We start from the raw sequence: 57,671 nt of genomic DNA on the forward strand, positions 1-57,671 counted from the left end.
CAACACGATTAACGGTAAGATTGCAAAACAAGTGTTCGGCTTTATGTGGGAAGAAGGCAAAACTGCGGACGAGATTATTGCTGAAAAAGGCTTGAAACAGGAAACTGATACAGGCGCAATTGAAGCGATTATTAAAGACGTGCTTGCTGCGAACGAGAAAATGGTTGAAGAGTATAAATCTGGTAAAGAGAAAGCCTTTAACGGTCTTGTTGGTCAAGTGATGAAAGCCGCGAAAGGTAAAGCTAACCCTGCTCAAGTCAATGAATTAATGAAGAAATTGATTGGTTAAAACTGATTAATTTTGGAATAAAAAACCCGCTTTAGAGCGGGTTTTTTAATCTAATAAAATGATAGTTTCTATTGAAATGCAGTTTTACTAATCTTCTTACATTCCTCAATCAATTTTATATTCTTTTTATAGTCTTGAATTGTATCAGTATCTAGGTCAAAAAAATATTGATAAGGCATATTTCTAAGAAATCCAAGCTCTTCAATTAATTGCTTAAGTTTTGATTTTTCTAAGCTATAAATTGCAGCCATTTGAAGTATTTCCTGAGGAATTACTGCTATTACCACTTCAGTATAAAAGTTGATTCTTTGGTCTCTCTCTTCATTTTCCAAGTTAATCTCCTTTAATTTTACTTGAATAAAATTTAGTAGATTTTCCAAGGAACGAAAATAATTTATGAACTTATATTGTTTCTCCCAATTAAAATTACCACTTTCTATTTCTATAAATAATTTTCTATAAACTTCTCTATGCTCATTATGCTGAGAGTAAAAAACATTAAGATATTGAAAGTTCTGTAATAAACTACAAAATAAATTATCAAATTGTTGTAATTTTTGAGTTTTCTGAATTTCTTTTTGAGTATTGGCATTATCTTCTAGTGCTTCTGTACTTTTGCTTAATTCTTTACGACTTACTTTTAATGTTTGATATGTCACAAACCATGTAGCAAATAACAGAATTATACTAATGAAACCAATAATTGGATTTAATGTGCCACCAACAAAATCTCCAAATGCTCCCCAAGTTGAAACATAGTCGTCTTTAGCATTAGGTAATAAAAGAGGTAATTGATGTCTTAAAATTGAATTTTCTGTTTTGATTACATCTTGGTAAAAAAAATAATAAAGTTTTGCAAAGTAAAAAAATGTTCCTAATGCAATTAGTACTCCAATTACGCCTAAAAATATTTTTAAATCCTTCATACTAAATTCAACAAATATCTTTTAATATCAAAATTATACTTTATAAAAAAGGGAAATATCTCCTTAAATAGAACTTTTAATAATAGAGCAGACTTAGAACATATATTTAGAACCCTGATCCTCTTGCGCAACAGTGCAGCTCATCCCATTGGGAGAGGGAGTGTCATGTAATTATTTTGATACGCGGTGTTCCCTCTCTTGAGCAATATTTAAAGCATTGCTTTTAAATCGAAGCGCAAGTGATGAGAATCCTCAAAATATATTTTGAGTTCGCAAGGGAGAGGTAAAACAAAAAAATAAAGAAAACACTGTTCTATTTTTCGATCTTCATTTGCCTGCTTTCACTCTTCTATACTGATTTCATCATCAAGAAGAATGAAACAAATCATGAAATCAACAGTACTCAACGCACAAAGCTACGGACAACCCGAAGTCCTCGAATTTACAGACTACGCCCTCCCACCATTAAACACTGAAATGGCACGTATTCAAGTCAAAGCCGCAGGGATTAACCCGATTGATGCACGTCGCATGACAGGTGAATTCAAACATGCACAACTCCCACAAACTTTCGGAACCGAGTTTGCAGGTGTAATCGTAGAAGTAGCTGAAAACAGTGCATGGAAAGTCGGTGACGAAGTGCTGGGTTCAGGTGGAGCATTTACCCATGCAACCGTGATAGACGTTCCTCTCGCCAATTTAGTCGCAAAACCGAAAAATCTAGAATGGTCGATTGCAGGCTCGATTGCAGGAGCAGCTCAAACTGCCATGACCATTTTAGATGAAATTGGTCCAATGCAAAGCTTATTGGTACACGGAGGATCAGGCGGTGTGGGTTCAATCACCATTCAATTGGCAGTGAGTCGTGGCATTACAGTTGTGGCAACAGCATCAGCAAAAAACCAAGACTATATCAGCAGTTTAGGGGCAATTCCTGTCGTGTACGGCGAAGGATTGATTGAGCGTCTGAAACAAGTCCATCCAGATCAATTTGATGCTTCGATTGATATGGCAGGTAACGAAGATGCCACTCAAGCTTCATTGGCAACAGTGAAAAATGGCGGATTTATGGGCACGATTGCAGGACGCAAACTCTCATCTGCTAAAATTCAAGCAGTATGGGTTAAACGTAATGTTTCCAATTTAAAACACGTGGTTGAAGGCGTTGCAAATAACAGCTTCAATTGGACAGTCAGTCGTGAATATCCTTTTACAGAAGCACAGCAAGCCTATCGAGACATTTTAGAGGGTCATACGCAAGGTAAAAGCGTACTGTTATTCAAATAGTTTCTATGCGTACAATGTGAAAAGGCAGGATATCATCCTGCCTTTTCTCTAGTTTGAATTATGATGTTGAGTAACGCCACCCTACATTCATCAATCGATAACTTATTTATTTAATTACCATTTATTAAAATAAGAGATTAGCGAGTGATCCCAAGCTTGTTCCAAATATCTGGGGTGAGGAATGTTGTCACCAATTTATTTAAATCAATATAACGCACCACCCCTTTCAGCTGATTATTCACTTCAGGGTTTTTAATGATTTCTTCGCCTGCACTACGACCCAATGCTTGGAAACTTTCACCAACAGCTTGAATACCCTCAGCTTGAATCACCGCTTTAGTCTGTGTTGAACATTGCTCTACGATCACACGTTGCAAGACTTGCGCTAACTTTTGATCCAATGCCGTACGTTGCTCAGCACTGACATTACTAAAGCCTTTTAAATCAGGATGAGTAGACAGTGCTGAATATGTCCACTGTAATACTGTCATTTTATCAGCAGCGGTCGTCGACTTGACCAAACAATCACTCAATTGATCTACAGCTGCTCCCGCATTTGAAAATGTCGATAAGCCCATGATCAAAGCCGATGCACACAGTGTACGTAAAGCAGTTTTATTCATTTTTAATGTCATCACTTAAACTCAATTTTCATCGTTGTCATTATCATTTTTGTTGTATCACATTCAGAACGTATTTCCCTACAGATACACTGTAAAACAAGTAAGCACATGAAAATTTAGGTAGTAAATTTGCTAAATCACGCACATCAATGATCATCAATAAAGCTTCAAAACCAGTGGGAATAGACGTGAATTTCAAACTATCAATTTTTTAAATAGTTTTCACCAAAATATATAAATTGGATAAGTAGTTAAAAATCAGTAATGATCTTATTCAGGGCAAAAAACTCGGAATTGAATCATGGAAAGAAGAATTAAGATTGCGCTCATTGGTGGTGGTATTGCTGGATTAGCTTTAATGACCAACCTGGTAAAAAATAAAAAATTTGATGTGCATTTATATGAGTCAGCAGCACAATTTTCAGAAATTGGCGCAGGCATTTCATTTGGTGCCAATGCTGTCAAAGCAATTGAGCTTCTAGGCTTGGGTGAAGAATATCACGCCATTGCGGATACAGTTGCTGCGCCTTATCAAGACATCTGGTTCCAATGGCGTAATGGCTATACCGATGAATACCTATCAGCTTCGATCGCACCTAAAGTCGGTCAATCTTCTGTGCATCGTGCTGATTTTCTAGATGCACTTATTCCATTCGTTCCTTCACAAAATGCACATTTCAATAAACGTGTACAATCTGTTGAAGCTTCAAGCGCTGGTGTTCGTTTAACTTTCCAAGATGGTGAAGTGGTTGAAGCTGATTACGTGATTGGTTGTGATGGTATTCATTCTGTTGTGCGTGATCATGTATTGGCATCGCATCAACTTCCAAAAGTCGATCCTCAATTTTCAGGAACATGGGCTTATCGCGGCATTATCAAGTATTTAGATTTTAAACAGGTTATTGCAGAACTTGGACACGATCCTGAACTTGCAGATGTCCCACAAATGTTATTGGGTAAAGACAAACACATCTTAACTTTCCCTATTCGTAAAGGTGAAGAAATCAATATTGTTGCCTTTAAGTCAGATCGCAAGAATACAACTCTGCCAGAAGGGACTCCTTGGACACGACCAACAACCAAAACTGAAATGCTGGCTGATTTTGCGGATTGGAGTGAGAGCTGTCGCGCATTACTGAACTTAATTGAAAAACCTACCATCTGGGCCCTTCATGAGATTGAGCCACTTAAGACCTATCAGAACAGTGAACACAATGTCATTTTGATTGGTGATGCAGCACATGCGATGTTGCCACACCAAGGAGCTGGTGCTGGTCAAGGTCTTGAAGATGCTTTAATTCTTTCTGCATTATTCAAACATCTGGAACAACACCCTGCGCAAATTTGCACTGAAGATCTTGCACAACTCTCTCATGTCTATGAGCAACTGCGTAAAGAGCGTGCCATTCGTGTACAAAACACGTCACGCGAATCTGGTGAAATTTACGAATTATATTCGCCGCTATATCCAGATTTTGACAGTGTAGGTCAACATTTAGCACACCGTTTTGATTGGTTATGGCAACACGATTTAGAGAAAGACGTTGAACTTGCACAACAACGCTTAGGCCAAGCAATAGAGAAACATCTCGTGGCTGAAGCCATATAAATTAAGCAAAAACATTAACAGGACTGTTATCAACCGATTCATTGACCAGGGAGGTCTCCATGAATACGTTAAATGCAAATGAAATTATTGATCATGCCAAACTCAAAGCCATTCACTGGCGAGTCATCTTACTCAGCGCATTGATTATTATTTTTGATGGCTATGATTTAGTCATTTACGGTGTGGCATTGCCTAAACTGATGCAAGAATGGGCAATCGATCCAATGACGGCGGGCTTCTTAGGAAGTCTTGCCCTCTTTGGCATGATGTTTGGAGCCATCATTTTTGGCAGTATGAGTGACAAACTTGAAAAATATGGTTTTAGTCGAAAAAAACTGATTGCAGTTTGTATTGTCATTTTTAGTGGTTTTACCGTGATGTGTGGCTTAGCGAGCAATCCTCAAGAGTTCGGAATCTATCGCTTTATTGCTGGCTTAGGTCTAGGTGGCGTGATGCCGAACGTTATTACACTAATGACGGAGTATGCGCCTAAACGTTTACGCTCCACCTTAGTGTCATTGATGTTTAGTGGTTACGCTGTCGGCGGAATGTGTTCTGCCATTTTAGGCATGTGGCTAGTACCGCAATTTGGCTGGAAAATCATGTTTATGATTGCAGGTATTCCACTCATTCTATTACCAATCATTTGGAAGTTATTGCCTGAATCCATCGATTATTTGGTTCGTCAAAATAAACATAAAGAAGCTGCTCATATCTTAGAACAAATTGACACAAATCTAAGAATCCCTTCTGATATGCGCATTAGTCTGCATCAAGAAAACCAAGAGTCGTCTAAATCACCAGTGAAAGACTTATTTACTGAAAGTCGTGGTGTAACTACTGTTCTATTCTGGGCAAGTGTCTTTATGGCATTGGTATTGGTATACGCGCTTGGTAACTGGTTACCTAAACTGATGATGGAAGCAGGCTACAACCTCTCAACTAGTTTAGTGTTCCTATTTGCACTCAATATTGGTGGTATGCTGGGTGCAATCTTTGGTGGTTTTTTTGCTGATAAATTCAGTTTACCTAAAGTTCTTTGCACCTTGTTTGTTAGCGGCGCATTTTCCCTATTCTTGTTAAGCTATAACTTACCAACCATGGTGCTTTACTTCTGTGTAGCAATCGCAGGTGCAGCATCGATTGGCGGACAAATTTTATTGTTGGCTTATATGTCACAATATTATTCTTCTAACATACGTGCGACAGGTCTAGGTATGGCACTTGGCGTAGGTCGTTTAGGCGCGATCTTGGGTCCGATCTTATGTGGATGGTTACTTAGCCTTAATTTGCCAGTTCAATATAATTTCATTGCCTTATCTATCCCTTGTATGATTGCAGTGATCAGTGTGACTGCGATCCATCTCCGCAATAAAAAAATTGCAGGCGCAGCAAACGGCGTTAAAAACGTGGCTTATGAGTAGATGATTCATCAACAACATGTAAGTCATTAAAAATAAAAGAGAGAGTTAACTCTCTCTTTTTTTGTTACAGTGGTTATTCGATATAGCGACTGTCTCTAAATATTTACAAGGAATGTAAAGTTGATCGATTTAAGTCTGATTAAAGTTTTTATTATTATTTATCAAACTCAAAATATCAGTCACGCCGCAGAGCGCTTGAATCTCAGCCAACCTTCTGTCACCTATAATTTAAATCGACTGCGGAAAATGCTGAATGATCAGCTTTTTGTACGTGACAAGTTTGGTGTTAAACCCACAAAGCTTGCACAAAGTCTTTATCCAAGTTTCTACGAAGCGATTGTTAAAATTGATATGGCGATTGATTCTGCCAAGCATTTTGACCCGCTAACCTCTTCAAAAGTATTTCGTTTAGGCATTTCTGATTTAGGAGAAATTTGTTTACTTCCCTCGCTGATTGAATATTTAGAACAACATGCTCCGCATATCAAACTTGAAATTGAGGAAATTCACTCTGAAAAAGTAGAGGAGTGGCTGGTTGAAGGCTTTTTAGATGTGGCCGTTTTTAATAGCAGTCACACCATTATGCCCAAAATTGAATCTCGAAATTTGTTTGAGGAACGTTATGTCTGTATCGCTAAAAAAGAGCATCCGCGCATACAGCAGAAGCTCAGCATGGAAGCGTATTTATCGGAAAAACATGTTGCGATCAAATCGAGTACTGGTCATATTGAAATTGATCAGCGTTTAAAAGAACTTGGTCATTCTCGTCAGATCATGCTTGAAGTCCCCCACTTCAGTGTTTTGCAGAACGTGGTAAAACACTCAGAACTTCTGGTTACTCTGCCTTCGAGAGCCGCGAAGGTTTATCAGCAGCATACGGATATTCAAATTTTTGAACTCCCTTTTGAGGTTCGTCCATTCAATGTCAGTGTTAACTGGTATAACCATAAGGATGACTTAGACGCACGTAAGTGGTTTTGTAAGATTCTAAAAAATATTTTCAGCACGCTCTAAGTTCCCACTCAGACATAAAAAGGCTCGTATATACGAGCCTTTTTTTAATAATTTAAATCCATGATGGGCACTACTTCTCCAAAATAGATTCAAATGCTTTTAGACGTTTACGGATAGAAAGTAGCTCAATAATCGTTTTCCACGAACTCACCAAATATTGGAATGACTCACGAACACGATTGAATACCCCCATAATTTGTTGGATCAATCCCAGTGTCAACAGGCCTGCTGCAATCGCGGGGAATAACACAAATAACATATAGAGATTGTCCAGTTGTCCATACCAACGTGCAAACAAGTTGAAATAGGCATAATGGAAATACAATTTAAAATAGTTAGCACGAATATTCTTAAAAAGTTGTTTTAAGGTTGCAGGTTGCGCACGATTTTCATGGTCTTCGCCGTACACCAACTCTTTACGATATGCCGCTTCCACTTTTTGATTATTAAATTCTAATCCTGGCAGTTTCATACCCACCACCATCAATAAGACAGTACCAAATACCGCCCATCCAATCGCAGCCCATACTAAAGAATATTGCAACTCACCAATAAATGGTAAAACAGGCACTTTCGCAGACAATGCAAATAATAAAGGAAGAAAGGCAATTAACATCAGTACTGCACGTACTAACTCGACCCCTAAATCCTCAACGATCGTTGCAAAACGCATGGTGTCTTCCTGTACACGTTGCGAAGCACCTTCGATATGACGCAATTTCTCCCAATGCTGAACATAGTATTCGTTCATTGCTGTACGCCATCTAAAAATATAGTGACTGGTAAAGAAAGCGCTGATGACCCCTGATGTCACTGAAATACTGGCCAAGCTGATAAAGGTCCATGATTCCGCATAGAGTTTATCCACCTCACCACCACCAGAATTTAAAATCTGTTGAATAGAATCCCAAAATGGTACATACCATGCATTCACAGCAACGCTGACTTGTACCGTTAACCAAATATTAAAAAGGATAAATGCAGAACCCCATACCGACCAACGCTGCCACGGATTGTCTGATTTTATTTTCCAAAACAGTGCAAATAAGGCGGTCGCCACCAAGAACCATAGATAGAACCACAAAAATTGCGGTGACCAAAAACGACTGATATTAATCGCAAGTTCAGCTTCTGCATAACCTTGAGGAAAACCTAAATATTCGCCCCATTGTTTTCCATCCGCAAAAAACCATAAAGCGAGATTAATAAAAAACCATAAGACGACAGAGAGAAAAAACCACTTTGGGTTCGGAAAAAATGACTTAAACATTCAGCGCTTATATCCCTAATTTTGTTTGAATGAATTTTTTGAATAGTAATCCTAATTCTGTTGAGTCGGTGCGTTTTTTAGAAATTTTTTGTTATATCTATTGCACGCTCAGGATTGTTGTAACATAAAAAAGCCCCGCAATGCAGGGCTTTTCATCGACTTTCATTAATCGCGAGTTTTTACATCGTACAATTCAATTTCAAAGATTAGATTAGAATTGGCTGGGATAATATTCCCCATTTTACGCTCACCATAAGCCAAATGTGCAGGCACAATCAGTTTACGCTTACCCCCAACTTTCATTCCAATAATACCTTGATCCCAGCCTTTAATGACACGACCTGTACCAATCACAGTCTCAAAGTAATTACCACGGTCTAATGATGAATCAAACTTCGTACCATCTTCCAACCAACCAGTATAATGAGTGGTAATTAAAGCACCTTTTACAGCCTCTTTACCTTCACCTACCACCAAGTCAATAATTTCTAATTCAGCCGTCATGTGCTTACTCCAAATTTAATCTTTAAAATCTTAGTGGCTTACTGTAATTGAGTCCACTCAATCTCAGCTTGACCTTGATCAGAAATCAATGTCCACTCGCCATCCATCACATTCAATTGCAGTTGCATTGTACGTTCGCACAATGCTTGGATTTGTGTCGTTGTTTGTTCACTGAGTTGCCAGATTTGCACATTTTTCAATGTTTTCAATTTACTGTTGCGCTTATACCATTCATCCACTGATGATCCATAAGTGACCACCGCAACTTCTTTACAACGCGCACTCGCTTTTTTTACTTTATCTTCGTCTGGACTACCCACTTCAATCCACTTTTCCAACTGACCTGTTAAATCTTTCTGCCAAAGTGCTGGCTCATCAGTTTCAAATAAATCTTTAGTAAATTCTAAATGCTCATCTGCAAAACGAGCATATGCCAATACTCGAACCATCAAACGTTCAATCGTTTCCGACGGATGTAGAGCCATCGTTAACTGATAGTCGCCATATTGATGAACATCCATATTGGCTATGTTTAAATCTGCTTTATAAATCGTCGCTTTTAACGCCATAAGGGTATCCTCAAATTTGGTGCTAAGCATACCCGATTCAGCGTACATTGAGAAAATGCTTTTCAATCCGTCTATATTCTTAGTTGAATAGTCTAACGATTTTATTGATCATCGATTCGCGCCTTAAGAATTGATTGCTCTAAATGCTCCCAATCTTGATTCTGCTGGGTTATCACTTCAATCCGATTATCCATATTCTCTTCGCCTGATTTGTAATTGAATTGATCAGGATTAAAATTGAATGTCATCCAACCTTGGTTAGTATTGAAGATGCCTTTAATACGTACCCAGTGTTTTAGCTCACAAAGGATGTCTAATAATTCATAAAAATCAAACTGCCAACGTTTTGGAAGCTTCCATCCTGCCACAATATACCCTTGAGCCTGTTCTACGTAATGATACGGCAGTTGCTTTACGGCTGGCATTTCCTCATCAGCTTTGAACTGACGTTGAACCTTGAATAAGGGTTTCATTGAACGCTGAATTCCTACATAAGGATAATCAATTTGTTCTAAGCGAATATTGCCTTGATCAGCTTCAAGCCAATGTGGAATATAAGCTAAATATTGTTGTTTTAAATCAGCCAATTGTTTTCGATCCATGTCATTCATGTCTGTAGCATGGGACACAACCACGACTTGAGCCGCTTTTAACTGATCTTGATATAAGCTTTGCTTCATCCAATCTGAGTCATGTAAACGAGATCCATCAATCACTGTTACTACAGAACGCATCTCAACTAGATATTGCCAATGTGGTTCAGTCAACTGTTCAACCAACTGTGCAGGATGACCCAATCCTGTCGGCTCTATAAATAGTCGATCTGGTTGGGATTCTTGTAATAACCGAGACAATGCAATTTGCATTGGCAATTGACTTGTACAACACAGACATCCACCCAATAGCTCTTTGATTTCATAGCCATCGTCATTTGGCAATAACTGTTGATCAACGCCAATTTGACCAAACTCATTCATCAATACAGCCCATCGCTCATTTTTAGGTTTAAATTTGAGAAGTTGTTGTAAAAGCGTGGTTTTCCCTGCACCTAAAAAACCTGTAATGATATGTGTAGGCACTGACTGAGTTGCAAGTACTTTCAAAATGGATCTCTGAATTTGAAGAGGTGTACGGATTCTTGTCGGAATTTATCTAAAAAACAAGTCTAGGATAATTTTCCTCATAATTTATATGAATGCATGAATTCAAAAGACTAAATGATTGGAATTAAATAGGATAAGTGAACTGTTGAATCAAAATTGAAAATATGTAAATCTATTTCACAGATCATTACTCTGAATTTAATTCAAAACTTCAATTTTGATTTTCTAATCGAACCTTTTCAAATGTAAAACTAAGTAAAAAAATTGCTGTTTTTTTCTTCACCATGACATATTTTTTGACAACTTTATGAGGCATATTGACTCTCATTGAGACAAAAAAACTACATTAAACCTTGGTTTGTTAGTCGTGCGTTAACTATCGTGTTTCACTTTGTTGCATTGATTGCCCAATTGAGCTTCTGGACTTAGGATGAATTTCGTTGACTCGCTAACCGTATTAGAGGCGATTCAGCTTTTAACATTTTACGCGATGATCTAGATTTAATTTCATATTCGCTTCTCTCCTCGGAAAGCTTATGAGATTAAATTCTAATTTATTTTATTGAATAAGGATGCCACTCATGAATTTAGTTAAAACTTTATTAGCAACTACACTTGCCTTCACAGCTTTCTCAACATTTGCTGCAACAGAAGCAAAAGATGAAAAAAAACAGGAAGTGTTGATTTCTTCTCAAGAACAACCAGTGAATGCTGAAACTACTGCTGCTGGTCAACCAACAGCTGCTCAACCGGGTACAGAGGTTGCAGCTGAAGAAGGTACTGAAGCTCCTGTAGCTCAACCTGCTCAGTAATTAATCAAAAATAAATTGACTGAATTTTAGACCAAGTCTTCCCCCGATGGCTTGATCTGATTAAAAGTAGAGCTTTGCTACAGCTCTACTTTTTTATGCCTGTTTTTTTGAATAATTCTCTATAAATTACGATAAACACATATACATAATTATTATCAAACGATATAAATGACAAATAAATCACATATTTTAACCAAAAAGCCAATTTAATTCTAAGCACATGACATGAAAATGAAGAAATTTCTTGGGATAGCTATACTCAGCCTATGGCTGGTTGCATGTTCCAAACCTTTACCAGAGGATAAACTGGATTATGTAGGACATTGGATTAGCGCGGACAGTCGTGTTCAATTGAATATTACTGCTAATGGTCGTATAGAATATAGTAACAATCAGCTCAGTAAAAAACCGCCGTTTCAGCTCCAATTAAACAGTTTTCAGATACTGGATTTGAAACAGGTTTAGGTCCTATCAACACGAAATTTATTGTCACTCGTCAACCCTACAAGGATGCACAAGGCAACTGGTACATGATTGTCGATGGACATACCCTCGCCAAGCTACAAAATCCATAAAAAAGACTTCACCATGTGAAGTCTTTTTTCTTAAACCGATTTCTTATATATGCTGCAAGAAGGATGATGATTTTCATTCAAACGAGCAATTTTACGATGCTCAGCAGCTTCAAAACGACAACGTTTCCAGTCATTATCTAGGTTTAGCGGTGGAATTTGTTTTGGTTTCCCATGTTCATCCACAGCGACCATTGTGAAATAACAACTATTGGTATGTCGTACCGTACGTTTTTGAATATTTTGTGCTTCAACGCGGATCCCAATTTCCATTGAGGTACGCCCCACATGATTCACACTGGCTAAAAAAGTCACCAACTCACCCACGTGGATTGGTTCTTTAAAGTTCACTTTATCAACAGATAAAGTTACCACATAAGAACCTGAATATCGACTTGCACACGCATAAGCAACTTGGTCAAGCAGCTTTAAAATTGTTCCACCATGTACATTACCTGAGAAATTCGCCATATCCGGCGTCATTAATACAGACATCGTTAATTCAGACTGATCATCTGCAAGCGGTAACGCTTGGTTAAATTCGGACATAAATATTAGAACTCAATCATGACAGGAGATTTAATACACTATTATAACTTTTTTCTTGATTATAAAATGTTTAATTCAGAAACAAACTCCAATAATTTCAAGGCTTGATAGCTTAAAAGTATCAGAGGAAATCGTTCACTCTCAGAAGCTATGATAAATTTGCTTAAAATTTATTCATCTTTGACTAAACGAAGCATCTCAGCAGAAATATTATCGTATTTTAACTTTAACGATGCTTGATTCTTGACTTGAATTTCATAGGTTTCATCATAGTTAATTCGTATTATTTCGAATGTAATATCTGAATTTGACGCTAAATAAACAATTTGACCAACTTGAAAAACTGACACACTACACCTTAATTTATATTTCATCTTTTTAAGGGTTAGATAAAGTACTAACCCTCGTTTTTATCACCCCAATATACCAATCATTCAATTTATAACAATGATTTTACTTATTTTTTATATATATTTTATGAGACAATTAAGATCTGATTTAATTTAGCAATTTAAACAAACAGCTCTTTTACTATCATCATGGGCAGGATACTGATGAGCATCATATTGTCCTATCGTCCGATGACGTATCTGATCCAATAAACTAACCTTATTCAATGCTGCAGTCATACCTGCTTGAATCGTATTTTCACGACCCTTAACATCAAAGATATGTGCTTTTTCTCTTAGATCTGGCTGTATCACAATATCTGCATTTTTTAGCTCGTTATACGCGATCTTATTTTGCATAATATTTATATTTTGATTAAACATCCCCCACACATTCGAGGTTTCCGTGTGCTCTGGCTGGGCCAAAATATCAACAGCAATGACAATATCTGCCCCTAATTCTCTCGCCACATTGACTGGTACAGGGCTCACTAAACCGCCATCAACATAATCCTTATCAGCAATTTTTACGGGAATAAACATACTTGGAATAGAGATAGAAGCTCTCACTGCTTGCCCAGTATTACCATAGTTAAATACTGTTAAATTTCCATTTTTTAACTCTGTTGCCACCACATACATTGGAATAGGAAGCTGTTCTAAGGGCATAAAGTCCACTTGTTTATTGACATAGTTCTCAACCTTAGCGCCATCAAAAAATCCTTGAATACCAATGTTAAAATCACGTACATCATTGACTTGCATATTTAATGCAACTTCACGTAACGATTTTGATGATTTTCCACTGGCATATATTGACCCGACTATACTCCCTGCGCTGGTACCAACAATAAAATCAGGCTTGATTCCACGTTGCTCTAAAACTTCAATGACACCAATATGCGCATAGCCTCGCGCTCCCCCACTACCAAGCACCAATGCAATACTTGGAGCATCAGTTTTCTTATGCTTATTTTTAATGATATGAGATGAAGCATCCACCAAAGGTGTAGACACAGATTTTGAAAGCTGAGCTTTGGCTACAACCTGTTGACAGGCTTGTAAGCCAATCAAAGGTAAGAGGGAAATCAGGAGTACAAACTTCTTCATTGCATCAGAAATTAAAAATCAAAACTGAATGAAAGCATATCATTGACAAGTCGTCTGTATGAATTTTTTATGACAAAAAGCCCCAGATGCGGGGCTTTTTGTACATGACATTTTATTAAGAAGATTTTATGTTAAGCAAAGAATTTTAAAATCATCTGAATTACAGTTGCATTAATTAAGTCAACAAAAAATGCGCCACATAAAGGTACAATGAGGAATGCTTTATGTGAAGGACCATACATATTTGTAATCGCCTGCATGTTTGCAACAGCTGTTGGTGTTGCTCCCATACCGAAACCACAGTGACCTGCTGCAAGAACTGCTGCATCGTAGTTTTTACCCATCACACGGAAAGTGACAAATGCTGCGTACAATGCCATAGTTAAGGTTTGAGCTGTTAAGATCACAACCAATGGGCCTGCAAGATCAGCCAATTGCCACAACTTAAGTGAAAGAAGTGCCATTGCTAGGTATAACGATAAAGAGGCATTACCAAATACATCAATTGCACGATCGAAGATTTCCACTTTCATGAGACCTTCGAGGATGTTACGCAGGATAACACCACCACCTAATGCCCAAACGAAAGTTGGAAGCTCAAACCAAGTGCCTTTACTATAACCTGTCATAAATTCAGCAAATGCCAAACACGCAGCAAATAAACCTAATGTGGTAATCGCATTATCCGCAGTGATTAAACGAACTTGATTACGGTTTTCAAAAGGCACAAACTCGCCTTGATCATTCGGATTTGCAATTGCATTCGCATCACGTGTGTCTTTTTCAACCGAATTAGTCACTGGTGATGAAAGCTGGTGCTTATTAATCAATAATTTCGCTAATGGACCACCAATCAAACCACCAATAATCAAACCAAATGTCGCACTGGCCATACCTAGTGCTAAAGCACCTTGAATACCATGCTCGACTTCTAAAATCTCACCCCATGCACCAGCAGTACCATGACCACCCGTTAAGGTAATAGAACCTGCAATTAAACCAATAAGTGGATCAATACCAAGTAACGTTGCAAGGCTCATACCGACAAAGTTTTGTACGATAATAAATGATGCGACACAGATCAGGAAGATCACCAGTCCCATACCACCTTCTTTGAGTTTGGCGAAGTTTGCACTTAAACCGATAGAAGCAAAGAACACCAGCATAAAACTGGTTTGCAATTCACTACTCGTGGTAATGCTGTATCCCCACAAATTGTGAACAATTAACGAAACTATGGCAGCTACCAAACCACCAGCTACAGGCTCTGGGATATTATATTTTTTTAAGAAGTCGATTTTGTTGACAAGAAAACGGCCAAGCAATAAAACTATTACTGCAGCAATTAACGTGTAAAAAGCGTTAAAAGTAAATTCCATCATTAATTCTCAGCAAATACAGATGACTGTTAATTCATATTATGCTTGTTTTTTAACCAATAAGATTTATTTCGAATCTCACATCCAAAAATCAACATATCCTTATTCAATATTGATTATCTAAAGGAATAGATAAATTTTTTAATTGAGTAACAATATATTAATTCCTCGATTTCATTGGATTCAATCTTGTTAATAAAAAACATACACTTTTCAAAATAAATCAGTTGCTCAAAACGCACTCTATTCTTAGACATACGTTTGGCTAGATACAATTGATTTATGGCTCAAACAAACACTTAAATATGTTTTAGTGAACTTAAAATGATTAAGAAATTCCTGATGATCAGGACTGCTCACTGTTTAAGCCGAACATTATGCACTTTTTTTTATAATTCGCATTACTTTTGTTTATTCAATCAGCAAAATTCAGACATTCTTTAGTCTGAACTGATGAATGACAAGTGAATAAAAAAACCGAGACTATGCTCGGTTTTTTATAACTCATGCTTAGAAGCTGTATTTCGCCATTAAGCCTACACGGTCATCATTATAGCTTTGACCTGCGAAAGTCTCACGCTTACCATTGATATATTCAACACCTAAATCAACAGGTTTCACAGGTGTATAGATAAAGTTAATCCATGCTTGTTGAACAGTTTCATTTGCACTTGGGTTCGCTTTAGCATATCCCGTGCTGTCATCAGCATAGTGTGCGCCATAAGCCAGTGTTGAGCGTAACTGAGGTGAGAACTTATATGTAGCACCAAGTTGCGTTGCAATAAACTCATTTTGTTCAATATTGTTATTTGCATCGACAACATAAGCACTATTTGAGCCATATAAATAGTTGCTGTTCCCTTTTACATAAGACACGTCAGCAGATACTTTGAGTGGTTCGCTAATTTGGTAATTTGTACCGATCGCTACACCAAAACCAGTCTTATCATCACCAGCGGTATCAGATTTATAATTTTCGATTAAGGCACGAGCTGAAGCATTACCTTTACCCTCTGCATAAGCTTGCGTAACTTTTGCAGTCAAAGTTGGAAGGCGGTATTTAATACCATCTCCAGTAGAATTACCCTCTTCAGCTGAAATAAATAATTGAGTTGTAGGCGCTAATTTATGAGACCAACGCACTTGCGGTAAACGGTTTGTTCCGCCACCAATGTTGGTACCAAAATCGATCATTTCTGGGGCATGATTTGACAAGAAGTTTGAAGTAGTTTGACCGAATAACCAATTATTCAGTGTTAAATATGCATGACGAATACGTAGTGCTTCATTTGAGCCTGCAAAGTCCACTTCTACTTTACCACCAACATCAGCCCCTTCTACTTTAGATTTGAAATCTAAACCAAGACGTGTTGTTTTAGCCGTTGCACGTAATTTATCTTCAACTAACGGATTATTACTCGTTCCAACGCTGTTTACAGCATTAAAGTCATTATCAGCACCTTCAATGATATAGTTTGCATCCCCACGTACAAAACCATATAGATTCACTTCAGCACCTGCTTTAGTTTTCAAGTTTGTAGGCGCGGCTGCTACTGGTTGAGCTTTAACTTCAGCCAATTGTACTTGCTGCTGTTGTTGTACTTGATGTTGCTGTTGAATTAAAGCTTTTAACGCTTCAACTTCTTGGCGTAATTTTTGAATTTCATCTTTTTCAGTCGCTGCTTGTGCAGTAGAAACTGCAAAAGTTGCAACTGTGATTGCTAAGCTTTTCTTTAAAAATGTTTGATGTTTTGATTGACTCATTAAAAATCTCCAATTATTTCATCTTGCATCCGTGCATATATGCTTGGTCAACCTGCTGAATCCCAATCACAACGTTTGATTAATTTAAAATAATCAACGATGCACTAAACTGCTTTTTTTAAAATTTGATGAATTGATTAAAATAAATACGTAACATAATGTGTATTCGTTGTAACTTAATCTAGCAACTTATGTTTCATAATTAAATGTTTTTTATTGTCAAAACCAATTTTCTCAATCACAATTTCTGATGATGAATTGAAAAAAGTTTATATCTGTATAATTTATAAAATCTTTATTTAAAAGCATATTCAAAATTATACCTTAGTCGTAGAGACATCATGGATCATCCAAAATTATTCAAATAGGAGTTGCAATGTCCACAGAACATACTCAAGCCGTTGATGAAGTGATCACTGGCCGCCAATCCATACGTGCCTTTTTAGATCACCCCGTAGACACAAAACTTATCCAAGAAATCTTAGAAGTCGCATCAAGAGCACCTTCTGGCACAAATACTCAACCCTGGAAAGTCTATGTGGTGACAGGCGCACGTCGTCAACGGTTAATTGATCAAGTTTGTCATGCACAAATGCAACTTTATCAAAACCCTGAACTTGCTCAACAATACACAGAGACTTTTGCTTATTATCCAGAAACATGGATTTCCCCGTATATCGATCGTCGTCGTGAAAATGGTTGGGGACTTTATGGATTGCTGGGCATTCAAAAAGGTGAAAAGGATAAGATGGCTGCACAACATCTTAGAAACTATCAATTATTTGATGCACCTGTTGGCATTTTCTTTACTGTGGATAAAGCCATGGGCATTGGCTCTAAAATGGATATTTCCATGATGATTCAAAATGTTATGCTAGCAGCAAAAGCACGTGGTTTAGACACATGCCCTCAAGCGGCATGGAATCATTTTCATCAAATCGTCACTGATGTTCTTGAAGCTCCTGCCAACGAAGAGCTCGTTTGTGGGATGGCTTTAGGCTATGCCGACACCGATGCGCTTGTGAATACGTTTAGAACACCTCGAGTTCCAGTTGAAGAGTTTGCTGTTTTCTTGGAAGACTGATTTTTTAAGGATTAAAACGCTCATTCAGTTTGAGTGGTTTAATACAGACAAACAGTCAATTTCAAGCATATAATCCCAATTTAAATTAGATGAATATTCAACTAATATTCATCTATCCCTATCCTCTATTTATAAAGGGTTCTGGTTTGAACAAATGGCTGATTCAGCTTAAAAAAGCAACCTATAATACTTCATTCATGTATAACCTGCGGATGATTGTGGCTTTCGCAGGTACCGCGTTTATTCCCTATCTGTTAGATCAGCAATTGATGACGATTCCATTAACATTAGGGGTTGTTGCTGCTGGGCTGAGCGACATCGATGATCGCTTCTCAGTACGTATCATGAATCTGATTTATACCTATATTGGTTTCTTTATTGCTGCAGCTTCTGTTCAACTGTTATTCCCATATCCTGTGCTTTTTGCTTCAGGCCTGATCATCTCTTGTATTGGTCTCATTTTACTCGGCTCATTAGGCAGACGTTATGCCACCATCTCATATGGTTGCTTAGTGATTTCTGTCTATGCCATGCTAGGTGTTGATATTTTTGACGAATGGTACATGCAACCCAGTCTTTTGGTGATTGGTGCCATTTGGTATGGGATCTTGTCTACGCTTAGTTTCTTAATTTTTCCAGCTCGACAAGTTCAAGATCAGCTCTCGAAAAGCTATTCTTCACTCGGTGATTTCCTTTTTGCTAAATCTAATCTCTTTGATGTGGATATGACAGCAAATAGCTACCAAAAAAGTATGATCAGCTTGTCGCTGGAAAATGGGAAATTAGTAGGTATTTTCAATGATATGAAAACCACACTCCTTACCCGATTAAAAGGAGATCGTGGTCAAACTGATACCCGTCGCAGCTTACAATATTATTTTATTGCACAGGACATTCACGAGCGAGCTGACTCGGCACATATTGATTATCAACAATTAACCAAAGCCTTTGAGCATAGTGATATTTTATTTCGCTTCCAACGTATTCTTACACTGCAAGCAAAAGCATGTAAAGATTTAAGTGAAAGCATCTTAAATCGCACAACTTACCAGCATAATCCACGTTTTGAACATGCATTTAGTAATCTCAGAAAGTCATTAGAAAAAATCCGTGATGAACAAAAACATGATCTTATCTGGGTTAATGCTCTTTTTGCCTTACTCCAGAACTTAAAAGCCATCGATGCTCAATTACGAAATCTTGAAACTGAACGGCATATTAAATTTGACCGCACTAAACATTTAGAAAACCAACTTAAAGATGACGATCTGAAAGGTTGGGAAGATATCGTTTCTCGTATCAAACAAAATTTAACCCCTGAATCCGTACTCTTTCGACATGCAATTCGTGTTTCCATCGTACTTTTCATCGGATATGTTTTTGTTCAAGTCACCAATATCGAATACGGTTATTGGGTACTGTTAACAGCCCTATTTGTTAGTCAACCAAACTTCAACGCCACAAAACGTCGACTCAGACTCAGGATCATGGGAACACTCGGTGGCATTATTCTTGGTTTTGCAATTCTGTATTTCGTTCCTTCTGTCGAAGGTCAACTCTTATTATTAATTGTGAGTGGCGTCCTATTTTTTGAATTACGCAGTAAGCAATATGCGCAAGCCACTGCCTTTATTACGATCTTAGCCTTAATTAATTTCAATTTGGACGGTTTAGGTTTCCAAGCGGCATTTCCTCGAATGTTAGATACTTTAATTGGCTGTGCATTGGCATGGTTTGGGGTGAGCTTTATTTTTCCAGATTGGAAATTCAGACGACTCCCCCATTCAATCAGACGTTCACTTGAAGCTCAATGCCAGTATCTTACTGAAGTCGTACAACAGTATCATCATGGACGTAATAACAGTTTGAACTACCGCGTAGTCCGCCGCACTGCACATAATCGTGATGCTGATGTTGCATCACTCATATCGACATTAGCAACAGAACCTGATTTTGATCCAACACAAAAAGCTTTAGCATTTGAGTTCCTCTGTCTCAATCATACATTTATCAGCTATATTGCTGCGCTAGGTGCACACCGTGAAAAAATTCAAGATCAGTCAACATTAGAGCTACTTCAGCAAGCGTTAAATGATATCCAAGGTGCTTTTTTACGAGATGAAGTGCCTGAGCTAAATCTGACAAATTTGGAGTCCGCGATTCGTGAACGTTTGAATAAAGATGATCAGGATTCACATAAATCATTGATTGTTTTACAGCAACTTTCTTTAATGCTTGGTGTATTAAGACGATTAAGTACCTTAAAACAAAGTTTAAGTCATGAACATGATACTCAATCCAGCGCATTGGCATCACTGTAAATGTTGAATTTTCAAGGCAGTAAATTAGTACAATATACTCCCTGATTGTATTAATTTAATGCTAAACTCTGCTCAGATATACACATTTTGTTAACGAAACTATGACTGCAAAAAACTTATACGCCTATACTTTACAACCCGTTCCTTACGAGGTTACTGAAGCTGAACAACGCCATGCGCAACTCGCAATCTGGCGCAGCACAAATAAAATTGGAACTAAAGCTTGGGCTATTATGGGTGCAATTACTGCGCTTGCAATTTTGGGTCTAATTTTTATTAAAAATTACTCTACTGTATTTTGCTGGGTGGCTTTAGTCTGTGTGCTGACATACTTTTTAGTACGAAAGTTTGGACTAGAATGGTACGCTAAACGCAAAATGAATGAGTTTCCAGTACAAGAAATTACTGGAATTAAATTAGGTGTTCAGCCTCATGGTATCGTGATGCGTCAAAAAATGGGACTACAAGAAGGTGTAGGTTCAATTGGTTGGAAAGATATCTATGAGTGGTATAACACGCCAGATTTCATTTTGGTGAACTTTAAAGTTAAAGGTCAGCAAGGTGCTTATATCCTGCCAAAACGAATGAACAGCAAAAATTTCTCTTTCGAGACCATCCGTAAACATCTTAAAGAAAGCGTTGGTGAGCCAAAATCACTGTAAATACGGCTTTATATTAAAACCTCCAACTTTGGAGGTTTTTTTATCACAATTTTTTATATGAGAATGAGAATAAATATTATCTTCAAATACATTCCACTTTTTTTGAGTTAGGTTATAATCGCACCATTCAAAAATTCCAATTCACTCAGACCCTTATGTTCAAGAAAATATTTTTCCAGTTACACTGGTTTTTCGGAATAACAGCAGGCCTTATTTTGGCACTTATGGGTGTCACTGGGGCAATATATTCTTATGAGCAGCAAATTATCAAGCTGATCAATCAGGAAAGTTATACAGTTGTTGCTGAACAACGCCCAAAATTAACGCCAGCTGAAATTTATCAACATTTCCAGCAGGAGCATCCTGATCTTAAAATCAATAGCATTACAATTGCTGCTCAACCTACTGACTCATCGAGTATCAATGTTGCGAAGGAAGGTGAACGTCGTGGTTTGACCATGATGATCAATCCCTACAGTGCTGAATTACTTCCTGAAATTAAAGGTCGAAAATTCTTTGCATTCGTACAACAACTTCATCGTAACTTGACAGTCGGACCAGTTGGAAAACAAATTACCGGTGCATGTACACTGATTCTTATTTTCTTTGTCCTCAGTGGCTTATATCTACGTTGGCCGAAAAAACACAGTTTCAAACAATGGTTTTCAGTTAAACCCAAATTAAAAGGTCGAAACTTTATTTGGGATTTACACGCAGTCGTTGGAACATGGGTGGCCATTTTCTATCTCATGTTGGCTTGTACAGGTTTATATTGGTCATATGATTGGTGGCGCAACGGCATGTTTAAAGTGCTTGGTGTTGAGCGCCCGCAACCCCAAATGCAAGCGGGTGGTCCTGGTTCAAATGCTGGCCCAAACGCTCATCGTGAAGGACGTGAAGGACGTGAAGGACGTGAAGAGCGTAAATCACTCCAAACAGAACAGATTCAATTTGCGCTCAACCAATCTTGGTCTACATTTAATCAACAGTTTAAAAATCAATTTTCTTCCGTAACCTTCACCATTCCTAAACGTGCAAACGGTGAATTAGAACTGAGTTTCGTTGATCCTGTTCCGCAACATGAACGCGCTCGTAACAAAGCGACTTTCGACTTAAATACGAATCAATTGAAAGATGTTGAATTGTACGAAGACAAAAAGCTCAATGAAAAAATCATGAGCAGCATGTTACCTGTACACCGTGGCAGCTTCTTTGGTCCTATTTACCAGTTCTTCGCGATGTTTGCTGCACTCGCTATGCCGTTATTCTTTGTGACGGGTTGGATGCTCTATCTCAAACGCCGCAAGCAAAAACAATTGACCCGTGAAGCGAAGCAAAATTTAGCAGTGGTTGATGTTGATCCAAATGCAAAACCTTGGCTCATCGCTTATGCAAGTCAAACTGGTGTATCCGAGCAATTGGCTTGGCGTACAGCTTCAATTCTGCAATCAGCACGCCAACCCGTCACTGTTAAATCAGTGCAAAGCCTGACCACTAATGAGCTACAAACAGCATCTCAAATTCTGGTGGTCGCGAGTACTTATGGTACAGGTGAAGCTCCAGACTTAGCTGCAAGCTTTGAAAAGAAATTGATGTCTCATCCACTGAATCTAAGTCATGTTCAATTTGCAGTTATGGCACTTGGTTCAAGTGAATATCCTGACACTTATTGTAGTTTTGGTCATCGTATTTATGAATGGTTCAATGCATCTGGTGCAACTCCGCTCTTTAATGTGATTGAAGTAGACAATGCCAATAACCAAGATATTCAAAATTGGACAGATGCACTCGCGCAAGCTGCTCAATTGGAATTAGCAACACTATCTATTGATAAAGTCTTTGATCAATGGAAACTGCAAAAACGCACACTGCTCAATCCAAACAGTTTGGGTCAACCTGCTTATAATTTAGAGCTTGAGTCTGATCACGACGCGATCTGGCAAGCTGGAGATATTGCAGAAATTCAACCCGGCAATAGCATTGAACGTATTCAAGCATTTTTACAACAACACAACTTAGATGAGGCTTTAGTTCTTACAGCTACAGGCCAAACCTTAGTTGAAAGCCTGTGGAATAAAAATTTAAATAGTGAGATTCAGCCATTTAATACAGCTGAAGAACTCGTTGAGCAGCTTGAAAATTTACCTACTCGTGAATATTCGATTGCTAGTATTCCGACTCAAGGCATGATGCGATTGGTGGTACGTCAACAACGTGATGAACAGCAGCAACTCGGCTTAGGCTCAGGCTGGTTAACACATCATGTTGCGGTTGGTGCTCAGGTACAACTTCGTATTCGAACCAATGAATCATTCCATTTAATTGATGATAATCGACCGATTATCTGTATCGGTAACGGGACAGGGATCGCAGGGCTAATGAGCTTGATTTCAGCTCGCGTACGCTTGGACTACACTGACACCTGGCTCATCTTCGGTGAACGCCAACGCGAACATGATTTCTTTTATAAAGAAACAATCGAAGCTTGGCAAAATACAGCGATGTTAAAGCGTATTGATCTTGCGTTCTCTCGAGACCAACCAGAAAAAGTCTATGTACACCATATTCTGCGTCAAAATGCGGATGAAGTCGTTAAATGGATTCATCAAGGTGCTGTCATCTATGTGTGCGGCAGTATCAATGGTATGGCAAGCGATGTTGATCTAGCCTTAATTGAAATCTTAGGTGAAACTACTGTAGATGAATTAAGACAAGCTGGTCGCTACCGTAGAGACGTTTACTAACACGGTTATTATGATCAGAACCGAGCACGATTTTTATTTAATCTGCTCGGTTTTTTTATGCGCTATACTTTTTCTCATTTCCCACTAGTGATGATCCAATGTATATAAGGATTTTAAAATTTTTCGCTTGGTTAATAGCATTGATACTATTAATCGATGGAATCATTTTAATGAGTCAAAATAAAATTCATTTGGGTACTGTACTTCCAGCCTTTATTGGCATAGTGATCATTTTATGTCTGTTTTTTAATAAGAAAATCCAACACTACCGTTTGAATCATTCTAACTTTAACTTGTTTTGGAAAATGGGATGGACAATTTTTTCCATCTGGTTAATCAGCTTGACTATTTTTTTTAATTTTTTAGCTAAAAAAAATCATTCCCCCATCATGAATACACCACCTGATGCGATTATTATTTTGGGTAGTGGTTTAATCAATAACCAACCCTCCCCAACGCTTCAGGCTCGATTAGACCAAGGTGCAACGATCGCCGCTCAATATCCCAGTAGTTCTGTTATTGTGACTGGCGGTTTGGGATTTGATCAGAAAATTACTGAAGCTGCAGTGATGAAAGCATATTTGATCAACAAATATCGTATTCACCCACAGCGTATAGTTGAAGAAAGTCAAAGCACCAGCACCGAACTCAATTTAAAAAACAGTGTTCCGCTGCTAAACAGAATAGATTTAAACCAAAATAGTCATATTGTAGTTGTGACTAGTGATTTTCATACACCACGTGCTGCAGCCATTGCCCGATTTCAAGGTTATACCCATATCACATCAGTCAGTGCTGAAACTCCTTTAGCCACACGATATAACGCATGGCTTAGAGAATATTTTGCTTATATTAGTGGCTGGATCTTAAGAGAATACTAAATTTTTTATTTATCATGTATTCGGATTTTTCGAGGCGAAGGAACCCCTTCTTTATTTAATTTTTCAGGTTGATCAATCGATAACTGGTATAGATAAGCTTTTAGGTCAATTAGAAATTGTCGCCCCGATACCAAAACATTTTGACCTTCTGGCATCAAGTTAAGTGACAAATGAGTATTGTGTTGTCGAATATAAGGAACAACTTGTTCAATAAATGGTATCAGTTGGATTTCCTCCACATGATATTTTTCCCACTTATCACGAACCAATAATTGTGCCATTCCTCTACTTTGCCAAACAGCAAGCGTGCGCTGACCAGATGGAGTGGAGCACAATGCCCAACCATCATTATATAAACTATAAACTTTAGCCTGAGCGACAATTGTTTCCATAAATTGTTGGTATTGTTCTTTTGGAGAGACAACTGTAGAGGCAATAGAGGTACTTGAAGGCTTACGCTGGTATGGATTTCTCATAATTCTATTATAAACATGAATTCATCATATTTTATATAAATTATAGAAACTTAAAAGACTTTTCATAGAAAGAATATGGTGGGCGCTGACGGGATCGAACCGCCGACATTCTGCTTGTAAGGCAGACGCTCTACCAACTGAGCTAAGCGCCCTTGAGGAATAAAAATAGCACCGCTATTTTTAAGATGCAAGAAAGAAATCTTGCTGATTTAAACCATTATATCTAGACAAGGGATCTAGAAAATGGCGCAGCGGACGGGACTCGAACCCGCGACCCTCGGCGTGACAGGCCGATATTCTAACCAACTGAACTACCGCTGCAACGGCAACTGCTTACGCAATTAGGGTCATATAAGCTTTTCAGCATGAATATGGTGGGCGCTGACGGGATCGAACCGCCGACATTCTGCTTGTAAGGCAGACGCTCTACCAACTGAGCTAAGCGCCCTTATTAGGCTTTGATTTTTAGGATGGCGCAGCGGACGGGACTCGAACCCGCGACCCTCGGCGTGACAGGCCGATATTCTAACCAACTGAACTACCGCTGCATCACAAAAAATCTGGTGGGCGCTGACGGGATCGAACCGCCGACATTCTGCTTGTAAGGCAGACGCTCTACCAACTGAGCTAAGCGCCCTTAATAAGGTCATTACATAAAGTGGCGCAGCGGACGGGACTCGAACCCGCGACCCTCGGCGTGACAGGCCGATATTCTAACCAACTGAACTACCGCTGCACTTATGTAATATCTCTATTAAAGTACAAACAATCTATTAAGCTTAAAGTGGCGCAGCGGACGGGACTCGAACCCGCGACCCTCGGCGTGACAGGCCGATATTCTAACCAACTGAACTACCGCTGCACTAAAACTTAACGTAAAGGCTTGGTGGGCGCTGACGGGATCGAACCGCCGACATTCTGCTTGTAAGGCAGACGCTCTACCAACTGAGCTAAGCGCCCTTTACGACTTCATCGTTTGTGTGGTGCATTATAGAGAATCCTCAGATACTGTCAAACGCTTTTCTACAGGTTTCTCAGTTTTTCAGTTTGAATGATTAAAAAATAGATCATTTCTCTTAAAAAATCGCTTTTTTGTCTATTATTTGCCTGATTAGAGATATGTTTTTATTTTTATTCAAAGTTTTTATCACAAAACATTTTACGATTCTGATTTAAATTTGATCCAATTCGATCTCTTGTTCTGAAATATAGACTAAAGCGCCTTCGTCAAATGTATCAAATAGCTCAATGACATCTGCACTGTGCATTCGAATACATCCATGTGATTTAGGAAGACCTAAAGGTTCTGACTCTGGCGTACCATGAATATAGATATATCGATTATAGGTATCACAACCCTCCCCTTGATTAAAACCAGGTTCTAAACCTGCTAACCAAAGAATTCGCGTTAGAATCCAGTCACGTTCTGGAAATTGCTTGCCAAGTTCCACATCATAGATCTCCCCAGTCCAAATACGTGCTTTAAAAACAGCATTGATTGGGTGGTCATCGCCAATTTTTTGTTCAATGCGATGCCATCCTCTTGGGGTTTTACCTGAATTTTCCTGTTCACCTATACCGTTCAATCCAGTAGACACCAAATAGCTTTTTTTCATACGTGGGACATATAGAACTTGTTTCGCCATATCAATCAGGATATCCGCCTGACTTAGGGTATAACTTTCAAGATTTGGGTTCATACAAAACTCAGCGTTAAATTATTTTTAATCATTTATTTAAACAATATTTTTTGATTCAGGTCTTAACCACAACCAAATCGCGACAATTAGCATAGTGAGATTCGTAAAAATTTTTACTAAATCAGGAGCATTGGTATAAAGCATAAGAATACCGCTGATCAACATCATCATCGAGGCGAGCCATTTTGCTTTGCGTGGAACCGTGCCATGCTCACGCCAATTTCGCAGTGTTGGTCCATATTTAGGATGATTGAGTAGCCAATCATCAACCTGTGGCCAACCTTTTGAAGCAGCCCATGCGGCAAGAATTAAAAAGACTGTGGTTGGCAATCCTGGCAATAGCGCACCAATAAAACCTAGAGTCATAAAAATAATGACCAAGCTCCGCCAAAACACGATTTTCATACCGCAACTCATTCAGTTGAATCTCACTAGTATATATGCTTTTGTGGTAGTGTCTGATTGTAAATTTATTTTCAGTTTTGAATTCTGGTTGGAGTAACGGTGCAATCTGATTTTTATGAGCCATGGCAGAACTTTCATCATGCAATTGTACGTCAACTGGCTTTTGTCATCGCAAGTCCTAATATTATTCGTTTTGCGCCTAAAGAATTAACGATCGTTCATCCTTTTGAAATGCACCATGAACTATTTTGGCAAACTCAGTACGAAAAATATATCTCCAGACTTCATGATCTAGATCAAAACCCACAAGAACTGATTGATTTTATTCAGCAACTTAAAAGTACGCGTCTAGGTTTGCGCTTTGAATATTTAATGTGGTTCTGGCTACAAGATGATCAACGCGATCAAGCTGATTTTTCGCTGTTAGATCACAGTGTTCAAATCATTGACGGCCGCCATACTTTGGGTGAAATTGACTTTGTGATATTAAATCATCACACCCAAGAAATTGAACAATGGGAAGTTGCACTGAAATTTTATTTAGCAGAACAAGACTTTCAACTTCAACATTGGTACGGATTAAATCGAAGTGACACCCTATTTAGAAAGCTCAATCATTTTACGCAAAAACAATTTCAGTTTACTCAAGCCAATACTTATAAAATTGATCGAAAAATTGCGGTGATGAAAGGTCAACTCTACTTTCCGTATCATACCGAACTTCAAACCTTACCCAACTGGGTCAGCCCACATCGTCGTATGGGCACATGGGGACATCAATTTCGATCATCTTTTTATCGACTGGAAAGACAGGAATGGATTTGTCCGAATGCGAGTCAGACTTCAAATGAAGCACATTGGTGGAGCAATGGGCTTTATCACAATGTACAGACAAATCAGTTTTATATGTACCGTCAACCAGCATTAAAGCTTCCTTACGTGTAGTTCGTGTAATAAAAAAATGTATCGAATACAATTAATAACATTCTGATAATAAAACTCTCATATTCTTCTAAATGATTAATTTTTATTCTGATTAAGCATCAAAATAATTTACAATCATTGGAGATAATGATGAAAAAAGTATTAGCCGCTTCATTCGTAGTTGCATTTGTATTAACTGGTTGTAATACATTCAAAGGTTTTGGACAAGACGTTTCAAAAGCTGGGGAAACTGTAACAAATACTGCTGAAAAAACTTCAAACGAAATTCGTAACAACTAATTCGAAGTTGAAGCTAAAAGCCCTATTTTTTAATAGGGCTTTTTTTATTTAAATTTGATTCCCTTGAATGATTAATATTTTGCATCAAATTCAACATACTTTATGATAGTTCGACTTTGACCAATTCGATTTCTTTCCATGACCCAATCTGCAACACTCGATTTAAGCTTACAATTACTTCGCCAACCTTCAGTGACTCCAGTCGATCATAACTGTCAAAATATTATGGCTGATCGATTATCAAAGATTGGTTTTAACATTGAAAATATGCGTTTTGAAGATGTAGATAACTTATGGGCTCGTCGCGGGACTGAATCACCTGTGTTTTGTTTTGCGGGTCATACTGATGTTGTTCCTACAGGCAATCTAGAAGCGTGGAACTCCGATCCATTCGCCCCAGAAATTAGAGATGGAAAGTTATACGGGCGTGGCAGTGCAGATATGAAAACGGCGTTGGCAGCCATGGTAATTGCCTCTGAACGTTTCGTTGCTAAGCATCCAGACCACAAAGGTTCGATTGCTTTTTTGATCACTTCAGATGAAGAAGGTCCATCTATCAATGGAACAGTGAAAGTTGTAGAAACTTTAGAAGCACGCCAAGAAAAAATGACATGGTGTTTAGTTGGTGAACCGTCAAGTACGAATACTTTAGGTGACATTGTTAAAAATGGCCGTCGTGGGTCTCTCAATGCCAATTTAACAGTGAAAGGTAAGCAAGGGCATGTGGCCTATCCACATTTGGCAATTAACCCAATTCATACAGCCTCAAAAGCAATTGCTGAATTATGTGAGACAGAATGGGATCAAGGCAATGAGTATTTCCCTGCAACGTCTTTCCAAATCTCGAATATTTCTGCTGGAACGGGTGCAACCAATGTTGTGCCTGGCACGATGAACTTATTATTTAACTTCCGTTATTCTACAGAAGTTACTGCTGATGAATTAAAAGCACGTACACATGAAATTTTAGATCGCCACGGCGTTGAGTATGATATCGAGTGGACACTATCAGGTTTACCATTCCTTACACCTGTTGGTGAGCTCGTCAATGCTGCCAAAAAAGCGATTTTGGATGTGACTGGTACGACAACAGAATTATCAACCAGTGGTGGTACATCAGATGGCCGCTTTATCGCACCAACTGGAGCTCAGGTACTCGAACTGGGAGTGCTTAATGCCACAATCCATCAAATTAATGAACATGTTGAAATCGCACATTTGGAACCTTTAGCTGAAATTTATGAAAAAATCTTAATTGAGTTATTGGCATAACGCTAAAATTTAAGAGTAATGAAATATAAAAAAGGATGCGAATGCATCCTTTTTTTTAATTCGCTTAAAATACTTCAATCATGTTTTAAAAGCTGATTGATCTGCTCAATCAACACTGCTTCTTGGAAAGGTTTACCCATATAAGCCGATACACCAAGTTCAAGAGCATGTTGTTTATGCTTATCCCCCACTCGTGAAGTGATCATAACCACAGGTAAGTTCTGCAAATGTGGTTGATTTCTCAGCCATTGCATCACTTCAAAACCATCCATTCTTGGCATTTCAACATCAATTAACATTAAGGCAGGTGTTGAGTGCTGTAAATGTTCAAGTGCTTCAATACCATCTATAGCTGTAACAATCTGGTAACCATGGCGCTCCAGTAGTTTAGATGTCACTTTTCGAACTGTGACCGAATCATCAACCACTAAAATCGTAGGTGCTTCATTGTCATGCTCTAAATTAGAGGGCTTCGACTCTAGATGTATAGACCAATCCTGCTGAGTGAGATATTGAACCACACGATTTACATTTAAAATTGGGCAAATTTCTCCACTGCCCATAATGGTTACACCGCTGAGATAATCAATTTGATGGATCAGCCTCCCAGTCTGTTTCACAATAATTTGTGAATTAGTTCCTAAGACTTCATCAACGAATAAAGCCACAGGTTGAGACTGGTGCATATTTACCAAAATCACTGGAACTTTTTGGGTTTCTGAATATGGTGAGTTTCTGTTTATATGTTGATTTAACAATACGAAGTCAGCCAAATCGTTTAATTGATAACTTGCTTCATGCACTCTCAACAACTGACCCTGTTGTTTCGCGTGATTTAAATCATGTCTATCGATCATTTCAACACGTTGTATTTGATGTAACGGTAAGGCAAAGAATTGATCTGCAACTTTTACCATCAACGCTTCAGTAATAATTGAAGATTTAGGAATTCTGATTTCAAAACAAGTTCCTAGTCCTCTTTCCGAAGTAACATGAACATGCCCACCCAGTGCCTGTATTTCACTTTTTACGACATCTAAACCGACACCACGTCCTGAAACCGTTGTTAATTTTGCAGCAGTGGTAAAGCCTGGTCTAAAAATCAATTGTAATAGTTCAGTTTCAGAATATTCCCGTTCAGTATTGAGCCAACCAAATTCAACAGCTTTTTGCTTAATCTCTTGTGGATCAATTCCTCGACCATCATCCTTGATCAAAATACTCAGCTCATTGTGATGATTCACCAGTGTCAGTTGCATGACTGCTTGTTCAGGTTTATTTAATTTCAACCGCTGTTCTGCTGACTCAATTCCGTGATCAATCGCATTACGCAGAATATGCTCAAGTGAGGTGATCAACTTTTCAAGAATACTACGATCTAATTCGATGTCTGCATGTTCAATCTGTAACTGAACAGATTTATTCAGATTCATCGAAAGTTGCTTGCATAAGCGTTCAAGACGCATTTGTATCGTCTTGAATGGCACGACACGAGTACGCATCAACGAGTGTTGGATGTTGTTTTGTATTCTTGCCTGCTGAATCAATATACTTTCTGCAGACTGAAGCTTTTCGTGCAGAGTGTTTCTGATATCTAACAAGTCTGATGTTGACTCTGATATAGATTTAGAGAGTTGATTGAGTGATGAATATTGATCCATTTCTAAGGGATCAAACCCATGCTCGGCGGAATTATGTAATCTACGTTGTAATAAAATTTGGGATTCTAATTCCCCCTCCATCCGTCTCAATTGTGAAGTAAGGCGCTGAATGGTTTGATCCATTTCTACCAAATTTGACCGATATGATTTTAACTCTACTTCAACTTGCGAACGTTGAATCAAATCCTCCCCAATCAAATTAAGAGTTGCTTCAATTACAGCAGTAGAGACTGAAAGTGTCTCGTTCGCTACGGCAGATTGCACAAACTTTTGCAAATTGCCACTCATTGGGGGCGGTAAAGCACTCTCCTTAGCGTTAGATGGTTCATTCTGATGTGAGTTTTGCTGAATGGAAGAAGAGTCAAACTTTGATGAATTATTATGCGTAGTGACTAAATCACTTAAATTGTTTTCAAGGTCCGCTGATAAAGTTGAATGAATATTAAAATCTGAAGACATGTGGTGAGTGATATCATTTTGCATCGAATGTACTAAGTTCAGCTTCGAGTCACCACCCTTAAGATTGAAATGTCCAAGCTCAATTAAACCCTGAATAAGCCTTGATGCCTGCTCTATCGGATAATCAAGAGACTCAGTTTTAATGATATTGACACGCCGTACCAAATCCTGCTGTAAGGCTTTAATCAAAATAATGAAACTTTTTATATCAATTTGTTGCTCTGAAATGAGTTGAAGATATACAGATTCAAGCTCATGGATTAGATTTGCAAAGTAATCTGCTTGCAACATGTATGCACCACCTTTCAACGTGTGCAGTTGCCGCATAATTTTTTGGATACACGTAGCATCTTCTTGATACTCTAACCATGTATTGAACAAGTCTTCGATTTGAGACAAGATTTCTTCCGCTTCCTCGACAAAAAAACCACTTACTTCGCGATCTAAGCCCTGTTTTGCTTTCGCTGAATCTTTGAGTGCGTAATCTATATTGAGTAATGTCAGAATTGTTTCATCTAAGGATCGAGCAGATACTTCGCTTTCCTGTTCTATATTGGAAATGCAATTCGATTGATTGGAAAAGCTGAAGTATTCATGATTAAGTTGTTTTAAATCACCTAATAGCTGCTGAGAAGCTACATTATTTTGAGCCAATTGACCTATAGCAAGTTCATCAAATATTTCTAAGAGTTTTTCATGCCCTTGTTGTAAAACTCGGTGGACATTTGAGTAGGCAATTGAATTCGGTTCTCTTGCAATGTTGAAGTGAATTGAACTCAAAATTTCTGAAATTTTTTGAAGGAGATCAAAATCAACTTTAATGGCAAATTTAGCAATTGAACTGAGTTGTTGACTCAGTAAGGTCGAACGTTCAGTAGTACGTGTAGAGCTAACGAGGTTAGAAATACCATCTTGTACAAAGGTATCGATAAGGAAAACATCTTCTACACCCAAATCTACAATTTTCTTGAGTAACTCTTGCGGATCAAGATTTGGATCGTTCTGTGTAATCTGTTCTGAGAAGTCTCTCAATGCGATTAAAAATGTATGCTCTAATGCCTGAAACTGTTGTTGTCTCGTTACGTTGTCACCTGTTGTTTGCAAGCTTTCTAAGTAATACTGGATTAAATCAATATACTGCGTTGTGAGCGCTTGCAATTCTTTATTGTTGGTATCAAAAGATGGATTACGTTGTATTATTTTTTCGAATGACTGACTCAATACTTCAATTTTCTCAAGTCCAACAATTGCAGAACTCCCCCTGAGAGAATGGACAACACGTGCAAGCGTATCCACCTGAAATTGTTGATTGGATTTATCCAACATATCTTGCAGGGATTTCAATTGTTCTGAAGCTTCAGCATAAAAACTTTGCAGAACCTCGTTATCCCATATTTGAGTATTCTCAATTGTGGCTGTTGCTGAGAGTGAATTTGAGTCACTCAAACAATGACATTCAATCCTGAAATCTAGATCTAGCTGTGTGAGATGAGCGTTGATCGCCAACAAAGGATGCAATGATTGATCTATGGTATTTGAATGTTCTAATTGCCGACCTAAAAGCAATAGAGGTTTAACATCTAATTGAATCGCTTGTTTCACTGTTAAACTAGGCACAATAATGTAGCGATATATACGAGAGATCAGCTCAACATACTCAAGGACCATTTGACTCCATGAAAGTTGCTGATCAAGCCTAATATTTAATATTGTCTCAACAGTCCATGCAAGCTCAGAAACTGAGTTGAATCCAAGCATTCGACCTGAACCCTTTAAGGTATGAAAATTACGGCGCAAAGCTTGCCAAATATTTACCTGTTCTAAATCATTCGATAAGACTTGAAAATTTTCTGATATTTCTAGAAGTAATTCCTTAAGCTCTTCAGCAAAGGTCGTAAGGAGCTCCTCATCTTCAAAATTTAATTCATCCTGAGGAAGCTGCATATCTATATATGCACGATGGAGTGCTTCTGAAAGATATAATTGTATTTTATTAGGATTATTATTTTTCATGGCTCAATCACTCAGGTAATTTGAAGTTTGCAACTGATTTCCTTAAAGAATCAGCCATTTGAGTTAGTTCTGCTATCGATTGAGCAGTATCTAAGGTTGAAGCATGATTTTCTCGTGTGACATCTTGCACAAGCGACATTGTTTTCGCAATTTGACCCGCAGCAGCTGACTGAACTTTTGAGGATGCTGAAATATTCGCAATGAGTTGAGCCAACTGTTTTGAAATCAACTGAATATCTGCAAGTGCTGCTCCTGCATCTTGAGCAAGTCCAGTCCCCTTAACCACCTCAGAAGTTGTTTGCTCCATAGAGCGAACGGCCTCATGTGTATCTAATTGAATATTTTTTACCAATATCTCAATATGTTTGGTCGCAGCAGTTGAACGTTCAGCTAAACGCTGCACCTCATCAGCAACACTAGCAAAACCTCGTCCAGCATCGCCTGCCATTGCGGCTTGAATGGCTGCATTTAAAGCCAACAGATGCGTTTGCCCTGCAATGTCTTCAATGGTTGCAACAAAGTTTCCAATCTCTTGAGTAGATTCACCCAGCCTTTTAATTTTTTTAGATGTTTCTTGAATCTGGCCTCGTATTTGATCCATTCCATCTATTGATCGTTCAACCACTTCCCCACCCTTCACTGCGATAAGTACAGCGCGCTGAGCAACTTTTGCAGATTGCGCTGCATTTTCAGAAACGTGATCAATTGAGTCCGCCATGTCATGAATGGCGAGCGATGTATTTTGGATTTCACGAGCTTGCAGCTCTGAAGATTGAGCCAATTGTGAACTCATGTGCTGAGTTTGATGAATATATTGGGTAACTTGTTGGGCAGCCTGATTAATTCTCATCACCAAATCACGCAAATGATCTATCGCTACATTAATTGAATCCGCGATTGTCCCCGTAAAATCTGCAGAAACCGCAGCATATTTGGTCAAATCGCCTTCAGCTAAATCTCCAATTTCATCTAAAAGCCGATAAATCGCGGTTTGATTCTTCTTATCTTTATCCACCAGTTCCATTAAACGCAGACGATCTTCTTGGCTTCTCAAAATAAAAAGTTTAATTACAGCAAAGGTGAAGCTCGATAAACTAATCAACAATAAAAGTGACAGTAAAATCAGTAACCACGTAGAACCTGTGCGAATTTCATTGAGGGCTACTTGAATTTTTTGTAACTGAGACTCCGTGATATTGCTTTGAGACTCTAACCATAGTCGATCTACTTCATTTAAAGCCGGACTATAAAAATAAACTGATTTTACATTTTCAAGTTGTGAACTAAAAATAAGCTGAGAGTTTTTGAGAATCTGTAATGTGTAATCTGTAGGATTATCCTCAAACTGTTGAGTCTGAATAATCATCATTTGATTGAGATATTTCAGTTCCCCCACCCCACGACTTTGCTCCACTGTACGTGGGAGATTAAACATAAGAAACAATAAAATCAGAAAAGCACAAACGAGGCTAATAATAGCCATGATTAAATAAGACTTCGTTTGGGCAGATTGCCCAAACAGCTCTGAAAACTGTTCAAGTTTTAACTTAAGTGAAGCTTTCCATCCCTGTGTGTTGGAATCTGAATCATTCACATTCCGACTGGTCTTTTTTAACCGTAAACTCACTCAGCTCCCCCAAAAAACTATTGCTGACTAGACATTAAATTGAATTAGATGTGAACATATGCTTTAGGCGATCATGCTCATATAGCAGACTCATCATCAGCACAGCTACAGGTGTTGAATGATCGAGAAAATAACCTTGGCAAAATAATCTATATGGTTCTGCGATCAAATCCGAACCGGCGCTATAGGTATTATTCTTATAATGTTTTACACCGAGGACTTCATCCACAAGTAATCCAACACAGTCTTGCCCCACGTTAAAACATAAAATTTTAACATTAGCGTGTAGTTGTGTGGTTTTACCCAAAGCAAATTGCTTTAGATCTAATACGGTCAGTACTCGACCTCGCAAATTCGCCAAACCTAAATACCACGGCGGCGTAAGTGGTAAAGAAGTAATGCTCAGTAAAGGGCTAACCTCCGCAATATCACCAAGTGGGGTAATAAATTGCTGCTGCTCAACTTTAAAACATACACCAGACCAGAGGTCCTGATTTTGCACATCACGGTACTCATTTACTTGAGCCGAATTAGCATTACTGGCTTGCGTTAACCAGTGTTGTTGATCACTTTCATCTTGAGTGATCATGCTGTGCCTGTATTTAAATATTGCTGAATGACATCAAGTAATCTTGATTCATCTACAGGTTTGATCAGGTAGTCGACCGCGCCTTGTCTTTTGCCCCAAATTCGATCCGTATCCTGATCTTTGGTACTGACAATGACAACTGGAATATGCTTCGTTACATCAGCTCTTGCAATTTGCCGAGTTGCTTGAAATCCATTCACACCAGGCATCACCACATCCATAAGTACAAGATCTGGTTGCTCTGCTTGCGCCAAGGTAACACCATCTGCACCATTGGTTGCTTCTAGCACTTCATAGCCATTTTTGGACAGAATTTCTTTAAATCTAAACATTTCTGTTGGAGAGTCATCTACCACTAAGATACGTGTCATATTTTGTTTTCCCAGTACTTAACGTGAAGCGACAAGTTTACGAATCGCATTCAATAGCTCATCTTTACTGAATGGTTTCGTGAGGTATTCATCAGATCCAACAACTCGTCCTTTTGCCTGATCAAACATACCATCTTTACTGGATAACATGACCACTGGAATATGTTGGAAATTTTGTGAGTTTTTTAACAATGCGCACGTTTGATACCCATCTAAACGCGGCATCATAATATCTACAAAAATAATATCAGGTCGAGTTTCAGCAATTTTAGATAATGCTTCAAATCCATCTACTGCAGTTACAACGTCATATCCTTCACGCTGTAATAAAGTTTCTGCGGTCCGACGAATCGTTTTTGAATCATCAATGACCATCACTTTAATATTTTGCAGATTATCATCCATTGAATGATCCTTCCTGAGATGAGATTTAAAGAAAAATGAAACGCTTAATTTAGAGAATAACCATTATTTTCTAACATAACATTACATTGATTTTCAATGCAGTTGAGTACTCGCGGAGAGATTGTGTCACAAAGCTTCATAGAATTTAAGGGTGAATCAGATTAAGCGTAAATTATTTAACGGTTTATATTTATAAATTTACCAGAACCACATAAAATGCTTGTTATTAAAAGCAAAAATTAAAAAATTGAATTGATATCACGGGGGCCAATTCCAATGTTTAATCTTTCGCACAAATCAAGAATTGGGTTAAAGCATCTTCATCATAAAACATTCTTAGTGATCATGATGACATTTGGTTTATGTATCAGTGAAGCAATTGCTAATACCACAGTGACCAAACCGTCTTGGTATCGTTATTATGATAAAAATGGCGTAGCTAATATTAGTAGTTCGGTAACACCAGAGCATATTCGTCACGGTTATGAAGCACTTGACCGTAATATGCAAGTGATTAAAAAAAATCGACCTTATGATGCCGATAAAGAACAGCAACAAAGTGCTGTACGTACGCAACAAGCCAAACAACATGAACAAGATCTACGCTTAAAACGCGCTTATGGTTCTAGTAAAGTGGCTGCGAACAAACGTGATGATATGTTGAAAAACATCAACAAACAAATCACCTTTCAAAAACAACAGTACCAACAACTGGAGCAAGATCGAATATTGTTTAAAAAGCAGGAACAGACCTATATCAAGAAAGGGAACCCTGTCCCTAAAAACTTACAAGATCGAATCACTTATAATGCACAGAATATGAGTAATATCCAAAAAAATATTGAATCTTTACAAACAAACTATCGAAATACTCAGTCACAATACGACAATATTATCAAGCGCTTAAAAACTCTTGAATAAAGAAGAGTTTGTCTGAATGGAAAGGAATTATCACATGCCGAATGCGACTCGACACAGCAGTCAGTTTAAGAAATATCTCGTATTAGGAACGCTGTGTACGAGTTGTCTTTTAGCCGCTTGTCAAAAAAATGACGAAAGTGTACAGCCAACCTCATCTACCCCTCAAAAAATTGAATTAATACAACAGGACTTAGTCAAAGTTGAAAATGGGGTCTCAAATCTGAGATTTGCTTTCACAGGCACCATACGCGCTGTGAATCAAAGTACAATTCAAGCGCAAGTGACTGCCACTGCTAGTCAAGTCTCTGTACAAGTCGGTGAAAGGGTGAGTAAAGGACAAGTCTTGGTACGTTTAAATAATCAAGATAATGCAGCCCGACTCGCACAAGCTCGCGCTAATCTTGCTTCTGCACAAGCGCAGGCACAACAAGCTGCAAATATGGTCACTCGAAAAAAACGACTTTATGATCAAGGATTTATTTCTAAGGTTGAATATGAACAAAGTCAAGTGGAGCATAAAGCTCAACTCGAAACTGTACGAGCTCAGCAAGCAAATGTGGATATCGCACTGAAAGCCGATGCTGATGGATTAATTCGTAGCCCCATTTCTGGCGTAATTACCAAACGTCAAGTCGAACCTGGTCAAACCGTTTCAATGGGTCAAACATTATTTGAAATCGTAGATCCACAAAAATTGGAGATTCAAGCAAAACTCCCTGTCGAATCTCAACATGCGCTCAACATTGGAAACAACATTGAATATAAAATTCAAGGGGCTACCCAAAATTATACTGCCAAGTTAACACGCATTTCCCCAATGGCCGATCAAATCAGTCGTCAGGTTGAGTTTTTTGCTCAACCGAATGAATCAATCAATTCACTGAGTATTGGTGCTTTTGTCGAAGGTTTCATCTTAGATACAAAGCAGATTCAAGGACAAAAAGTTCCGCTTGATACTATTCAAGATGCAGATGGCAAACCTTATTTGTGGATCATCCGTGATCAGAAAATTCAGAAAGCCAATATTCAAATTTTGGATCGACAACCCAACGAGAATATTGCAATGATCAGTGGTCTTCAGCCAACGGATTACATCAGTAGAATTAAGTTTATCAATGATGACTTAAATAAAACAGTCTCAATTGCTTCAAAGTAAGACAGGATCTGAACTATGTGGTTAACTCGAATCAGTGTGAAATATCCTGTCTTTACGATCATGATGATGCTATGCCTGATGGTATTGGGCTTATCATCATGGCAACGAATGGGAGTTGAAGAATTCCCTGATGTCGATTTCCCATTTGTGGTCGTGTATACCACTTATCCAGGTGCTTCTCCTGAAACTGTTGAATCTGAAATTACCAAAAAGATGGAAGATCAGATCAATACGATCTCAGGTGTTAAACAAGTGATATCGCAGTCAAGTGAAGGACTCTCTACAATTATCACTGAGTTTAATTTGGATGTTCCTTCAACCGTTGCAGCTCAAGATATTCGAGACAAAATTGCGCCAGTGACAGCTGAATTTCGTGATGAAATTACTGATCCTATTGTTGAGCGCTATGATCCTTCCGCAGGTGCCATCATGTCGGTGGTATTTGAGTCTGAGAATATGTCACTCCGAGAGCTCAGCTCTTATTTAGATCAAAAAATTGTTCCTCAATTGAGAACTGTTCGTGGGGTAGGTACAGTTAACCTGCTAGGTGACTCGCAGCGTCAAATTCGTATTGAAGTTAATCCACAAAAATTACAAAGTCTTGGTGTTGGCGTTGATCAAGTCATTAACACACTAAAAGGCGAAAACATTGAAGTCCCTGGGGGCACACTCAAACAGTCAAATTCAGAGCTGGTTGTTGAAATTAAATCAAGAGTAATTCATCCCCAATCCTTTGGGGATCTCATCGTCGCGAGTAAAAATGGCACGCCAATCTACTTAAAACAAGTAGCTGAAATTTACGACAGCCAAGCTGAACTCGAGTCGAGTGCATTCATTAACGGTCAAAATGCTGTCGCGTTGGATATTCTCAGAAGCTCTGATTCAAATGTAATTGATGTTGTAGATGCGGCTTATAAAACACTAAACCGTATAGAACAACAACTCCCGCAAGGGACAACATTGAAAGTAGTTGTCGATACATCTCGAGGCATACGAGCAAGTATTGGTGATGTTGCCCGTACAATTATTGAAGGTGGTGTACTTGCGGTTGTCATCGTTCTACTGTTTTTAGGTTCATTTAGATCGACGATTATTACAGGCCTTACCCTGCCAATCGCCCTACTCGGCACATTAACGTTCATTTGGGCTTTTGGTTTTACCATCAATATGATGACTCTTCTTGCCCTGTCTTTAAGTATTGGTCTTCTTATTGATGATGCAATTGTGGTACGTGAAAATATTGTCCGCCATGCTGATATGGGGAAAGATCATGTGACTGCTGCTTTAGATGGAACCAAAGAAATTGGGCTGGCAGTTCTCGCAACCACTTTGACCATTGTTGCGGTGTTCTTACCAGTTGCATTCATGGGCGGTATTATCGGTCGTTTCTTCTACCAATTTGGCGTGACAGTAAGTACCGCTGTACTGATCTCAATGTTTGTCAGTTTTACGCTCGATCCAATGCTCTCAGCTCACTGGGCTGAACGTCATCATCCAAATAAAAAACCGAGCGCATTGAAACGCTTCTTCAATGGGATCTCAAATAAACTTGATTCATTAAATGAAGTGTACGAGAAGCTGCTAAAACTGGCACTAAGATTCCGCTTTCTAACAATTGTCGTTGCTGTTGCTTCACTGTTTGGCGCGCTCGCGCTATCGAAAATGGTGGGAACAGAGTTTGTACCTGTTCCAGATAAAGGTGAAATTCGGATCAAATTTGAAACGCCCGTAGATGCTTCACTCGAATACTCTCAGGCAAAGTTAAAACAAGTTGAATCTATTATTCGACAGCATCCAGAAGTTAAAGGAACGTACGGCGTTATTAATGGGGTGACTGATCGCGGGAAAAACCATGTAAGCATCCGAGTCAGTTTAAGTCCTCGTCAAGAGCGCTCTCAGACACTGACTGATTTAACCAATGAGTTTCGTGATCGACTACAAACAGTGGCGGGTATTACCCTCACCTCTATTGCTTCAGCAGATGAAACTGTGTCTGGTGGTCAAAAGCCTGTCATGATTTCCATCAAAGGACCTGAGCTAGATGAATTACAAAAAATTTCTGATCGTTTCATGGTGGAAATGGCAAAAATTGATGGTGTCGTCGATTTAGAAAGCTCGCTCAAAGAGCCTAAACCTACCCTTGAAGTGCATGTAAATCGTGTACTTGCAAACGATTTAGGATTATCAGTCAGCCAAATTGCCAATGTGATCCGCCCTCTCCTTGCTGGTGATGATGTAACGACGTGGAAAGACGAAAAAGGTGAAACCTATGATGTCAATTTGCGCCTCTCTGAAGATCAACGTACGCTTCCAAGTGACATCAATAATTTATATTTAAAATCGCAAAAAGTGGATGCGAATAATCAACCTATCTTGGTTCCGCTCTCAAGCGTAACAAGCACACAAGAAAGTTATGGTGCATCTCAAATCAACCGTCGTGATTTAGCACGTGAAGTCATGGTTGAAGCCAATACTTCAGGTCGACCTGCAGGTGATATTGGTCGAGATATTAAAGCATTGCAAGATAACTTCGAGATGCCTGCTGGCTATGGTTTTGAAACACAAGGTGCAAACGCAGATATGGAAGAATCGATTGGGTACGCTGTTACAGCCGTTACACTTTCTATTGTATTTATCTATATTGTTTTAGGCTCTCAATTCAATAGTTTTATTCATCCTGCGGCGATCATGGCCTCATTACCATTGTCATTGGTCGGAGTATTCCTTGCATTATTCTTATTTAACTCAACAATGAATTTATTCTCCATTATTGGCATCATCATGTTAATGGGATTAGTAACCAAGAATGCGATTCTCCTCATTGACTTTATTAAGAAAGCTATTGATCGCGGTGAGACACGTTTTGATGCCATTATTGCTGCAGGTAAAACACGACTTAGACCCATTCTGATGACCACGAGTGCGATGGTCATGGGTATGGTGCCATTGGCATTAGGCTTGGGTGAAGGAGGTGAACAAAGTGCTCCGATGGCGCATGCTGTCATTGGGGGCGTCATTACATCCACCCTGCTGACCTTAGTTGTGGTTCCCGTTATCTTTACTTACTTAGATGACTTTAAGAATTTTATGGTGCGTCAAACACGAAAATTCATGTCATAATGTAGAGAATTGTCATGAGGTGTCATTCAAAATGCTCACCTCATTTTTTATCGTATAATCTTATGCTTTAACGCTCATTATTAGGACAAATTCTATGCGCGCGAGTCGCTTTTTATTTGCAACGTTAAGAGAAACCCCAAGTGATGCTGAAGTAATCTCTCATCAGCTGATGCTTCGTGCAGGTATGATTCGTAAATTGGCTTCAGGATTATATTCTTGGTTGCCAATGGGCGTACGTGTGTTAAATAAAGTCGAAGCGATTGTTCGCGAAGAAATGGACCGTGCTGGTTCACTACAAGTATTGATGCCTGTGACCCAACCAGCAAGTTTATGGGAAGAATCTGGTCGCTATGTGCAATATGGTCCAGAACTTTTACGCTTTAATGACCGTCACAACAACCCTTTTGTTCTCGGTCCTACACATGAAGAAGTCATTACTGATTTAGCACGTAACGAACTCAAAAGTTATAAACAATTACCCGCTAATTTTTACCAAGTTCAAACTAAATTCCGTGATGAAGTGCGTCCTCGTTTTGGCGTTATGCGCTCTCGTGAATTCGTGATGAAAGATGCTTACTCATTCCATGCAGATCAAGCTTCATTACAAGAAACTTACGACACGATGTACGATGCCTATTGCCGTATTTTTACTCGTTTAGGTTTAGACTTCCGTCCAGTACAGGCGGATACAGGTTCAATTGGCGGTTCAGGTTCGCATGAATTCCATGTATTGGCATCAAGCGGTGAAGACGATATTGCATTCTCAACTGAATCAGATTATGCAGCCAATATTGAAATGGCTGAAGCGATTCTTGTAGGTGAACGTGCTACACCAACTCAAGAATTAAAAATTATTGAAACACCAAATCAAAAGACTATAGCTGATGTATCTGCTTTCTTAGGTACCGATGCAAAACAGTCTGTCAAAGCTTTGTTGGTACAAGGAGTCGCTGATGAAGGTAAAACTGCGCCTGTCGTGGCACTGTTCCTTCGTGGTGACCATGAGCTAAACGAAATCAAAGCTGAGAAACATCCGCTGATTGCATCACCACTTGCATTTGCAACTGAAGAACAACTGAGTGCTTTAGGCTTAACCGCTGGTTTTGTTGGCCCTCAAGGTTTAGTCGAAAAAGGGATTAATGTCATCGTTGACCGAGCAGCATCAGTTTTGTCTGATTTCGTTGCAGGTGCAAACGAAGCAGGCAAACATGCGACGGGTGTGAACTGGGAGCGTGATGCTCAATTCACTGAAGTTTATGATCTTCGCAATGTTGTTGAGGGAGATCCATCTCCAGATGGTAAAGGTGTACTTCAAATTAAACGTGGTATTGAAGTTGGTCATATTTTCCAATTAGGTCAAAAATACTCTGAAGCTTTGGGCTGCAAAGTATTAGGTAAGGATGGTAAACCATTCACTGTAACAATGGGTTGTTATGGTATTGGGGTGACTCGCGTAGTCGCGGCTGCCATTGAACAAAATTACGATGAAAAAGGAATTATTTGGCCTGCTGCTATCGCACCCTTCCATGTCGCAATCGTTCCGATGAATGCTCATAAATCTCCTCGTACTGTAGAGGCTGCTGAAGCACTTTATGCAGAACTTCAAGCTGCTGGTTATGACGTGCTTTTAGATGACCGTGATGAACGACCAGGCGTTAAATTCTCTGATATCGAAATTACAGGTATTCCGCACCGTATTGTTATCGGTGAAAAAGGTTTAGATGCTGGTACTTTTGAGTACAAAGGTCGTTCTGATACTGAATCAAGCAACCTGAGTAAAGAAGAAATACTCGCTAAAATCGCCCAATAATTTGAGCATAAAAAATCCCGCTATTCGCGGGATTTTTTATAGACCGTTGATATTCACTTTCAAATCTTTCACAGATGTACCAATAGCCCCAAAGCTCCCCATTGAGCCATTCGCTAAACCATTAAAGACCGTCGGACTACTCGCCCCCTCACGTCCCAACATCACCTTGTTGAGACCAACATTCATTTTACTAGATTGTCCTGTATTTCCGATGTAAATACCTGAAGGTGCAACACCTGCATGGAAACCAGATAATGAAAAACCATTGTTTTGATCAGTAGCTTTAGCCTGAAAATCGAATTTTGCAGAAGAATTACCAGATACGAATGCAATAGGACAGCCTGAGCCTGTGCCACAGATTGATTGAATTGCGCCTCCAAACTGGACCATGTAGCCTTGTGGCACATTGCCTAATTGAACATTGATTTGAGGACGTTGGGATTGATTTAATGTAATTTCAAAGTTTCGATCAGCACTGCCTATTTCTAAAATTTTAGCGACACCGGGCACCAACTGCTTCAGATCATTATAAATCGATTTAGTTTGTGTAGCACTAGACACCTGATTACTGCTTGCGATATAGAGTGCGAATGGACTCAATTTAAACCCCGTAATTTGCTCCGCAAAAGTGATACCTATATTGGCAAATGGCGTGCCATTGCCTCCGTCTGTATCAATTTTTGCATTGATTGTAGACGAACCAGGGGTATGACCTAAAAATTGAACCTGAATTGGATTACCAGTTGGACCTGCGACCACTAAGCCAGCAGCTTGTGAATAATTTTTTCCTAATATTGGATCTTTAATTCCATCTTGATCAATGATCGCAGCCTGTGTGAACTCGATCTTATCCATTCCAATACCAATGCTGACCCCATCTTGACCAGTAGTAGATGAAAGAGACTGATCATCCAATGGTTGCATAGCAAAACATGGGAGTCCCACCGCAGCGGTCAAAATAAGTAAACTGAATCGTTTTGTTTTTATCATATTCATGAGTTTATCCCTCAACTTTCCATATTTACTTATTAATTTCGAGGTGTAATGCGCAATTCACTATTCAAGCGACCGCCAGTAATAGCCAATTCGCCTAAACGAGCGCCAGCACCTACAGTTGGAGGATAGAAGTTGATGTCTCTTGCTCTAAAAACACCCGAAGTTGTCTTTTGAGGATTGAACATCAAGGCAGCATTCACACCAAATTGTCCCGCACCATTTTGATCTTTACTAACAACCAATGCATTATTAAATGCAATTTTACCTGTCAAACGGTCTAAACCAAGTGTTGAACCATTATGAGGATCGGTAATTTGGAAGGTGTTATTGTCACCTTTCAGCTCTAATTCACCTACAAAAGTTAAGCTCTGACCATCTTCAGCAGCATTATTTGGAATTAAAGAAAAATCAACATCACCACCAAGACGTGATTTCACCACAAACATCACATCATCAGCTAAAGCAAAATTGTTGTCTGGTGATGAACTTCGCGTAGCACATCCTGCTGCTCCACTATTTAATTTACAGGTTTTATAAATGGTACCTGGCAGATATCCCACAGCAACTTCTGTTGATAGAACAATCAACATATCGCGCAAGCTGACATTTACACTACCATTTTCTACGCCCATATTTCCTGTACCCTTCGCGTACAGATCAATATTACGTAAACCCATATAGTAATCTGTTGATGTTGCCGTATCTCCACTGCCTACCTTACCTCCATCAACCACTAAAATTGACGTGGTTTTATTACCTAGCGCTTGACCATTAGCTCGGTCTACCCCAGAGGTACTCATTGCAAAAGACAAACCAATTCTTGAGGTATTACCCGCTGTAGCAATCATGTTTTTAACAACATCGGAGCCTGCTAAAGTGTAATAAAAAGCTTGATCTGCACGAACTGATGTTCCATATAGAGCAAGATTGGCATTCAGATTATAAAAAGGCAGTGCCAAGCCCCACTCATTTTTAACATTTGTATTCGCAAACAAGTTAGCTGCTGGTGTTCCTGCACTATTGGTAAAACGTCCACGGCGGGAAATAGACTGAAATTCAGCACCACGAATCGCAGCAATCAAGCTGTATGGATTATCACCTGTTACTGCATTATGAATTTGGTGCTGATAATCAGTTGCTAAGGTTAAATAACTTCCATTACCAAAACGACTTTTTTGGAACACTTCGTTTTCAGGTAAGCGCAGTGTTTTTGTATCGGCTAAATTGAGATACACATTACCACTGTCAAAAGATGCTCGAGTATTTGGTCTTAACCCTGTTAAGTTACTAAACTCAAAACCATATGCATTTAGACCTGCCCCACCAATTTCTAAAGTCGTTGCTTGTCCATCACTTCCGAGCATTGAATCATTGTCTTTGGTAAAGTCAGCTTTCATACGGAACCCGATTCCAGAATCACCAATTACACTATTACTGGATGAAGCCGTTGGACTATTGGCATTTCCTAGAACACTTTCATTGCCTTTTGTACCACGAAATTGCAACGATGAATTGACCATTCGCCCGCTGGCACCTACACGGATGAGTCCTTTAGCTCCTTGAGGATTATTTGTATTGCTATTTAAAGCATATGGGTCATTTGAACTCACGTTCTTATTCAACATCACTTCGATATTTAGACCCGAGTTTGTTGTTTCACCCTCTGCACCTGACTTACCATTGCCATAGGTTCCTGTGTTAATAAATCCTGCTTTTTTTGAAGCCGAATTTGCAACACGGTTTAAATCCACATAACCCAAATTATCATTAGGCGTACTACTCATACCTGCAATGTTATCTGTCGAACCTGTACGTGTGTTCGACTGCATTCTCAATCCCTCAACCTCATCCACAAAAATAGCACCACGTGCTTTGAAGTTGAAGTTGAAGTTGTTTAAAACAAGTTGGTTGAGTTGATTTCGTGCATCAGTCTGCCCTAAATAGATATTGGCATTTTTAATCCCTAGTGCGATTTCGCTAAGGTTCTCTTTGCTGAATAAGCCGTGAATCGTTCTAAGCGATAAATCAGTATTGGAAGTGGTTTGTAAAGCCAATTGACCCATTGAAAAACTACAACGGCTTGAGCTCTCATTATCACAAATTCTGAGATTATTCATGGTCACTAAAGCAGGTGTCACACTGGCATTGAAGTCTAACCCTGCTTGGTTCGCATTGCTTCCAGCGTTAATTTTAATGTCTGCCCCTAGTGTTTGATTAGATACATTACTTTTTCGAATAAAGACATTATCTGCTGTTGCCTGCAATGTATTATTGGTTGCTCCACTACTGCCACGACCTGCTTGATCTTGCCAATAGACCTGATCCATGTTGGCTTCAGTCAATGTTGTCGAGATATGAACACCATCTTGACCATTTACATTTCGCAAAGCTTCGTCATGCATCACTTCTAAAGCCATAGCATGACCACTTGCAAGCAAGATACTCAGGCTTAATGCATTCATAACCAGCAATGAGCTGTGATTATATTTTTTATTGTTCATCACATTTCCTTATGCATCTTAAATTTCAACAACGCTGGTGACTGCCGTCACAACCAAACATCATGACTTTACCCTGAACAGCTAAATTACCATTCATTTTTAAACCCATAAAACCAGTTTCTCGCCCATGGTCATATGCAGAACGAGGAGCATTAGATGAATCATAACGTGTCACTTGCAGGTAACCATAGTCAGCAGGACTTGTTCCTACACCCTCAGTGGTGGCATTACTGGTAAATTTATCCTGACCAAAAGCCAAAGCATCAAAACCAAAATTACGAATTTGAATTGGCTTAGATGCATCAAAGCTCAGTTGCATCGCTGCTTTAAGCTGATCAGTACCAGAATCATTTTTATAGCTGAGATCTACACCATCCAAGCCAATCTTTTGAATATTTAGAGTGCCCTGAATCCCTTTAAAAACAAGCCATAATTTAAAACCATCTGTACTACTTGCTTGACCATCTTTGATATAGCGATTATTGACAGCAAGCGCGAGACGACAATATTCCACATCCTTACACAGTGCATCATCAAACACATAACGTTGAACATTATTCTCAGTCACTAACTTTTGGTTTAAAGAAAGTTTTAATGAGAGATCAGCTCCAGCTTGTCCTTCAACATTTTTTAAAGCTTCATCTGACATGGGCTCAAGTGCATAAGTCATTGATGCTATAACACTGAATAGGACAGCGACTAATGAATTTTTCATGAATGCTCTCCTATAATCCTTTTGTGGTGATTTTCATATGCTGAATAAGAACACCATCAATGACCGCAGAACCCATATTTTTAAAATTTGACGGTGGCAATGCAGCATTAGGCGTTTGGGGAATTGGATTGACTGCACCAAAACTTATACCTACTGCATCTGATCCTTTATAAGCACTTAAAGTATTATTCTCAGCGTTATAAGAAGTACTTCCAATAGTGATACTGCTATGTGTTGCATTCGTCCCTTGATAGCCATTCAAACCATTGTTACCACATTTATAAAAGTTACAGGTTGAGCCCGCATATTCTGTCGAGTTTGGATTGCTATAATCTGTGTATATTTTTTTATAAATTTCAGGTTTATTTGGAATACGCGTGAGTTCCAAACTAAAGTTTTTACCATCAGAGCCTAGAATCAAAGGCTGATAGAGTGAACCCAATACGATATTGGCATTCAAATTCTGAATAAAGATACCCTCATTGGCATCAAATACTGGTGCCAGAGTATTGTTGATGGCAGGGGTTTGTAAATTAGGAGTGTCTGATGTTTCACGCGTACTCAGTCTAAGAATATTGGCTGTTTTATTCCCCGTCGTCAGATTTTGACCATCCCCTGAGTTCAAACGCACAAGTCCAGCAACACCCAAGGTGTTGTTATAAAATGCACTCATGCCTGCTTGGTTACTTGCACCATTTAAAGTTTGAAAGATTTTTATATTACTTCCATTAATGGAAAAATTATTCCAAATGGCCTGTAAACGAAGTCGATTAGCACGATCCGCATTACTCGTTCCTGCTTTTTCACCCAATTGGTAAAGTAGTGGATCCCCTTCTTTACGAGAAGGATCAAGCACAAAAGCATCCGCCCACATGGCCATCTTCAATCTGTAAGCATCAAGACCATTAGCTGCATCCGTAGGACGAACTGTGTCCATTAATGGAGCTTCAAGCGTCAAGAATGGAACCTGACAGCTAGGATCATTACTTATACATGTTTTATTTAAATCAAAATTTGGAACCTGATTTTCAGTACCGACTCGAAGTAGCCATGGATTGGTTGCTGTTCCCCATGATCCTATACGTGCATCTTTATCTGTCGCAGCTAAGCGCGTATTGTGATTATTATCAGATTTAGATAATGCGAGACCATACACGAACAAATCAGCCTTACCCACGGAATGATCTTCTGACCCTACTGTTCCATTTTTATTGGTATCCAATGCCGCATCCGTTAAAGGCCCCACTGGAATGAGATGAATATATCCAGTATCTTTTTGGCGATTCATTAAATCTGCCGCAGTTGAATTTTCCCCTTGAAAAACAAAATAAGCATCTTGAGGAATCATGGCGACACCCTCACCAGTCGTCGCACTTAAATTTTCATCCGAAAGAGGCTGCAATGCGTAGAGCGAAACCGTAGTAAGCGTCATTAAACTTGCAAGTAAAGTCTGATTAAATATGTTCGTATAATTAAGTGCCATCTCGACCTTCCCGTATACGATGCCTTGCACCATATTTATATTTTTAATTGTTCAGAGAAGAATTCCATGCTTCTCTTTTAATATTAAGATTACATCACAGTTTATAGTATATAAATGAAGTGGAATTTGCAAAAAATTGCGATTGGGTTGGCATTTTTTCCGATAAATGAATAAATTCAATTTTTCAAATACTTATAAAAAAAGCAAACTCATTGAGTTTGCTTTTTGCATGAAGTCTTACAATTCAATACTTATGTTTTAGGTAAAGTTACACCTGTTTGACCTTGATATTTTCCACCACGATCTTTATAAGATGTTTCGCACACTTCATCAGACTCAAAAAACAACATTTGAGCAACACCTTCACCAGCATAAATACGTGCAGGTAAATTGGTTGTATTTGAAAATTCCAAGGTCACATGACCTTCCCACTCTGGCTCAAGTGGCGTCACGTTTACAATAATACCGCAACGTGCATAGGTTGATTTACCTAAACACACCGTCAAAACATTACGTGGGATACGGAAGTATTCTACTGTACGAGCAAGTGCAAATGAGTTAGGTGGAATAATACACACGTCAGCTTCGATATCTATAAAACTTTTATCATCGAAATTTTTTGGGTCAACAATAGCAGAGTGAACGTTTGTGAACACTTTGAACTCACGCGCACAACGAACATCATAACCATAGCTTGAAACGCCATATGAAATGAGTTTTTGACCATTTTCGTCTAAACGAACTTGGTTTTCTGCATACGGTTCAATCATGCCGTGTTTTTCGCTCATTTCGCGAATCCAACGATCAGACTTAATAGCCATTTATTTATTCCCAGAATACATATTCAATTACTGCGCTGTACTTTAACTGAAAACCCCGTCAATGGAAATAACCCACGATTTGTATTCCTGTTCAGTCTGCTGCGGTGAATCATCTTAAAGACTTAACAATGCCGAATAACTCATTGGAATTGAGAAACTCATCAGGACTAAGGATGCTGTTTTTTGCATATTGGACTGGTTTAACCATTTAATTTTATTATTGGCTAACAGCGACCCAATGAGTGTCCAAATAAAAGCGATGGGTAGGATCAATAAAATAAACATCAACATGTGCGCAATATAATAATCTACACTCACCCAAACAATTGCAGGGAAAATAGCCGAGGCAAAAAGCAAAGCTTTAGGATTGAGTAAAGTTGCACAGAATAATTCAGAAGCTTTGATGGTGGGCTGATTCAACTGATGTTCTACGTTGGCAGTGCGCCATAATTTGATGGCCAGATAGATAATATAGAATGAACTAAATAATTTTAATATCACTGGCAAAATTGGCAAATGAGTGGTGACACGACCAATTAAAAATCCCCATGCAGTGATGGCAATAAGATAGCCTAATGCTTCCGCGGGTATTAAGCGAAATGACTTTTTAATACCTACCTGTATGCCTGAAGATGCAAGTAAAGTATTGGTTGGTCCGGGTGTGAATAAAATCGTGGTAACCAACGCAATAAAGAGCCATGAAATCATAGGATGACCTCGCTGATAATGCGCTCAGATTAATCAAGATTATTTCAATTGGCAAAATATTATTTGTGTGAAAATTTCTCAAGAATGAAACACAATTTTTTTTGTAATATTTTTCATCAGGTTAGTTTGTCATTTAAATTATAACTCTGAAGTCACACAATGTAATCGAAACGAAAAACATGATGTACTCTTGCAAAAATGCTTATAGCACGTTCTTCATCGATGAAATTCAGCATCACAGTCCATTCACGCTGTGATGCTGAGTTCAAGCATTAATTTGACTGTTGTTCAGCTTCTTGAACCAGAATATTTAAAGATTTCTTTTGGAATTCTTCAGGATAATCAACATAAGGAATGATGGCAGCAGAAGCTGTCGTTGACAGAATGAGAGAAATCATAACCATCTTCATTGCAGTGATTGAACGCATTTCTATACCCATATAACGTGAAATTTCACAAAATATTTTAGGTAGAAAAATTAGAGTAAATAATCCTAAAACGACGAACGGTCAACAAAAAAACCTGCCTAAGTCAGACTTAGACAGGTTTAACATTGAGTCTTTTCAAATACTTAGAAAATCCGACTTTTATCTTTTTCAGCTTTAGGCAATGCAGCTGCAATCTTCTGTGCAATTTCAATATAACTTTCTGCTGCATCGCCACCAATCAATACAGATGGTTTACCTTCATCGGCATGCTCTCGGATTTTCACATTCAATGGTAAACGTCCAAGTAATGGAATATCGTATTGTTCCGATAACTTATCGCCACCACCAGTACCAAAGATTTGCTCTTCATGGCCACAGTTTGAACAAATATGTGTCGACATATTTTCCACCACGCCCATCACAGGAATTTGAACACGGTTAAACAATTCAATACCTTTGGTCGCATCCATCAGTGCCACGTTTTGCGGTGTCGTCACGATCACTGCACCAGTCACTGGAATACGTTGTGCCAGAGTTAATTGAATATCCCCTGTTCCTGGTGGCATGTCGATCATTAATACATCAAGATCAGGCCAAAGGGTTTGGTTGAACAGTTGCATCAATGCGCCTGTTGCTTTTGGACCACGCCAAGCCACAGGAGTATTGTGATCTCCTGTCAGATGACCAATCGACAACACCGCCATACCAAAAGCATCCAACGGTACAAAATGTTCTGCCTCGATCATTGGGGTTTTACCGGCATTACCAAGCATCGTTGGGATACTTGGACCATAGATATCTGCATCCAATACACCTACTTTCAGCCCGAGCTTTTGTAATGCCAAAGCTAAATTGACCGTAGTGGTTGATTTGCCTACACCACCCTTACCTGACGAAACTAAAATCACGTTCTGGATACGTGGATGCTTAGGTACATCACGTTGCTGTGGTGCAGCTTTTTGAATCGGTGCTTCTTCTTGTTGAGGTTGGTAATTCGCATTCGCTTGTTTTACCGCATCCTGGCTTGCAGATGCATCTACAACAGGAGGCAGATTAGATTTTGGGGCCTCAGCTTTTTTACTTGAACAGCTTTCACCTGCTGCATGGTTGTGCCCACAGCCACCTTGTTGTTGAGCATGACTTCCAGTTTTCTGCTGAATGACATGCATATTCAGCTCTTTAATCCCACACTTTTCCAAAGCATCAGCCAGTTCATCGTGAATTTGCTGTAACTGATCTTTTTCACTTGGCACGGTATTAATGGTAATTTGAAGTACATCACCTTCAACATTGACCTGTGTGATTCGATCTTTCAAAAAATTGTCAGAATTCGGCAAAACGTAGTGTTGTAATACGTGTTGTACAGCCTCTTCATTCACCTCCTTTGAGGGTGAAAAAACAGATTTGAGTGAAGAAAGCCACGACATACCGTACTCCAAGTCTGGACAGAAACTGATAAAGAAATAGTTTAACGAGAAATATCAACAAGGTTAAGCAACAATATATTGATCCCCGTTTGAATAGAAATATGTTAGTCGAATTCCAACTAAATTAGTCAGCTTTTTTATTATTTTTATTGGCGTATCTCGATTGATGTCATTGATACAGGCTATAAACTTGATTTCACTGTTAAACGCCTTGATTCATGTTGCAAGTGATTCATGCTTTCAACAAATACCAACACAATAGCGAATTTTTAACATTAAAATTGAAAAGAATATAAAACCAAGATAACGCTACGATATGTCTTTAAAACAAATAAATCTGAAACTTAAATTAAAAACACGCTCAATAACTGCCCTAATGAGCACAATGCTCCTTCTACCAATTTTAGGCTATGCCGCCAATGAATCCCGAAGTTTTCGTACTCCTTCAGGACAAATCATCAGCTTAGGTGACTCTTATGCAAAATTAAGCTCACACATGAAGCAGACGCCGACTTCAACACAACATTATGAATGGAAAGAAGGAAAAAATCGTTTTACGGCTTATAGCTATACCTACGAATTTCATGATCTGATTTACACCTTTACTGTGGTGAATAATGAAATTAGAAAAATCGAATGGATTAGAAAAAATTAAAAAAAAAGCTCATCTGATGATGAGCTTTTTTGTGATCAATTTACTTTTTCAGTTGATCAATTTTTTCTGATGCTTTTGCTTTAAGATCCGCAAATTTTTCACTCGCTTGATCTTTCAGGTCATGTAATTTATCTGCTGCTTGCTCTTTCAAATCTACCGCTTTATGTTTTAAATCATCTAAAGTTGAATGCGCTTCAGAAGAATTTTGCTGCGTGTCATGTTTAAGATCATTCAGTTTTTTTTCACCTTCAAGCTTGGCTTCTGCTGCACCATGCTTCACTTGATCCAATGCTTTCTCGCCTTTCAGCTCAGCTTCCTTCGCCTTCAATTTCAGATCATCACCGAGTTCTGAAGCTTTGTTTTTTAAGTCATCAATTTTATTATTCGACATCTTCAATCCTCTTTATCGCTTTGATAGTGAATCTTAGTTATATCGAAGATTTGCAGTGCTCATCGTAAATGTTTCGAATCACTACAATTTCTCACATGATGATGTAGAACAACACTACGCTGTAACTTTTTGAGTTGAAAATGATGAATTTAGGAGCGAATACTCGACATAAAGTTCAATGCAGAAAACAACCAAATAAATAAAATAAAGCTTCGTGCTTGTGTGAAATGCTCGACATCCGTGCCATGCAAAATGTTATGACGTGTCGCGGTTACATTCGAGCTTGAATCCATTTTATAAGCCGCGAGTTCTGCAAAGTATGGATTAAGCTCAATGGCAATCTTAGATTTATGCCAAAGGCTCTTAATTTCATTGCCTTTCAAACCCGGTACAATTTTATAAACATCGACTAACTTGGTGACATTTTGCTTTAAGAAACCTTGTTGAATCAGCACATCTGTCAGTAAACCTTCAAGTTGGGCATAAAGTAATGGTACACAACCTGCATAACAGCCGAGTTTATACATTTTAAAAGCTTCGATAATCACAGAACGACGCAAGGCTTTATTCTGCTCATCGATCTGCATAGCATCGAAAGCGGTCAACACATCTTTTTGAAAAGCTTCAGTGTTAATAACATCAAGTAAGTTAAAACTTTGCACATCTTCATAAGCATGAATTTGTTGCCAAAAGTGCATCAGATTTAACGCATCATTGGCAACTTTCGAACCGACAGGTTGATCCAACTGATCGGCAAGCACATTAAAATATTCATCTTGCTGGGCAAGTTCACGTAAATGATTGACTAAAAGTGTATGTTCGCCTTGTGAGATTTGATCAAGATAATCCTGTGCCTGATTAAGAATTTGCTTACCCAGAGTTGGTAAGCCCTGCACATTCGATTTGATGCGTTTTACAGGTTGCTCATCTTCATAATCATCAAAATCGTCATACATGGTCAAACACTCAGGTGAATAGCAGGATGTCTATTATCCCTGATAAGTCTGTAACAAAGTAGCCTTTCCGCGTGCTCTAACTTTGTTAATAAATAAGAATTCATCAAAAGGCTTATGCAAGTCTCGCCTATCTCATGTAAAATTATCGCCCATTGCATAAAATACGAATGAGAGAGTCAGATCCGTGCGTAATATCTTAGTCACTAACGCCCTTCCATACGCCAATGGCCCGATCCATATGGGTCACTTACTCGGTTATATCCAAGCAGATATTTGGGTACGTGCGATGCGTGCAATGGGTCATAACGTGACTTATGTCTGCGCGGACGATGCTCACGGCACAGCAATTATGCTACGTGCTGAAGCCAACGGTATTACTCCAGAACAACAAATTGCCAATGTACAAAAAGAACATGAGCGTGACTTTGCCGGCTTCAAGGTTGATTTCGATCATTACGATTCAACCAACAGCGCTGAAAACCAAGCTCGCGCTTCTGAGATTTATATTAAGAACCGTGAAGCAGGCAATATTGCGGTGCGCCCTGTAACGCAATTGTTTGACCCTGAAAAAGGCATGTTCTTGTCTGACCGTTTTATTAAAGGCACCTGCCCGAAATGTAAAGCGGAAGATCAATACGGTGACTCATGCGAAGTTTGCGGTACAACGTATAACGCAACAGAATTGTTAAATCCAAAATCGACTTTAAGCGGTGCGACTCCTGTTGAGAAATCTTCAGATCACTACTTCTTTAAACTACCGAACTTTGGTGAATACCTACAAAAATGGACACGTGACGAAGGTCGTTTACCTGTGTCGATTGCCAACAAATTAGATGAATGGTTTGAAGCAGGTTTGTCGGATTGGGATATTTCTCGTGATGCGCCATATTTTGGTTTTGAAATTCCTGATGCACCAAACAAATATTTTTATGTTTGGGTCGATGCGCCAATCGGCTATATGTCGAGCTTTGAAAATTACATCAAAACTAAACGTCCTGATTTAAGCTTTGATGATTACTGGAAAAAAGATTCTCAAAATGAGGTGTATCACTTCATTGGTAAAGACATCGTGTATTTCCACGCATTGTTCTGGCCTGCAATGCTTGAAGGTGCCAACTACCGTACACCGACAAGCCTATTCGTAAACGGTTTCTTGACTGTAAATGGTCAGAAGATGTCTAAATCTCGTGGTACGTTCATTAAAGCGGAAACGTATTTAGAGCATTTAAACCCTGAATATTTACGTTACTACTTTGCGTCTAAACTTTCTGACAAAGTTGAAGATTCTGACTTGAACCTTGATGATTTCGTTCAAAAAGTGAATTCTGACCTTGTTGGTAAAGTGGTGAACATCGCAAGTCGTTGTGCGAAATTCATTAACACGAAATTTGACAATAAATTGTCTGCGACTTGTGCAGAGCCTGAGTTGGTTCAAAGCTTTATTGATGCTGGTGATTCAATTGCTCAGGCTTATGAAGCTCGTGAGTTCTCAACTGCGATTCGTGAAATCATGGCGCTTGCAGATAAAGCCAACCAATACATCGATGAGAAAAAGCCTTGGGCTTTAGCGAAGATTGAAGGTGAAGAACAACAAGTTCATGATGTGTGTTCAGTGGGTATTAACCTATTCCGTCAATTGGCGGTGTACCTTGCGCCTGTATTGCCAACATTGGCAGAACAAGTTCAAGCGTTCTTACAGCTTGACAGCTTCAACTTTGAATCGCGTCAGCAAATCTTGGTTGCACATGAAATTGCATTGTTCCAACCATTGATGCAACGTGTTGATCCGAAAGCGGTTGCTGCCATGGTGGATGCATCTAAAGATTCTTTAGCTGCCCCTGCTGAAGCACCAAAAGCTGAGAAGAAAAAAGAGAAAGCCAAAGAGAAGAAAGCTGAGCCGAAAGTGGGTGAAGCTGAAATTATCGGTATCGAAGACTTTATGAAAGTTGACCTACGTGTAGCGGAAGTTCTTGAAGCCGCAACGGTTGAAGGTTCAGACAAGCTTTTACAACTGACTTTAAATGTTGGTGAAGCTGAACCACGTAATGTGTTTAGCGGTATTCGTGAGTTCTACAAGCCTGAAGACTTAAAAGGCAAATTGGTGGTGATGGTGGCAAACCTTGCACCACGTAAGATGCGTTTTGGTATTTCAAACGGTATGGTACTCGCTGCGGGTAATGGCGACGGTGTTTGGGTGATTTCACCTGAATCTGGTGCTAAACCGGGTGATAAAGTGTCTTAATTTTTAGATTAAGATAAGAAAAAAGCCTCTACTGATGTAGGGGCTTTTATGTATTAGTATTTTATGGTACTAATTTTTTTACTACGTCTAATAAAGCCGAGTTGGATTTTAAAATTTCTGTATTTAATTTAGTTTGATCTTCAAATGAAGAGTTACTTCCCTTGGGGTTATCTACAATGCTCTGTCCAAAATATTTTTTTGCTAAATCGGCTTTAATTTCATTTTGCTTATCTTCGGGAAGATTTAATAGATAC

General features: G+C 38.8%; 48 protein-coding genes, 8 tRNA genes and 2 pseudogenes (2 of these 58 cut by a window edge). 20 read left to right on the forward strand and 38 right to left on the reverse strand.

What is annotated here, in order from left to right; all coding sequences use genetic code 11:
* Window positions 1–289, forward strand: partial view of an Asp-tRNA(Asn)/Glu-tRNA(Gln) amidotransferase subunit GatB gene (gene gatB, locus AC1M9I_RS08575; protein WP_481595093.1) — the end only. 1,187 nt of this gene lie to the left of the window's left edge; 289 of the gene's 1,476 nt are visible here — the last part of the coding sequence; its start codon lies beyond the left edge, outside the window; the stop codon is at window positions 287–289.
* Window positions 290–357: 68 nt separating this feature from the next.
* Here gatB and AC1M9I_RS08580 read toward each other — a convergent pair whose 3' ends face one another.
* Window positions 358–1,215, reverse strand: coding sequence for a putative phage abortive infection protein (locus tag AC1M9I_RS08580; protein ID WP_481593601.1), 858 nt, complete (start codon window positions 1,213–1,215; stop codon window positions 358–360).
* Between the two features lie 387 nt (window positions 1,216–1,602).
* Between AC1M9I_RS08580 and AC1M9I_RS08585 the strand changes: the two genes are divergently transcribed.
* On the forward strand, window positions 1,603–2,502 hold the full coding sequence (locus AC1M9I_RS08585) for an NADP-dependent oxidoreductase (RefSeq protein WP_481593602.1): 900 nt from the start codon (window positions 1,603–1,605) through the stop codon (window positions 2,500–2,502).
* Window positions 2,503–2,639: 137 nt separating this feature from the next.
* On the opposite strand, the gene AC1M9I_RS08590 is transcribed toward AC1M9I_RS08585, so the two are convergent.
* Window positions 2,640–3,140, reverse strand: coding sequence for a hypothetical protein (locus tag AC1M9I_RS08590; protein ID WP_481610931.1), 501 nt, complete (start codon window positions 3,138–3,140; stop codon window positions 2,640–2,642).
* A 286-nt stretch (window positions 3,141–3,426) separates the two neighbouring features.
* Here AC1M9I_RS08590 and salA point away from each other — a divergent pair, with 286 nt between their 5' ends.
* The 3 genes from salA to AC1M9I_RS08605 all read left to right on the forward strand — a co-directional run bounded on the left by salA (window position 3,427) and on the right by AC1M9I_RS08605 (window position 7,172).
* On the forward strand, window positions 3,427–4,734 hold the full coding sequence (gene salA, locus AC1M9I_RS08595) for a salicylate 1-monooxygenase (RefSeq protein ID WP_481593604.1): 1,308 nt from the start codon (window positions 3,427–3,429) through the stop codon (window positions 4,732–4,734).
* A gap of 59 nt (window positions 4,735–4,793) precedes the next feature.
* Window positions 4,794–6,158, forward strand: a complete 1,365-nt coding sequence (locus AC1M9I_RS08600; protein ID WP_481595009.1) for an aromatic acid/H+ symport family MFS transporter — start codon at window positions 4,794–4,796, stop codon at window positions 6,156–6,158.
* Window positions 6,159–6,281: 123 nt separating this feature from the next.
* The gene (locus AC1M9I_RS08605) at window positions 6,282–7,172 is read left to right on the forward strand and encodes a LysR family transcriptional regulator (protein ID WP_481610947.1); all 891 of its coding nucleotides are present in this window, start codon (window positions 6,282–6,284) and stop codon (window positions 7,170–7,172) included.
* Between the two features lie 70 nt (window positions 7,173–7,242).
* Here the strand turns inward: AC1M9I_RS08605 and sbmA are convergent, their stop codons facing one another.
* The 4 genes from sbmA to AC1M9I_RS08625 form a co-directional block, all read right to left on the reverse strand.
* Window positions 7,243–8,442 (reverse strand): peptide antibiotic transporter SbmA, encoded by a 1,200-nt coding sequence (gene sbmA / locus AC1M9I_RS08610; RefSeq protein WP_035268365.1) that lies wholly within the window; start codon window positions 8,440–8,442, stop codon window positions 7,243–7,245.
* A gap of 165 nt (window positions 8,443–8,607) precedes the next feature.
* Complete coding sequence (locus AC1M9I_RS08615; RefSeq protein WP_035268363.1) at window positions 8,608–8,946, reverse strand: FKBP-type peptidyl-prolyl cis-trans isomerase; 339 nt, start codon at window positions 8,944–8,946, stop codon at window positions 8,608–8,610.
* 38 nt (window positions 8,947–8,984) lie between these two features.
* Window positions 8,985–9,515, reverse strand: a complete 531-nt coding sequence (locus AC1M9I_RS08620; protein ID WP_481593645.1) for a YaeQ family protein — start codon at window positions 9,513–9,515, stop codon at window positions 8,985–8,987.
* 101 nt (window positions 9,516–9,616) lie between these two features.
* On the reverse strand, window positions 9,617–10,618 hold the full coding sequence (locus tag AC1M9I_RS08625; RefSeq protein WP_481593606.1) for a CobW family GTP-binding protein: 1,002 nt from the start codon (window positions 10,616–10,618) through the stop codon (window positions 9,617–9,619).
* 581 nt (window positions 10,619–11,199) lie between these two features.
* On the opposite strand from AC1M9I_RS08625, the gene AC1M9I_RS08630 reads away from it, so the two are divergent.
* The gene (locus AC1M9I_RS08630; protein ID WP_035268355.1) at window positions 11,200–11,430 is read left to right on the forward strand and encodes a hypothetical protein; all 231 of its coding nucleotides are present in this window, start codon (window positions 11,200–11,202) and stop codon (window positions 11,428–11,430) included.
* A gap of 605 nt (window positions 11,431–12,035) precedes the next feature.
* Here the strand turns inward: AC1M9I_RS08630 and AC1M9I_RS08635 are convergent.
* From AC1M9I_RS08635 to AC1M9I_RS08655, 5 genes are all read right to left on the reverse strand, one after another.
* Window positions 12,036–12,551, reverse strand: coding sequence for an acyl-CoA thioesterase (locus tag AC1M9I_RS08635; RefSeq protein WP_035268353.1), 516 nt, complete (start codon window positions 12,549–12,551; stop codon window positions 12,036–12,038).
* A 170-nt stretch (window positions 12,552–12,721) separates the two neighbouring features.
* Complete coding sequence (locus AC1M9I_RS08640; RefSeq protein ID WP_035268348.1) at window positions 12,722–12,901, reverse strand: hypothetical protein; 180 nt, start codon at window positions 12,899–12,901, stop codon at window positions 12,722–12,724.
* A gap of 153 nt (window positions 12,902–13,054) precedes the next feature.
* Window positions 13,055–14,050, reverse strand: a complete 996-nt coding sequence (locus AC1M9I_RS08645; protein ID WP_481610932.1) for a patatin-like phospholipase family protein — start codon at window positions 14,048–14,050, stop codon at window positions 13,055–13,057.
* 131 nt (window positions 14,051–14,181) lie between these two features.
* Entirely contained in the window at window positions 14,182–15,429 is a 1,248-nt protein-coding gene (gene gltS, locus AC1M9I_RS08650; protein WP_180028146.1) for a sodium/glutamate symporter, read from the reverse strand.
* Window positions 15,430–15,939: 510 nt separating this feature from the next.
* Window positions 15,940–17,193 carry a DcaP family trimeric outer membrane transporter gene (locus tag AC1M9I_RS08655; protein WP_481610933.1) on the reverse strand — a complete coding sequence of 418 codons (1,254 nt, stop codon included), beginning with the start codon at window positions 17,191–17,193 and terminating at the stop codon, window positions 15,940–15,942.
* A 376-nt stretch (window positions 17,194–17,569) separates the two neighbouring features.
* Here AC1M9I_RS08655 and AC1M9I_RS08660 point away from each other — a divergent pair, with 376 nt between their 5' ends.
* From AC1M9I_RS08660 to AC1M9I_RS08680, 5 genes are all read left to right on the forward strand, one after another.
* Window positions 17,570–18,277 carry a nitroreductase gene (locus AC1M9I_RS08660; protein ID WP_481610934.1) on the forward strand — a complete coding sequence of 236 codons (708 nt, stop codon included), beginning with the start codon at window positions 17,570–17,572 and terminating at the stop codon, window positions 18,275–18,277.
* 146 nt (window positions 18,278–18,423) lie between these two features.
* Window positions 18,424–20,598: a YccS family putative transporter gene (gene yccS / locus AC1M9I_RS08665; protein WP_481610935.1), complete on the forward strand. Its 2,175-nt coding sequence runs from the start codon at window positions 18,424–18,426 to the stop codon at window positions 20,596–20,598.
* 101 nt (window positions 20,599–20,699) lie between these two features.
* The gene (locus AC1M9I_RS08670) at window positions 20,700–21,260 is read left to right on the forward strand and encodes a YcxB family protein (RefSeq protein ID WP_035268336.1); all 561 of its coding nucleotides are present in this window, start codon (window positions 20,700–20,702) and stop codon (window positions 21,258–21,260) included.
* A 155-nt stretch (window positions 21,261–21,415) separates the two neighbouring features.
* Complete coding sequence (locus tag AC1M9I_RS08675) at window positions 21,416–24,004, forward strand: PepSY domain-containing protein (protein ID WP_481610936.1); 2,589 nt, start codon at window positions 21,416–21,418, stop codon at window positions 24,002–24,004.
* A 98-nt stretch (window positions 24,005–24,102) separates the two neighbouring features.
* Window positions 24,103–24,885 carry a YdcF family protein gene (locus tag AC1M9I_RS08680; RefSeq protein WP_481610937.1) on the forward strand — a complete coding sequence of 261 codons (783 nt, stop codon included), beginning with the start codon at window positions 24,103–24,105 and terminating at the stop codon, window positions 24,883–24,885.
* Window positions 24,886–24,890: 5 nt separating this feature from the next.
* On the opposite strand, the gene AC1M9I_RS08685 is transcribed toward AC1M9I_RS08680, so the two are convergent.
* From AC1M9I_RS08685 to AC1M9I_RS08735, 11 genes are all read right to left on the reverse strand, one after another.
* Window positions 24,891–25,361 (reverse strand): DUF2750 domain-containing protein, encoded by a 471-nt coding sequence (locus AC1M9I_RS08685; protein WP_481610938.1) that lies wholly within the window; start codon window positions 25,359–25,361, stop codon window positions 24,891–24,893.
* 76 nt (window positions 25,362–25,437) lie between these two features.
* Window positions 25,438–25,513 (reverse strand) — tRNA-Val (locus AC1M9I_RS08690).
* Between the two features lie 92 nt (window positions 25,514–25,605).
* Window positions 25,606–25,682: transfer RNA gene (locus AC1M9I_RS08695), tRNA-Asp, on the reverse strand.
* Between the two features lie 51 nt (window positions 25,683–25,733).
* A tRNA-Val gene (locus AC1M9I_RS08700) sits at window positions 25,734–25,809 on the reverse strand.
* A gap of 23 nt (window positions 25,810–25,832) precedes the next feature.
* Window positions 25,833–25,909: transfer RNA gene (locus AC1M9I_RS08705), tRNA-Asp, on the reverse strand.
* A gap of 13 nt (window positions 25,910–25,922) precedes the next feature.
* Window positions 25,923–25,998, reverse strand: a tRNA-Val gene (locus AC1M9I_RS08710).
* A gap of 22 nt (window positions 25,999–26,020) precedes the next feature.
* A tRNA-Asp gene (locus AC1M9I_RS08715) sits at window positions 26,021–26,097 on the reverse strand.
* 49 nt (window positions 26,098–26,146) lie between these two features.
* Window positions 26,147–26,223: transfer RNA gene (locus AC1M9I_RS08720), tRNA-Asp, on the reverse strand.
* Window positions 26,224–26,245: 22 nt separating this feature from the next.
* Window positions 26,246–26,321 (reverse strand) — tRNA-Val (locus tag AC1M9I_RS08725).
* A gap of 212 nt (window positions 26,322–26,533) precedes the next feature.
* Window positions 26,534–27,061, reverse strand: a complete 528-nt coding sequence (gene elsL, locus AC1M9I_RS08730; protein WP_180028070.1) for a cell wall-recycling L,D-carboxypeptidase ElsL — start codon at window positions 27,059–27,061, stop codon at window positions 26,534–26,536.
* Window positions 27,062–27,097: 36 nt separating this feature from the next.
* Window positions 27,098–27,466 (reverse strand): YbaN family protein, encoded by a 369-nt coding sequence (locus AC1M9I_RS08735; RefSeq protein WP_481610939.1) that lies wholly within the window; start codon window positions 27,464–27,466, stop codon window positions 27,098–27,100.
* A gap of 84 nt (window positions 27,467–27,550) precedes the next feature.
* Between AC1M9I_RS08735 and AC1M9I_RS08740 the strand changes: the two genes are divergently transcribed.
* The 3 genes from AC1M9I_RS08740 to dapE all read left to right on the forward strand — a co-directional run bounded on the left by AC1M9I_RS08740 (window position 27,551) and on the right by dapE (window position 29,962).
* Window positions 27,551–28,411 carry a DUF1853 family protein gene (locus AC1M9I_RS08740; protein WP_481610948.1) on the forward strand — a complete coding sequence of 287 codons (861 nt, stop codon included), beginning with the start codon at window positions 27,551–27,553 and terminating at the stop codon, window positions 28,409–28,411.
* Between the two features lie 126 nt (window positions 28,412–28,537).
* The gene (locus AC1M9I_RS08745) at window positions 28,538–28,690 is read left to right on the forward strand and encodes an entericidin A/B family lipoprotein (RefSeq protein ID WP_092766976.1); all 153 of its coding nucleotides are present in this window, start codon (window positions 28,538–28,540) and stop codon (window positions 28,688–28,690) included.
* 138 nt (window positions 28,691–28,828) lie between these two features.
* Window positions 28,829–29,962: a succinyl-diaminopimelate desuccinylase gene (dapE, locus tag AC1M9I_RS08750; RefSeq protein ID WP_035269063.1), complete on the forward strand. Its 1,134-nt coding sequence runs from the start codon at window positions 28,829–28,831 to the stop codon at window positions 29,960–29,962.
* Between the two features lie 74 nt (window positions 29,963–30,036).
* Here dapE and AC1M9I_RS08755 read toward each other — a convergent pair whose 3' ends face one another.
* From AC1M9I_RS08755 to pilG, 5 genes and pseudogenes are all read right to left on the reverse strand, one after another.
* A complete protein-coding gene (locus tag AC1M9I_RS08755; RefSeq protein WP_481593614.1) occupies window positions 30,037–34,095 on the reverse strand; it encodes a hybrid sensor histidine kinase/response regulator in 4,059 nt (1,352 codons plus the stop codon).
* Between the two features lie 7 nt (window positions 34,096–34,102).
* Window positions 34,103–35,227 (reverse strand): annotated as a pseudogene (locus AC1M9I_RS08760) (methyl-accepting chemotaxis protein); the annotation flags it as partial.
* A gap of 529 nt (window positions 35,228–35,756) precedes the next feature.
* Window positions 35,757–36,311 (reverse strand): chemotaxis protein CheW, encoded by a 555-nt coding sequence (locus tag AC1M9I_RS08765; protein ID WP_481593615.1) that lies wholly within the window; start codon window positions 36,309–36,311, stop codon window positions 35,757–35,759.
* Window positions 36,308–36,682: a response regulator gene (locus tag AC1M9I_RS08770; RefSeq protein ID WP_035269071.1), complete on the reverse strand. Its 375-nt coding sequence runs from the start codon at window positions 36,680–36,682 to the stop codon at window positions 36,308–36,310. The genes AC1M9I_RS08765 and AC1M9I_RS08770 overlap by 4 nt, the downstream gene beginning before the upstream one ends.
* 18 nt (window positions 36,683–36,700) lie before the next feature.
* Window positions 36,701–37,087: a twitching motility response regulator PilG gene (gene pilG / locus AC1M9I_RS08775; RefSeq protein ID WP_035269072.1), complete on the reverse strand. Its 387-nt coding sequence runs from the start codon at window positions 37,085–37,087 to the stop codon at window positions 36,701–36,703.
* Between the two features lie 276 nt (window positions 37,088–37,363).
* Between pilG and AC1M9I_RS08780 the strand changes: the two genes are divergently transcribed.
* The 4 genes from AC1M9I_RS08780 (at window position 37,364) to AC1M9I_RS08795 (ending at window position 44,094) form a co-directional block, all read left to right on the forward strand.
* A complete protein-coding gene (locus AC1M9I_RS08780; RefSeq protein ID WP_257227584.1) occupies window positions 37,364–38,008 on the forward strand; it encodes a hypothetical protein in 645 nt (214 codons plus the stop codon).
* A 34-nt stretch (window positions 38,009–38,042) separates the two neighbouring features.
* A complete protein-coding gene (locus AC1M9I_RS08785) occupies window positions 38,043–39,164 on the forward strand; it encodes an efflux RND transporter periplasmic adaptor subunit (RefSeq protein WP_481593617.1) in 1,122 nt (373 codons plus the stop codon).
* A gap of 15 nt (window positions 39,165–39,179) precedes the next feature.
* On the forward strand, window positions 39,180–42,284 hold the full coding sequence (locus AC1M9I_RS08790; protein WP_481589084.1) for an efflux RND transporter permease subunit: 3,105 nt from the start codon (window positions 39,180–39,182) through the stop codon (window positions 42,282–42,284).
* Window positions 42,285–42,378: 94 nt separating this feature from the next.
* Complete coding sequence (locus AC1M9I_RS08795; RefSeq protein WP_481595001.1) at window positions 42,379–44,094, forward strand: proline--tRNA ligase; 1,716 nt, start codon at window positions 42,379–42,381, stop codon at window positions 44,092–44,094.
* 36 nt (window positions 44,095–44,130) lie between these two features.
* Here the strand turns inward: AC1M9I_RS08795 and AC1M9I_RS08800 are convergent, their stop codons facing one another.
* The 8 genes and pseudogenes from AC1M9I_RS08800 to apbC all read right to left on the reverse strand — a co-directional run bounded on the left by AC1M9I_RS08800 (window position 44,131) and on the right by apbC (window position 53,173).
* Window positions 44,131–45,090 (reverse strand): DUF6160 family protein, encoded by a 960-nt coding sequence (locus AC1M9I_RS08800; protein ID WP_481610940.1) that lies wholly within the window; start codon window positions 45,088–45,090, stop codon window positions 44,131–44,133.
* A gap of 32 nt (window positions 45,091–45,122) precedes the next feature.
* Window positions 45,123–47,591: a DUF6160 family protein gene (locus AC1M9I_RS08805; RefSeq protein ID WP_481610941.1), complete on the reverse strand. Its 2,469-nt coding sequence runs from the start codon at window positions 47,589–47,591 to the stop codon at window positions 45,123–45,125.
* 25 nt (window positions 47,592–47,616) lie between these two features.
* Entirely contained in the window at window positions 47,617–48,306 is a 690-nt protein-coding gene (locus AC1M9I_RS08810) for a hypothetical protein (RefSeq protein ID WP_179999378.1), read from the reverse strand.
* Between the two features lie 106 nt (window positions 48,307–48,412).
* A pseudogene (locus AC1M9I_RS08815) lies at window positions 48,413–49,822 on the reverse strand (hypothetical protein); the annotation flags it as partial.
* Between the two features lie 218 nt (window positions 49,823–50,040).
* Window positions 50,041–50,610: a dCTP deaminase gene (gene dcd / locus AC1M9I_RS08820; RefSeq protein WP_004694514.1), complete on the reverse strand. Its 570-nt coding sequence runs from the start codon at window positions 50,608–50,610 to the stop codon at window positions 50,041–50,043.
* Between the two features lie 114 nt (window positions 50,611–50,724).
* Complete coding sequence (locus AC1M9I_RS08825) at window positions 50,725–51,318, reverse strand: LysE family translocator (RefSeq protein WP_035269555.1); 594 nt, start codon at window positions 51,316–51,318, stop codon at window positions 50,725–50,727.
* 272 nt (window positions 51,319–51,590) lie between these two features.
* Window positions 51,591–51,746 (reverse strand): hypothetical protein, encoded by a 156-nt coding sequence (locus tag AC1M9I_RS08830; protein ID WP_481593621.1) that lies wholly within the window; start codon window positions 51,744–51,746, stop codon window positions 51,591–51,593.
* Between the two features lie 143 nt (window positions 51,747–51,889).
* Entirely contained in the window at window positions 51,890–53,173 is a 1,284-nt protein-coding gene (gene apbC / locus AC1M9I_RS08835; RefSeq protein ID WP_481594998.1) for an iron-sulfur cluster carrier protein ApbC, read from the reverse strand.
* 385 nt (window positions 53,174–53,558) lie between these two features.
* Between apbC and AC1M9I_RS08840 the strand changes: the two genes are divergently transcribed.
* On the forward strand, window positions 53,559–53,828 hold the full coding sequence (locus AC1M9I_RS08840; RefSeq protein ID WP_051586621.1) for a hypothetical protein: 270 nt from the start codon (window positions 53,559–53,561) through the stop codon (window positions 53,826–53,828).
* Between the two features lie 40 nt (window positions 53,829–53,868).
* On the opposite strand, the gene AC1M9I_RS08845 is transcribed toward AC1M9I_RS08840, so the two are convergent.
* Window positions 53,869–54,219, reverse strand: a complete 351-nt coding sequence (locus tag AC1M9I_RS08845) for a hypothetical protein (protein ID WP_092766966.1) — start codon at window positions 54,217–54,219, stop codon at window positions 53,869–53,871.
* Window positions 54,220–54,368: 149 nt separating this feature from the next.
* Complete coding sequence (locus AC1M9I_RS08850) at window positions 54,369–55,175, reverse strand: hypothetical protein (RefSeq protein WP_481593623.1); 807 nt, start codon at window positions 55,173–55,175, stop codon at window positions 54,369–54,371.
* A gap of 184 nt (window positions 55,176–55,359) precedes the next feature.
* Here AC1M9I_RS08850 and metG point away from each other — a divergent pair, with 184 nt between their 5' ends.
* A complete protein-coding gene (metG, locus tag AC1M9I_RS08855; protein ID WP_481593624.1) occupies window positions 55,360–57,417 on the forward strand; it encodes a methionine--tRNA ligase in 2,058 nt (685 codons plus the stop codon).
* A gap of 61 nt (window positions 57,418–57,478) precedes the next feature.
* Here the strand turns inward: metG and AC1M9I_RS08860 are convergent, their stop codons facing one another.
* Window positions 57,479–57,671: the 3' end of a hypothetical protein gene (locus tag AC1M9I_RS08860; RefSeq protein ID WP_481610942.1), read on the reverse strand. It continues 593 nt past the right edge of the window; the window shows 193 of its 786 coding nt (coding positions 594–786); the start codon falls outside the window, past its right edge — the gene reads right to left on this strand; its stop codon occupies window positions 57,479–57,481.

It is taken from the genome of Acinetobacter sp. ANC_7553, from assembly GCF_056779895.1.

Coding starts and splice junctions, on each gene's coding strand:
- AC1M9I_RS08580 (WP_481593601.1), bottom strand. CDS start 1,215: ATGAAGGATTTAAAAATATTTTTAGGCGTAATTGGAGTACTAATTGCA.
- AC1M9I_RS08585 (WP_481593602.1), top strand. CDS start 1,603: ATGAAATCAACAGTACTCAACGCACAAAGCTACGGACAACCCGAAGTC.
- salA (WP_481593604.1), top strand. CDS start 3,427: ATGGAAAGAAGAATTAAGATTGCGCTCATTGGTGGTGGTATTGCTGGA.
- AC1M9I_RS08600 (WP_481595009.1), top strand. CDS start 4,794: ATGAATACGTTAAATGCAAATGAAATTATTGATCATGCCAAACTCAAA.
- sbmA (WP_035268365.1), bottom strand. CDS start 8,442: ATGTTTAAGTCATTTTTTCCGAACCCAAAGTGGTTTTTTCTCTCTGTC.
- AC1M9I_RS08615 (WP_035268363.1), bottom strand. CDS start 8,946: ATGACGGCTGAATTAGAAATTATTGACTTGGTGGTAGGTGAAGGTAAA.
- AC1M9I_RS08620 (WP_481593645.1), bottom strand. CDS start 9,515: ATGGCGTTAAAAGCGACGATTTATAAAGCAGATTTAAACATAGCCAAT.
- AC1M9I_RS08630 (WP_035268355.1), top strand. CDS start 11,200: ATGAATTTAGTTAAAACTTTATTAGCAACTACACTTGCCTTCACAGCT.
- AC1M9I_RS08635 (WP_035268353.1), bottom strand. CDS start 12,551: ATGTCCGAATTTAACCAAGCGTTACCGCTTGCAGATGATCAGTCTGAA.
- AC1M9I_RS08645 (WP_481610932.1), bottom strand. CDS start 14,050: ATGAAGAAGTTTGTACTCCTGATTTCCCTCTTACCTTTGATTGGCTTA.
- gltS (WP_180028146.1), bottom strand. CDS start 15,429: ATGGAATTTACTTTTAACGCTTTTTACACGTTAATTGCTGCAGTAATA.
- AC1M9I_RS08655 (WP_481610933.1), bottom strand. CDS start 17,193: ATGAGTCAATCAAAACATCAAACATTTTTAAAGAAAAGCTTAGCAATC.
- AC1M9I_RS08660 (WP_481610934.1), top strand. CDS start 17,570: ATGTCCACAGAACATACTCAAGCCGTTGATGAAGTGATCACTGGCCGC.
- AC1M9I_RS08670 (WP_035268336.1), top strand. CDS start 20,700: ATGACTGCAAAAAACTTATACGCCTATACTTTACAACCCGTTCCTTAC.
- AC1M9I_RS08675 (WP_481610936.1), top strand. CDS start 21,416: ATGTTCAAGAAAATATTTTTCCAGTTACACTGGTTTTTCGGAATAACA.
- AC1M9I_RS08680 (WP_481610937.1), top strand. CDS start 24,103: ATGTATATAAGGATTTTAAAATTTTTCGCTTGGTTAATAGCATTGATA.
- AC1M9I_RS08685 (WP_481610938.1), bottom strand. CDS start 25,361: ATGAGAAATCCATACCAGCGTAAGCCTTCAAGTACCTCTATTGCCTCT.
- elsL (WP_180028070.1), bottom strand. CDS start 27,061: ATGAACCCAAATCTTGAAAGTTATACCCTAAGTCAGGCGGATATCCTG.
- AC1M9I_RS08735 (WP_481610939.1), bottom strand. CDS start 27,466: ATGAAAATCGTGTTTTGGCGGAGCTTGGTCATTATTTTTATGACTCTA.
- AC1M9I_RS08745 (WP_092766976.1), top strand. CDS start 28,538: ATGATGAAAAAAGTATTAGCCGCTTCATTCGTAGTTGCATTTGTATTA.
- dapE (WP_035269063.1), top strand. CDS start 28,829: ATGACCCAATCTGCAACACTCGATTTAAGCTTACAATTACTTCGCCAA.
- AC1M9I_RS08755 (WP_481593614.1), bottom strand. CDS start 34,095: ATGAAAAATAATAATCCTAATAAAATACAATTATATCTTTCAGAAGCA.
- AC1M9I_RS08765 (WP_481593615.1), bottom strand. CDS start 36,311: ATGATCACTCAAGATGAAAGTGATCAACAACACTGGTTAACGCAAGCC.
- AC1M9I_RS08770 (WP_035269071.1), bottom strand. CDS start 36,682: ATGACACGTATCTTAGTGGTAGATGACTCTCCAACAGAAATGTTTAGA.
- pilG (WP_035269072.1), bottom strand. CDS start 37,087: ATGGATGATAATCTGCAAAATATTAAAGTGATGGTCATTGATGATTCA.
- AC1M9I_RS08780 (WP_257227584.1), top strand. CDS start 37,364: ATGTTTAATCTTTCGCACAAATCAAGAATTGGGTTAAAGCATCTTCAT.
- AC1M9I_RS08785 (WP_481593617.1), top strand. CDS start 38,043: ATGCCGAATGCGACTCGACACAGCAGTCAGTTTAAGAAATATCTCGTA.
- AC1M9I_RS08790 (WP_481589084.1), top strand. CDS start 39,180: ATGTGGTTAACTCGAATCAGTGTGAAATATCCTGTCTTTACGATCATG.
- AC1M9I_RS08795 (WP_481595001.1), top strand. CDS start 42,379: ATGCGCGCGAGTCGCTTTTTATTTGCAACGTTAAGAGAAACCCCAAGT.
- AC1M9I_RS08800 (WP_481610940.1), bottom strand. CDS start 45,090: ATGAATATGATAAAAACAAAACGATTCAGTTTACTTATTTTGACCGCT.
- AC1M9I_RS08805 (WP_481610941.1), bottom strand. CDS start 47,591: ATGAACAATAAAAAATATAATCACAGCTCATTGCTGGTTATGAATGCA.
- AC1M9I_RS08810 (WP_179999378.1), bottom strand. CDS start 48,306: ATGAAAAATTCATTAGTCGCTGTCCTATTCAGTGTTATAGCATCAATG.
- dcd (WP_004694514.1), bottom strand. CDS start 50,610: ATGGCTATTAAGTCTGATCGTTGGATTCGCGAAATGAGCGAAAAACAC.
- AC1M9I_RS08825 (WP_035269555.1), bottom strand. CDS start 51,318: ATGATTTCATGGCTCTTTATTGCGTTGGTTACCACGATTTTATTCACA.
- AC1M9I_RS08830 (WP_481593621.1), bottom strand. CDS start 51,746: ATGCGTTCAATCACTGCAATGAAGATGGTTATGATTTCTCTCATTCTG.
- apbC (WP_481594998.1), bottom strand. CDS start 53,173: ATGTCGTGGCTTTCTTCACTCAAATCTGTTTTTTCACCCTCAAAGGAG.
- AC1M9I_RS08840 (WP_051586621.1), top strand. CDS start 53,559: ATGCTCCTTCTACCAATTTTAGGCTATGCCGCCAATGAATCCCGAAGT.
- AC1M9I_RS08845 (WP_092766966.1), bottom strand. CDS start 54,219: ATGTCGAATAATAAAATTGATGACTTAAAAAACAAAGCTTCAGAACTC.
- AC1M9I_RS08850 (WP_481593623.1), bottom strand. CDS start 55,175: ATGTATGACGATTTTGATGATTATGAAGATGAGCAACCTGTAAAACGC.